This window comes from Mesorhizobium sp. B2-4-13, from assembly GCF_006658535.1.
Classification (GTDB): Bacteria; Pseudomonadota; Alphaproteobacteria; order Rhizobiales; family Rhizobiaceae; genus Mesorhizobium; species Mesorhizobium australicum.
On record NZ_VFVB01000015.1, the window covers coordinates 57,672 to 115,342 of the forward strand.

Here is a 57,671-nt window from a genome sequence, read left to right on the forward strand (position 1 = left end):
CAACATATTGGGCATATAGTCTCCGATGGGCTTCGGTTGCATCGGCAAGGGGTTTTTCTTGCCCCTGGTCACGAATTTGTCCATAGAGATCCTTCGGTGCCCCAAGCAATTGGCGCACAGCTTTGTCGACGTTGTGGACGATCTTGAACGCCATCTCAGCAGGTCTCCTCGTCCGGAGATTGACCGATAGGCACGAAAACAAGGCCTTTCACGAGTTCATAGACATCCGGTGCGACGCTAGGTAGGTCGTCGACCAGCAGATCGATCGCGAGTTGGAAGTCTACCTCGGGCTCGTCATCTGCTCCCCAGTCGGTTTCCTCGATGTCATCGCTACCGGGAGCCTCGCGACTTTCATTGTGCAGGTTAAGATTGTCTATTTCTAGGAAGTATTTTCGGAAGACATGGAGAACGCGCGGGTGTGCGGTTGGTCCCGCCGGCCAGCGGGATTCGAACTCATTTTGGGGGGCCGAGCCGACGAGTTTTGATGCATCGCGAACAGCTTGAGCCTTCCACCAGGTCATCACCCCCGGCAGGATTGTGCGCATTTCGGCAAGATAGTGAGCCTGAATATCTTTGTAGCGTTTGTCCATCGCATTACCTCCTCTAGGACCGGCCCGCTCTAATGCTGGCGCCAATCTTGGACACCTTGGTCCCCTGAGTATTCGAGTGCGCACGGCAATGCGGCCGCACCATCTCCGGCTTGCTCATGAGTTTCTTGAATGCCTCGGGCGATGGTTTCAGATGACAGCCGCCAAGTTCCCATGCGCGATTCAAAGGTGGCTGATGATCGGGCGTCATCTTCTTTCGGTCGCGGTTCTTGTAGCGCCTCTTTCCGCCCGAGTCCTTCTTGCCGTAATCTTCCTCCCTCAGCCATTTGCCGCCTAGCGTCTTGGCCCGCTTGCTTGCCCTGATCTGCTTCGCGCATTCCCAGCACCGCTTTCCGTAGACTTCATCTTTCTGCGGTTGCTTAATGCTTGGGCGGTGTTTGTCGCTATTGTAGGGTGTTTTGCATTTGCTTTTTCGATAATTGCTACCGAGCGCCGCCTTCAGAATCACCAGCGCGCCGGGGGCAGTGCAATTCGGTGGTTTGCTGGCTTCGTTCTGCAGCAATGGGTCGCCATGACGGCAGACCCCCTTGCCCTCGACCTTTACTGTAAAGGACCAAAGCGTGAAGTTCCCCTTGCCTTTGGTCTTATGCGTTATGACGCCGCCGCCCTGCGTGCCGGGCTCGTTTCCGGTACTTGTCGAGATCTCAGAAACATCCTCAAGTGCGGTTGGATTGCCGTCGGCCTTGACGCTCTTGCTACCTTTCGTCAGGTCGCTGGCGAACAGCATATTGACATAGGGTACGGGGATCGGACCGGCTGGCGGCGGCGGCGGTGTCAGACAAACATCTCCGGGCGCAATACCTTTTCCGTCACTGCCTTTGTGAAACCACCCCATTTTCTCCGCGAATACGGTGCATCCCATGTCTAGAATTCCACCGTTTGAGCCGGTGCCGCACGCATGCCGGGTAAAGCGTTTGCGGCCAGGTCGTGAATGTCGGAGAAGCTGAACTCCTTCACTTCCCAGTCGTCACTCCAGAAGACAATTCGCGACGACCCTGCGCCGGGGCTTGGTGCGGGCAATTCCTCCAGATGCTCCGTCAACCTTCCCTGGGACCAATGGTCGGCCACGCATCCCTGAAGTGATGCAACCACCGCATCGAACCAGGGGTCGCCTGGATCAGGGGGGGGACCCAGCCTAATGACCGCGAAAGGATAGCGCCGGCCGACGCGGTCCTCGCTCATTCGCCAGGCGCCGGCACAGGGTTGGTCACTAAAAATTCCTTCCTGAATGACAAAACGCCATGCGCGCGAGTCTAACTCGCCCTCATCGGGTCGCGCGCGCAGTTCCATTGACATCCACCGGTCCCATCGGTCGATGAAAGTCCGCGGCAAGTTCCAGGCGACGAAATCGCCGGTCGCCGGTATCTTGCCGAAAAAGCCAATGATCAGATCTGCGGCGGACATGTGAACTTCTTGAACATTTCGAGTGTGTATGGATTCTCGACACTGGCCGCCTTGAGCTCGAAGTCGGCCCACATCCCCTTCGTACCGAGCCGCAGGCTATAGACGTCGGTGAGCTTGGTCGCCGCGAAGCGGCCGCCGCGCAGCATTCTGAGCCAGGCCCAGCTGCCGGTTTCGTTGAGCATCACTTCGGGCGAGCCGTCGACCGGCTGGAAGGCAAGCGAGATCACCCCGGTCCCGTCCTTGCCGGGCCACGTCATCGGCTGCGGCCTGGTTGCATTGTTGTAGTAGACGAGGTTCTGGCCATCGAGGTTGAGCGTCACCCGCGCCGCGCCGGGTGCGAGGTCCTTGGGTTCCAGGGTGAAATTCATCACCGGGCCGGTGCCGCCTGGAAACAGGTCGTCGCGGATATGCCTGGCCTGCTCGAACGCTGCGAGCGCCGCCGGGTCGAGGCCGAAATCGGCCCGCCATTTCCACGGCTCGCTGGCGGTGTCGACATAGTTGATCAGATGGTCGTTGATGAAAGCATCGATCAGGCCGGTCGGCCCGAACAGCCGCTGGAAGTCGCGCACGTTGACGTCGACCGCGCTGTCGGCGCTGAATGGATAGCGGTTGTTGAGTGCCGCCTGGCAGAAGGGGAGTATGTCGGCCCGCCAGATGGCATTGAGCTCGTTGGTTACAGCCTTTTGCGACAAGCCACTGGTGTCGCCGGCAATACCGCCCAGCCAGTCGTTGACCGGCGAGGGCAGGATCTGTGCTTGTCTCGCAACCGCGCCTGTCAGTTCGGCAAGGCCGCCCTGCTTCTTGATCGCGTCCTGCGGGTTGGGATTGGCGGTGACCGTCTGCAGAACGTTCGACAGAGCCGTCAGCGCCACGATCGCCGCGTCGAGCGCCGGCGGCTGGCCGTCGACCTGTGCGATGGTGCCCTTGAGCGGCTTGAAATGGTCGGCCACCAGGCTGCCGGTCATGTCCACCTGGTTGGCGGAGCCGGCGCGAGGCAGGAGCTTGGCGCCTGAGGTCACCACCTTGCCGAGCTTGCCAAGCTTGCTCAGCAGCTTCGAACCGGTCTTGGCGGCAGCGCCGCTTTGGCCATCGGCCGGCGCCTCGTCGGAACGGGTGAGGTCGGTCTCCTGCACCACTGCCGTCAACAGGCGCTTCAGCGCGGAGTCGGCGCTTGACAGATCCTTGAGGTTCTCACTGGCTATGTTGAGATCGGTCAGCGGTGAAAGCCGCATGTCGCGCAGGAAAGAGTCCCACTGCGCGATATAGTCGTCGTAATAGAGCTTCAGGATGTCCTGGGAGAGCGCCGAGACCGACGTCTCCGAATTCTCCTCGCAGCCGCCGGCAAACACCGCCCGGTCCAACGCGGCCTGGCCGGCGACATCCTCGACTCGGTCGAGGACCGCGTCATGGAAGCCGGCATAGGTATAGGGGCCTGGAACGCCGACACGCAGTGTTTTGTCGGAACGGCGCGCGAACACCTTGGCGCCATTCGGCCCGGCGAAATTGGCCGGCGCCCATTCCTTGATGGCTGCTACTTCCGGGTCGGCCAGGAGTTGCCTGTAGGCGCGCTCGGGCAGTGAGATCGTGCACACGGTCTTCAGCGCCTCCGCGACCAGTGCCTTGTCCGGGGCGATGTAGCTGTCATCGACTGCCATGCGGCGGATGGCGGCGATTTGGTGCTCTTCGGCGTCGGCTGTGGGGAAAGGCGGAGCCGGCGCGAATTGCGGCAGACTGTTCACCCACCAGTTCTGGACGAAATCGGTGTCCATTTGCGACAGGCCGGTCATCATCCGGTAGGTCTTCAGCGCGCCGAGCATGAAGTCCGGATCGCGGATTTGCCGCCACATCGTGGCCTCGAGCAGGGCGACCATATGCGGCTCGAGCACGTTGCGCAGCGCATGGTCGTAGGTATCCGTCTGTGCGCGCATCAACTCCGCCGAAGCGGTCGGCCCGAGCAGGTTATGGACGGCGTCTGGCGGCGGCGTTCGAGCCGTCGCGACTGCGCCCATCGCCGACAGCGCGCCATCCAAGGTCGGCTGCTCGACCGCAGCCGGCATGGCGGCCACCTCGGTGAGCGGCCCCTGCAGGGCTTCGAACTGGCCGGCCTGTTCGGCAATCGCGTTGCGGTTGTCGAGGTAGGACCAGGTGAACAGGCCGCCAGCCAGCAGAGCCGCGAGCCCACAGGCGGCGGCAGCCCCGCGCCACATCCAGGCGCGGCGACGCTGCGCTAGCGGATCGAACGTACCAAGGCCGGCCTCCTTGAAGATAACCTCGGTCAGAAGGTTCTTGAGGAAGAAGCTGCGCCTCTCAACGCGCGCCGCCGCTATGGCGCGGCGCGGCGGCAGGCCGAAGGAGGAGGACAACGCCGCGGTCAGCCGGTCGATGGGAGCGCCTTCCTGGGTCGCCGATGTTAGATAGAGCCCGCGCAACCAGCCGGCTTCCTCATAGCGGCTTTCGCCGAATATTGCCTCGATCAATGTCTTGATCGGCTCGCCGAGGCTCGCCAGCTGGGCTGGAAAGCGGAAGATCTCGGCGCGCGAGGCGAGCTTGTCTTCGTCTTCCAGGCGTGGCACCAACCTCCGCTCCAGCTCGGTGGCGAGCCTGGAGAGCTCCGCCAGGATCGTGCCGGCGTTGACTTGGGCCTCGAGCGGAAAGGTTGTTCCCCATACCTGCTCGCGCGCGCTTGTCGACAAGCCACCGAAGAAGGCTTCGAAGCCTTTGATCAGGTCTGCCTTGGTCAGCATCAGGTAGACGGGCAGGCGGATCTCTAGCCGATCATTCAGCTCGGCCAGTCGGCGGCGGATCTTGCGGCCGTGCGCCTTGATCGCTTCCTCGCCCTCCGAGAGCGCGTCGATCGACAGCGCGACAATGACGCCGTTGAGTGCTCGGCGGCCGCGGTGCTTTTTCAAAAGGTCAAGGAAGCCCAGCCATTCCGCAGCATCGACGTCCGGCTGGCTCTCCTGCTGGACGTAGCGCCCCGCGGTGTCGATCAGCACCGCGTTTTCGGAGAAGAACCAGTCACAATTGCGCGTGCCGCCAACGCCTTGCAAATCGTCGGTAAGGTCGATTGGAAAATTGAGACCCGATTGGCGCAACGCGGTGGTCTTGCCGGTGGCCGGAGGTCCGACGATCACATACCATGGCATTTCGCGCAGGAACTTGCGTCCGCCGAGCTTGCGCCGCTTGAGCTCGGCCATCACCTCGCCGAACTTGGCGCCGACGGCTGCAACGCTCTCCTCGCCAGGGGTGAGCTGTTTTTCGGCTACGGGAGCTGCGATCTCGGCGACGAACATGCGATTGGCGCGAATGGCGCGCCGTTGCGCGATGATCAGCCAGATCAGCCATAAGAAGATCAGTCCGACGACGATGGCGATGCGCACATTGTCGGATTCGAATGGCGCGTAGGGACCGACCCTTACGATCGGGCCGAACACCCAGATCAACAGCGAAAGCAGTGCAATGCCGATCAGGGTCCACAGAAATCGCGAGGTGATGACCGCCCACAGGAAGCGCAGGATGAACATCTCAGAGCCTCTTCTCGACCAGGACCTCGACGCGCCGGTTAAGCGCGCGGCCCTCGCGCGTCGAGTTGTCGGCCACCGGATCGGTGTCGGCGCGGCCCTCGGAATGGATGCGCGCCTGTGGCACGCCAGCCTGTACCAGGAGGTCCCCTATGGTCTGCGCGCGTGCCTCCGAGAGCCGCTGGTTGCTCGCCAGGGGGTTGGACCGCTGCAGGCGCACATTGTCGGTATGGCCGATGATGGTGATGTTTCCAGTCAGCTCCTGATTGGCGAGGATCACCTTGGCGATCGAGGCGATCAGCGGCTCATAGCCTTGGGACAGTGTCGGCCGCGAGGACTGGAAGAGCTCTGGGTTGGAGGACTGGATGATCAGCTTGGCCAGCGAGACGCTCTCGGTGCCGCTGAGCGCGCCCTTGAGGCTTGCCGGCGCTTCGGCCTTGAATGCGGGCAAAAGCGCGAAATCGACCGCCTGTGGCGGTTCAGGTTCGGGCGCATCCTGCTTTGGTGCGGCGCGGGTAACGTCCGCCCGAGAGGCCGGCGGCAGGGTGCGGACCAGTGCGGACAGTTCAACCGCCTGGCTGCTCAAGCTCATCGACAGGCCGATATAAGCGGCGGCGACGATGGCAATTGCAGCAAGGGCCATCACCCATATCGGGACGATGAAGCGCTGCGGCTCGTCGGAAGCGATTACGCCTTTCCAGTTCGGCGACAGTGGCGCGCTGTCGGCGTCGGCATTGCGAAGGACGCGCGCGGCTGCCACACGCACACCAGTGAGCGAGCGGTCGCCGGCTCGGCCGGGCACCCGATACTTGCCACGAAAGCCGAGCGCCAGGCAGTAATACTGAAGCTCCAGCATCTCGCGGTCACGGTTGGGATGGCGCTCGAGCTCGTCAAGGCGGGTGAAAAACTGGGTGCCGGCATCGACGTCGCCACGCAGCATGACCACGAGCGGCTGTCGCGGCCAGGCGCTGGCGCCGCCCCATGGCGTGTTGAGCGCGAGGTCGTCGAGCAATGCCGCCACGGCCCATGCCGCCTGATCGGCGCGCTCCAGCGAGGAGCCCGCTGCCATAACGGCGTCGCGCGCCTGAACCAACTCGTCGAGCAGGCGTGTGCGCATTGCTTCGGGGTTTTCCGGCGCCAGAGCGCTTTCGAGCTCGGGGGCGAATTCGAGCAGTGGCGCGAAGATGTTGATGAGCGGGTTGGGATGAACACGCGCCCTCTTGACCGGTGCGCCTGGCGTCAGCGGCGCCAGCGGCCGCGGCGCAACGCCCGCCAGCCTGATGCGCGTGCGCTCGCGATCCTCCGACAGGCCGAAAGGATCATCCCGGCTCATCACCTGTTCACCGAATAGCAGTCGACCTGCGGCTCGCTGTCCAGGACTCCGGAAACGCCAATGACAAATCCGGGCGCGTCGAGCAAGGAGGCCCAATGCTCGCTCTTCTGATCGAGCTCCAGGCACAGCCGGTCGCCATCATAGGGAATCTCGCGTGGCTGCGAATGGAGCGGTTTGAGCGGAATGCCCGGCAGGCGCGACTTCCAAAGCCCTTCGAACTGGTCCGCGGCGCCGACTGTCGCCTGGTTGACGAAGATCTTGCGCAGCGCGTCTTCCGAAAGCTCCGATCCCACGCGGATGACGATCCGGCTGGCGAGCAAAAGCTTTGGGTTGTCGATGCGTACTTTCCAGACATTGGTGGCGTGCCGCATGACCGGCAGCGCGCGCGATTTCGGTTCGAAGTAGCGCAGGCTGAGGATGAGCGAACGCAGGGCGTCGGCCAGTGCCATATAGGCGGGGCCGGGGGCCATGTGGTCGTAGGGCGGCAGATCGCCGAGCCGGCGCGAGCTCGAGCCGTAGGTTGCCATCTCGCCGGCGAGTCCGGCAAGTTCGAGATAGAGTTCGGCTGGATGAAAGACATCCTGCGCCAGCATATGGGCAAGGCGCGGGCGAGCGGCATTGGCCAGGTGCAGCATCAAGAGGTCTTCTACGCTGCGGCCGGCGCCGCCCATCACCATCTTGCCATGCGCTTCGCCGATTTGCTCGAGGCCGGTGACGACCTCCTGCAGCAATTGCCTATACCAGTGGACCGCGCCGGTGATCAGCGTCGGCGGCAGGAACGTCTCGTCGAGCGAGATGCCGCCGTCGGCGCGTACACCTTTGATGTCGGCGATCGGCAAGGCGGTATAGCCGCCGACCGATTTGCCGGGCGCAAGCAGCGCCGCTTGCGGCCTTGCGATCTCGATCTCCTCGGGATCGCCGGCACTTTGGACGGCATCGCGCACCGATACGATCCTGCCATGGTAACGCGCGCCCGTCGACGCCGCATGCGCCGGGTCGAATCCCACGCCTCCGGGGGGCTCGAGCGGCAGTGCGACCAGCACCGGCCCGCCGCCCGTGTCGGGTGTGACCGGCAGCGGCTTCGGCGCATCCATCAGGTCGGGAATGGAAAAAGGCGTGCCGTCCGGGAAAATGCCCCGGGCGGACACGATCGAAACCTGACCGGCGTCAAGCAGCGACTGGTCGAGGGTCAGTTGCTGGAAGCCGAAAGTATGGAGCTGGCCGGCCCGCAATGCGCCGCGCACCATGCCTTCGAAGAACCGATCCTGCTGCTGGAAGTGCTGGGTCCTGAGAAACAGGCCCTCCGACCACAGCACCCTGTTTGCATCGCTCATGCCGCTACTTTCTGCACGCAACTATATGCTGCTTGCCGCTAGGCGGAAATGCCGCCCTTGCCCAGGCTGACGTTGACGGTGAATTTCGACCCTGGCGACACTGACTTGGTGGTGCGCCAGTTGCGTCCGCCTGGCTCGCGGATCAGCGCCACGAAGCCGAGCGCCGTCGCGTTCGGCTCGACCGTGATGGTCTTGGCCACCGTTTTGCCAGGCGCAACCGAGATGGCGTCGGAGCCGATGAGGTCGGCACCGAGGGCCGAGCCCGCGTCGCCCTGCAGCGCGAAATAGTCGGCCGAGTTGAACTTGCCGGTGCTGGCAAGCCGCATCACCAGCACCGTTACCGGCCGGTCGCCGCCGCCCGGCCCTGGATTCATCCCCGCACCGCCGGTCACATTGACGGAGATAACCGATGGTTTCGGCGGGCCGCTCTGGCAAGCCGCAAGCAGCCCCGTAGCGCCGAGGGCAACGACGAATTCGCGTCTGTCGATCATATCCTACTCCTCCTCATATGCGTCCCTGAAGTCTGTGCCGATCTCGCCCAGGAAACTCGATTCCGCACTCTGGGCGATGTCGCGATGGCGTCTCTGATAGAGCTCCCACAGCTTGGCGTTGCGCCCGCCCGAGAGCAGATTGCCGATGGCGGAATTGGATTTGAGCTCTTCTTCGATGGCGGCTGGATCAAAACGGTCGATCATGCGCCGAAGTGCCGCCTGAACGCCCCGCCAGGCGCGTACGTGATGCTGTGCAAGGTCCTTCACCGCGTCGCTGATCGCCGCCTCGCCTGAGAGAAAGCCCGGGCTGCGTTCGGAGATGATGGTGACGACGACATCCTCGACCGTCGGCAGGAATTTAAGCGGATTGACCTCGGAGGCGCCGACCACAGTCTGGGCGACGCGCGCGCTTCCCTTCTCCTCGGCGCGTTTGCGCAGCAACTGCATCAAGCCATCCAGCATCAGCCGGTATTCACGGCCGAATTTTTCCATTTCGGCGATCGCATCGCGCGCGGGAAAATCAGCCTCCTCGACGCCTATACCGCGCAAGAACGCGGCACGAAGCGCCATATCGCTTGGCACTGGCTGCGCAGCGCGCGCCGGCTTCGACGCTGGCGCGGCGCGGCGCGGCGCCGGCGATGCGGCTGCCTGCACCGGCATGTCCCAAGGATTGTCGGCGCGCGGCTTTTCAACGTGGTGCCGGGCACGTCCTGCCGGATCGGCACCGTTGGTGACAGGCGGCGCAGCGGGGGGGCCGAAACTGAAATCGTCATCGAAGCTGGCCGGCTTCGCCGGCTGCCAGGACGCATCGTTGCGCGAAGACATGTCACCCAGCCCAAACGGATCCGGCTGACCCGCAGCAGGGCCGTCACCGGCCTGCGGCGTCGCCACCGGATCGAGGCTGAAGGGGTCATCGAAGGCAGGCGAACTGCGCTGGTTCGATGCGCGATCGTAAGCCCCAGGGACAGGCTGCTCGAACGGGTTCGGCAGATCCGCCGGGCGGGGTTTGCGCGGCTCTTCCTCGATCTTGACCGAGAAGAAGTCGTCGCCGCCGATGCTGGCTGGCGTTCGTGCTCCCGGAGGCGACCACGCCGGCGTGGGATGGTTGGCGGCCGGGGCCTGGCCGACCGCGGTCTGGCTCATTTTGGACTGAACCTCGACATGAAACACATAGTCGCCCATGCGCAGCCGCATGCCGTTCTGCAGCCGCATCGACCTGCCAGGTCCAAGAGGGCTGTCGGCTTCGTCGACAAACAATCCGCTGCTCGACGTGTCGGTCACGAAATAGCCGTCCCGGTCGCCCTTGATCGTGCAGTGCGCGCGCGAGACGAACATATCCGGGTCGTCGATCTGCCAGCCCGCATCTGCGCTGCGCCCGATCACCAACTCGCCCTCGTCGAGCCGGCTCTGCCGGACCACTTGCGAGCGGGGGCCCTGTTCCAGGGTCAGCAGCAGGCTCATGCGGCCGCCTCCGGCATTTGCGGCCGCCAGCCGACGATAGTGTGCAATCTCAGATCGTCGGCGTCGCCCGTACTCGCGGGCCGTTCCAGCCAGGCCGTGCGGCCAAGCTGGACGGTCCCGACCCGGGGCGGCGGTACGGCATCGCGCGCCAGCACGATGCGCAAATCGACATCGAGCGCCTCGCCGATCATATCGCGCACCGCCTTCTTGAACAGGCCGAGACGCCGCTCGCCAGGCAAGAACGACTTGAACTCGTCGAGGCTCAACGGACCGACGCGCAATTCGATCCTGCTCTGGCGGCTGAACACCCGCGGCCCGATCGTCGCGCCGCGTCCAAGTCCGGCATAGGCCTTGCCGAGACGCGTCTGCAATGGGGTCGGTACGGGGATCCAGGCGGCAACGAACTCCTTGATCCGCACCGGAACCTTGAAGGCGGTGGTAAGGAACAAAGTAAGCCGCTCCACGCCGTCGACCTGACTGGCCAGCGACCCAGCCTGTCGCAGTCGCACAGCGTCGAGTTCGGGATCCTGCGTGCCGGGCAGGCCGATGCCGGACATTGCCTCCAGCATGGCGCGAACGCGCCCGCCGACGGAACGCTCGACCTGCACCGCTGGATGCGCGTCGGCCCAGGCGCGGTAGTAGAGCGCCATCATGCGGTGCTGCAGGATGTTGACGAAATCGACGAAGGTCGTGTCGCTGGTCTGCTCGGCGTCGGCTCCGGTGAACCAGCGCTGCGAAAGCCGATCGAGCACCCAGCGCGTCAGATGCAGCGGCATCGGTCCTTCCGGTCCAAGCAGCCCCAGATTGGCGACGGTCACCCTTGCCAGGGCCTTGTCCCCGCCCTCCTGGAACTTGACGACGTCGCGCGCCGAGAAGCTCAGCCGCACATGCTGGCCCAGCCTCGCCGGCTCGCGCTCGGCCGTTCCGGAATGGCCGAACAACCCGCGGCGCTGCTCCAGCCGTCGCAGCAACTCGAAAAAATCGAAGTCCTCCGACAACATTTCGGCCGCGACCGTTGCGGGCTGCGCTAGATCAGGTAGCGATTGCCGGGCGTCATCGGCCATGGCACATCCTCCTGCTTCTGCAGCAACCGCGTACGGGTCCGCACAAAACCATTTATCCCCGCATGGCGGGCGAACAGCCGCGAAAGCAGGGCCGAAAGCAGCAGTGAGCTTTGCCCCGCCAGCACGGACTGGTCGACATGCAGCGTTACCTCGGTGCCGCGTCCAAAACACATTGGCCCGTCAATCTGCAGCCTCTCGATCACCGGGCGCGAATCGATGCGCACGATCGAATGCACGTTGCGGGCAAGGGCCGGATCGCCCCGATCGGCATAGAGGTCGAGCAAGGCATGCAGCGGATCGACACCCCGCCCTTCCTTGGCAAGGCTGAGGAAGTTGAGCGAGAGCTGGGCCACCAGACGCCAGGCGAGATTGTCGGCGCGCGATTCGCCGTCAGCGCCGCCCGGCAGGGATGCCGGGATGGCCGGCTGCGGCGGCCGCAGCGCTCCAAGCAAGCGCACCGTTTCGACTGGATCTGCCGTCTCCAGCGTCAGCGTCGGTGTGTCGTCCAGGATCGGCAGGTCGCGATTGGTGCAAAGCGCCACGATGCCGAGACGCTTGAGCAGCCGGTTTGGCACGCTTCCTGCCGGCCGCGAGACGGCGATAAAGACGTCGTCGCCGGTGTAGGAGGTGCGGGTCAGGCCGTCGCGCCGCTCGTCTTCGGTGGCCCGGCGCGGACGCCGCTCGGTCGAATAGACCCAGCCGCTGCCGCGGTTCTGGCCCAGGCTGAACAATTCGGGAATCGTCGCCTCGCTGCTTTCGGCGTCGGCATCCTCAACCTGTGTGACCCGAAAGATCTCGAAATCCCGCGCCCGGGTGCGGTCGGCATGCAGCACCTGACGGGTTTTGCGCGGATCGATCTCGATGTCGTTGCATTCGCGTTCGAAGAGATTGATGACCGGCGTCACGAACAGCTCGAAATCGGCAGCCGTCACATCGGCCAGTTCGGGCACCGCACGCCGGAACAGGAAGATGATCTCGATCGCCGCCTCACATGTGCGCACCACCGGCTGGAGGCCAGCGACCCGTACGTAATGAAAGCGCTCCGGGATCATGAAATATTCGCGCAGAAGCCGATAGCCCTCGAAGGTCGCACGGGTGCGTGGCATCAACGCTTCGTCGTCGCGAATGCCTATCATTTCGGGGTCGGGCAGCGCTGTTAGCGGATTGGCCTTGCCCTGCGCGCGCGCGCCGAGCGCCGAGCAGGCGCCGAAGATTGCATCGAAAAGCACCGGCGCCTTGGCGCGCCCGGCGAAATAGAGGTCGAGACAGTCAAGCGACAAGTCGCTGAGCTTGCCTTTTCCTGTCCGGGCGAGCGTGACCCGGAACGCCGCCTCGGCGCGCACGCCGCCGATCGGCGCGATCGCGGCGGCGGCAAGCGCGCTGCGATCCTGGAAATAGCTGACCGAGGTGACGGCGATCGGCCACAGCGTCACGTCCTGCGCGGTGGTAAAGGTGGAGCGTGTCGAAAGCCCTGGATGCAGGGCAGAGACCAATCGTGTGCCGCGCGCGATGGCGTGACCTGCGAGCATCGACTGCACTTGCTGGCCGGGTTTCAGGACCGCCATCGCCGTCGCCGGCGCTGGCGCGACCAGATCGGGGTAAAGCACATCGAGCACGGCGCGCGAGAAACGCGAGCGCTCCGCGTCGACCTTCAGACGGGTCCGCGCCGCCAGGAAGGCGACGCCGTCGAGCAGCCGTTCGACATAAGGGTCGGGACATGGGACCGTGTCGAGGGAAAGATTGCGGGCGACCGCCGGATGCATGTCTGCGAATTCCGCCGCCAGGGCGCGGATATGGGTCAGTTCCTCTTCGTAATACTCCACAAAGACCCGATCCATCTCAGGTCTCCCTGAATTCGGTTCGTGCCAGCCCGTTGTCGAGATTGATCGTGGTGCGCAGGCGCATACGCTCCGGTGTGGGGGCCATGATCAGCACCGCGTCGATCTCGATCTTGAGACCGATGTTTTTGTCGCCGAGCGTGACGTTGACGATTGTGGCACTCTCCTTCAGGCGCGGCTCGAAGGTGGCGAGCACCGCGCGGATCTCTCGTGCCAGGGAATCGCGGTCGAAATCCCGCGACGAACGGCCGGAAAAAGACGGCACCCCGAAATTCACCACGCTGCGGCGCACCTGCGGAAAGTCAGCGAGCGAGGGCAGTTCGTCCAGGGGCTGTTCGTGTTCGGCGTCGGAGAGCATCGGTACGGATTCGAAGCGCTCGGTGTTGAACAGGGCCTCGATGTCGCGGCGCACGGCCTCTCTCAATACTCGTGCCGAAACGACCACGCCGCGGCCTTCGATCTCGGCGCGATGCTGGCTCTGGAAGACCAGCCGGTGCAGGCGCCGTTTTTGCTCGGATGTGAGTTCGGCGTCGGCGTCGATGGCGCGTGCGCTGCCGGCAAGAAGAGCCTCGACGCGCTCGGCGCCGAGTTCTTCATCCAAGAGACGGCGCAACCCCTCGATCTCCGACGTCAGTCCAGGCAAGTCGTTGACGAGGCGATCCCAAAGGGATGGCTGGACCGCCTCGCGCCTTGCCCGCGAACTGCCGCCAGGTTGCGCTCTCGCGCCAGGCCGCCTGGTCTCACTTGCCGACATAGACGTCCATTTCGATCTCGTCGTCCTTGTCGTAGACGAACTTGATCTTCTTGTAGGCGAAGCTGACTTCTTCCTCGATCAGGTCCGCCTCGTCGGGAGCCTGCCGCATGTCGTATTCCATGATCGAAGCGTCGGTGAGCGTCACGACCAGATAGTCGCTGGTCTCGCCGTCAATGGTGCGGCGTGCCGAAAACACCACCTCGTCGAGCGCCTTGTTCTCGAACAACGCCTTCTTCAGATAAGGCGACGACTTGTCGTAGTGCTTGAAGAACTTGATCATTCCCATCGACACACGGCCACGTCGCGAAAGCGAATTCGGATCATAAGGCGCCATCATCTTGTAATCGACGCCATGCACTTCGATCTCGTCTTCATGCCCGTCGCGCTTGCTGGGCCCCTTGATGTCGGGAACTTTCAAAAAACCATCAATCTTCATTGAAGGAGCATCGTTTCTGTCTGTGGTCGGCATTGTCTTTCTCCACCGCTTTCAAATGAAACAGGATGATGACTTCGCTGCGCTTCAGCCCTTCACGGACGGCAGTTCCGACACCAACCGCAGCGAGGCGTTGATGCCCTCCAACTGGTAATGCGGACGCAGATAGAAACGGGCGTTGTAGTAACCGGGTCTGCCTTCGACGCTGTCGACCTGAACCTCGGCCGCGGCGAGCGGTCGCTTGGCTCGCGCCTTGTCGTCGGCAAAGGCGGGATTGGCCAGCACGTAGCGGTTGATCCATTCGGTCAACCAAGTCTCCATGTCGGTGCGTTCCTTGAATGAGCCGATCTTGTCGCGCGCGATCGCCTTGAGGTAATGCGCAAAACGCGAGACAGGGAAGAGATAGGGCAGGTTGGCGCTCAGCCTTTCGTTCGACTGGGCGTCGGGGTCGACCAGACGCCCGGCTCGGGTCTCGTCGTCCTGAAGCGAGTGCGCCCCGATGAAGGCTGCGAGATCGGTGTTTTTGCGGTGCAAGATCGGCATCAGACCGAGCTTCGCCAGTTCCGCCTCACGCCGGTCGTCGATGGCGACTTCGGTCGGGCATTTCATCGCGATTGAACCGTCATCCGTCGGGAAAGCGTGCACCGGCAGATTGAGCACCGTGCCGCCATTCTCCACGCCGCGGATCTGCGTTCCCCAGCCATAGAGCTTGTGGCTGCGGTTGATGTTCACGCCCATCGGGAAAGCGGCGTTCATCCAGACATATTTGTTGTGGTCGCCGCTTACCTCTTCCTCGAAGGTGAAGCCCTTCACCGGAACGGTTTCCGAGCCGTAGGGCAGGCGTGCCAATACGCGAGGCATGGTGAGGCCGATATAGCGGGCGTCCTCGCTCTCGCGCAGCGACTGCCATGAGGCATAGGCCGGGTTGTTCACGATCATTTGCAGGTCTTGCGGGTTCGGCAGTTCCTGCCAGCTGTCCATGCGGAACAGCCGCGGCGAGGCGGCCGCGATGAAGGGCGTGTGCGCCGAGGCACAGACACCCGAGATGTTGCGCAGCAGGCCGACGTCGCGCGGGTGGTTGGAGAACTCGTAGGCGCCGATGATGCAGCCGATCGGCTCGCCGCCGAGCATCGAATACTCGTCGGTGTAGACTTTCTTGAAGATTGGGCTCTGGTCCCACATCTGGCCTTCATAGTCTTCCAGCGTGTCGGCCAACTGCTCCTTGGAGATGTTCATCACCCGGATCTTCAGCTTGGTATCCGTCTCCGTGTTGTTGATGAGGTACCAGAGGCCCCGCCAGGTGCCTTCCATCTCCCGCACTTCGGGGGCATGCAGGATCTCGTTGACCTGCGTCGTCAGCATCTTGTCGATGCCCGCGATCAGCGATTTGATCGACTTGATCGCGTTGGACGAGATGGTCGTCGTCTCGGATCGGGACTGAGCGGCCAGCGCCAGGTTGCGCACCAGTTGCTGCAGCTTCTCAGTGTCGTCCTTCCTGACCTTGAAATCCTTTTCAAGCAGGCCGCTGAATTCACCCAGATCTATGGCTTCCGCCTCGGCGGTTGCGACTGCGGTCTTTTGCTGTTCAGCCATGACTTACTCCTCGCCCTTGCCGTCGGACATCGCCTGGCTGGCGATCTTGCTCAGCAAAGGCTCGTTGTTGAGAAGCTGCGCAATGCGCTTTTCAGCATCGACGCGGCCATCCATGAAGCCCAGCAGTTCCTCAAGTTGCCGCCGCATCTTGAGGATCTCGGCCAGTTGCGGCACCTGCTCGGCGATCTTGTCGGGCGCGAAATCACCCATTTTGGAGAAGGTGAGATCGATCGCCATTTCCTCGTCCCGCTCGGCACCTTCGGCCTGCGGCAACGTGTTCTTCACCCGCGCCTTCACGCGCGGTCCCATCGCTTCCATGAATTTGGGAAAGCGGTTGGCGTCGGTTTCGACGAAATTCCGATCCAGAACCGACTTTGAGGCTTCCTTGGTCTGCGAGGCGCCGGAAAGGTCGGCAATGACAGCCATGACGAACGGCAACTCTATCGTTGTCGGGCTGCCGTAGGTTTCGACGTCATAGGCGATCTGCACGCGCGGGGCGCGGTTTCTTTCGATGACCTTCGCTTTGCTCTCTGCTGGCATGATTGTTACCTTTCATCCTTCTGGGCCGGCTTCTTGGGATCGGGAACACCGGCAAGCAGCCGGAATTCCTTCAGCCCCGACGGGGCGAGATCTTCCATCAGTTCCACGAAATCCATATGCACCATGCGGCGCACACGCCGGGCGAGATGCGGGATCGGGCTGGACGGCTCGGTGCGATCGTAGAACGCGACCACGAGGTCGAGGCATTTGACGACTTCGTCGCGCGAATTGAGGCGCTCAGGCAGACCGATGCTGGTTTCCGCCAAGTTTGCCACACTTGCCATCGTCTCGGCTCCATGGCCATTTCGGGTGGGCGTCGATGTCGGTTGAGACGGCTGCGCTGCAGGCTTTGCGGCACCGTTGGCGACCGCGCTGGCACTGGTATTCCACTCCAGCGTCGTCAGCAGTCGCTGCAGGAACTTCTTCAATTCCGGAACGGCTGCACCATTGCCGTCGATGCGGACATTGAGCGCAGCATCCACCGCCTCCAACGCCGAAATGGCGGCGCGCGCATCGCTCAAAAGCGTCATGATGGCGTCGGCGTCTTGATCGGCCTGCGCCGCGCATCCCGTGCGCACCCGGTTCAGCATCTGGTTGTGGGCCGAAGTCAGCGCCGCCCTTTCGCCCGTCCCCAGGCCGGAGGCAGCTTCCTGGAGCATGACGCGCTCGTCGAGCGCGGCCTGTTCGAGGTCTCGCCCGCTAATTGGCCCGATCGCACGCGGTGAGAAGAACACGGTCTGCCTCAGGTTCGCCAGCAGGCCGTCCTGGCCGTTTTGGAGGTCAAGCAGCGCATTGATGCGTCGCAGCGCTGCCTCGCGGGGCGTGGCGGCCGTGCGCAAAGCCGGGTGCATCGTATCCCAATACTGGTCGAACGTCTTTGCGATCAGGTTCAGCCCCTGGGCGAGGCCCGCGAGCCTCTCTTCGTTGGCCAGCGCCCGCGTGACGATCACCAGAAGGCGCAAATCGCGGCCGCGCGATTGCAATTCTTCGGCTTTTTGTAGGACGGTCGCCCAGTCGACCGAAATGGTTGACTGCGAAGCCTTGTTGCCGCCCTCGTGAACGACCTTGATCTGGGCTTCCGTCAGCCGCTCCAGCTCGTGAAAAGCCGGGTCGTTGCGCAAATCCACTCCCGACGGGTTGTCACCGTCAAGAGGATTCAGCCAGAGTGCGAGATCAACCACACCTACCCCCCGCAAGCCGCCCCGTGCCCCCCATGTGACGCAACGTTATCATCGGTCCCGTGCCACGACAATTGAGCAGATGCTCGAAAACTCACAGAAGCTGAATGCTCGGTTATCTTTCAACGAAACCTATGGGCGATCGGCGGACCCGGTATGCGCGATGGGTCACGTCGTTGGCATCGCAGTGCTGGTTCGTTGCGGGAGTTTGCTAGCCTTGTGTAACGACAAGGTGCCGCCCGAACGGGGCCAAAAGGGGCCCGCTCGTCACATGGCTTTGTCAAGCAGCCGCTTCTGTGGCAGGGTAGGGTCAGCAGTTTTCGGGGGCAGGTTCGAATGGAACAGCGCCGGTCGTCGCAGAGTTTCAAGCGCAAGGAACTCGTTGCGAAGCTCAATCCAACGGGGGTGCGCGCCTTCAAGGCCGCCGCCGACACGGCCAAGTTGCGCGGCAACCCTTATGTCGAGCTGGTCCACTTCGTCCAGCAACTGGTGCTGTCCGAGCGCTCGGACGTGCAGATGATCGTCGCTGATGCCGGACTGGATGTCAGCCGGCTGACGGCGGATATGACCCGTGCCGTCGACAAGCTGCCCTATGGCGCGACCTCGCTGGAGGAATTCTCAGATCACATCTTCCACGCCATACAGGAAGGCTGGAACCTGGCCACACTGGAATTCGGGGTAGAAGAGGTGCGCAGCGCGCATATTCTTCTCGCATGCCTGAAGACACCGGTGCTGGAAGGTCTGGTTTCGAAGATCAGCGCTGAATTCGACAAGATCGACGCGGATGGGGTTATCGCCCGCTTTTCCGATGTCGTCGAAGGCTCTCTCGAAGCCGGCTCACCGCCTGCCGCAGTCGCCGCCGAAACGTCGATGAATCGGGGCCCGGGGCGCGATTCGGCACTCGCCAAATACGCCACTGACCTCACCCAGCGCGCCCGCGACGGCAAGATCGATCCGGTCGTCGGACGCGATGCGGAGATCCGCCAAATCATCGACATCCTGATGCGGCGCCGGCAAAACAACCCGATCTTGACCGGCGAGGCGGGCGTCGGCAAAACGGCGGTCGTCGAGGGCTTTGCCTTGCGCATTGCGCAGGGCGACGTGCCGCCGACGCTTCAGAACGTCAGCGTACGCATGCTCGATGTCGGGCTGATGCAGGCGGGCGCCAGCGTCAAGGGCGAGTTCGAAAAGCGGCTGAAGGCTGTCATCGACGAGGTTCAGCAGTCAGAGACCCCGATCATCCTGTTCATCGACGAAGCCCACACGCTGATCGGCGCCGGTGGCGCGGCGGGAACCGGCGACGCGGCCAATCTCCTCAAGCCCGCTCTGGCGCGCGGCGAGCTCCGCACCATCGCCGCCACGACCTGGGCCGAGTACAAGCAGCACATTGAGAAGGACCCTGCGCTGACCCGTCGGTTCCAGGTCGTAAAGATCGACGAGCCTTCCGAAATGGTGGCCGTATTAATGTTGCGCGGTGTCGCAGGCGTTCTCGAGCAGCACCACCAGGTGCAGATCCTCGACGAGGCGATCGAAGCCTCGGTTTCGCTTTCGCACCGCTACATCGCAGCCAGGCAGTTGCCCGACAAGGCGGTCAGCCTACTCGACACCGCCTGCGCGCGCGTTGCCATCTCGCAGCACGCGACGCCTGCCGAGGTCGAGGACATTCTGCGTCGTCGCCAGGCGCTCGAGGTCGAGAAAGGCATTATCTCCCGCGAGGCGGCGATCGGCATCGACGTGACCGACAGACAGCGGCGCGTAGAGGTCGGCTTGGCGGAAGCCGAGACCGCGCTTGCGCAGGCGCAAGCGCGTTGGGAGCGGGAGAAGGCGCTTGTGAGCGCGATTCTCGAGCTGCGCGCCAAGCTCCGTGGCGAGGGCATGCCCCTTGACGGGCAGGAGAGCGGGGAAGCTGCTCCGGGGCAAGCTGTCGGCGCGCCAGCGGGCGAGGCGCCTAGGTCACAGGCCGTTGCTGCCCACGAGCCTGCTCCTGCGCCCGATTCCGCCGCTGATCTGGCGCGGCTGCGCGAATTGATGGCGGAACTCGCCGCAGCCCAGGGCGAGACGCCGTTGATCCTGCCCTCGGTCGACCGCAACGCGGTGGCGGCGGTTGTCCAGGACTGGACCGGCATTCCGACCGGAAGGATGCTGTCCAGCCAGACCGAGAAAGCGCTCAAGCTCGCGGCCACCTTGTCCGAGCGCGTGGTCGGTCAGGACCATGCGATGGAGATGATTGCGCGGCGCGTTCAGACCAGCCGCGCCGGTCTCGGCGCACCGGAAAAGCCGGTCGGCGTGTTCCTGCTTTGCGGCCCCTCGGGCGTCGGCAAGACCGAGACGGCCCTGGCGCTGGCCGAGACGCTCTATGGCGGAGAGCAGAACCTGATTTCGATCAACATGTCCGAGTTCCAGGAGGCGCACACGGTCTCGACGCTGAAGGGCGCGCCGCCCGGTTACGTCGGCTATGGGAAGGGCGGCATCCTGACCGAGGCCGTGCGGCGCAAGCCCTATTCGGTGATTCTGCTCGATGAGGTCGAAAAGGCGCATCCCGATGTGCACGAGATCTTCTTCCAGGTCTTTGACAAGGGCATGATGGACGACAGCGAAGGGCGCCGGATCGATTTCAAGAACACGCTGATCCTGCTCACCTCGAATGTCGGTTCCGAGGTTATCATGGACCGCACGAGGAACGGCACCTTGCGCACCGGCATCGACGATCTGGACACCGCTTTGCGCGATCCGCTGCTGAAAGTGTTTCCTGCCGCTTTCCTCGGCCGCGTGGTGACAATCCCTTACTACCCGCTTTCGGACGCGATGATCGAGGCGATCACCGCACACCAGTTCGGCAAGATCGCGCGGCGTCTCAAAGCCAGCAACGAAGCAGAGCTGGTGATCGGCGAGGGTGTCATGGACATGGTCAAGGCGCGTTGCACCGAGATTGAATCCGGTGGGCGCATGATCGACGCCATTCTCACCAACACGTTGCTGCCGGAACTCAGCCGCGGCGTGCTCAATCGCACGCTTGAGGGCAAGAAGATGACGAAAGTCACCGTCGGTGCCTCGGCGCAAGGATTTACCTTCGTGTTCGAATAGAGCCCGACCGAGATTTGCCGTCTCGCATTCGAGCAATAGAGCCGCGAGTGTCGGTGACCTTGCGGTCGCCTTCCACTAAGCGGGCGCCGTCTCCCGAACGAAATGCCTGGCGAAACCGCGTTCATAGGCAGGCGGACCGGAACAAAATCGGCATCGCGCATCGCACTGGGAATCTCGTCCGACATTGGTTCTCCAACCGGCCTCTGCGGATTGCCGAAAACCGACCGGCGGTCGCCTATCTCCACAATCTCTCCCGGATATATGACAGCGACGCGATGGGCGATGCGCTCCACGACCGCCATGTCATGGCTGATAAGCAGAATGGCGATCACGCTGCAGATCCATCCGCAGGTTGCTAGGCTGGGCCTAGATCGTGACCTCGAGCGAGGCCCACCGCTTCATCGGCGATGAGGAGACGGGGATCCAGCGCCAAAGGCCTGGCGATGCAGATGCGCTGTCGTTGACCGCCAGAAAGGCATGTGGATAGCGTTCGAGATGCTCGGGCTTGGCCAGTAGGTCGGCGGCCCGTTCACGCGCAGCACGATACGACTAGTCTCGAGGACCGCAGACCGACCATTGGTTCGCGCGGGTCAATGAACAGTGGGAGGTGGCGATCTGGTATCAGCGGCGAAATGCTGGCGAGCGTGTGCGCCGCGCCACGGTCATTCGGATCGCGGATACGTCACGCGACTAGAAGGCGACCTTCAGTCCGAGCTTGGCGCCGATGGTGGAACTGTCGGACGACACCTTGCCACGGACTTCGCCGTTGACGGTCGTCAACTCCGAGACCTTCAGGTTGAACCCGGCTGATAGCGCCGCGGAAAAATCGGCATCGTCAAAGGAAATCGTCCTGGTGTCGATTTCGGTCGTGTTCTTGTAACTGAAACGCTGCTGCAATTCGGCCCTTGCATAGGGGCTGAACACCATTCCGTTGCTTAGCTTGTAATCGCCATAGATCCCAGGCTCGAGCTTAAACGCGCCAAAGGAAAGCCGGCTCTTGCCGAACTGGTTGCCGCCGCTGTCGGTAAAGGGATCGCCTCGGAATGACACGCCAAGCAGGCCGCCACGCAGGTCAAAACGGGTGCGCTCGCTCAAGGTGAAGATGTGGCCGACCGATCCCGTAACCGCATAGCCCTCGGTGTCATAGCTGCCGGTGGTGCCGAGCACGCCGTTGGTCACGTCGCTACCGCCGAAGAAGCCGGAGGCGGAGACCAGGGCGTAGTTGTAGTCCTTGCGCAACAGCGCGTAGCCGCCGAACATGCCGGCCTTATTCGTGCCTTCGCCTATGGCGTCAAATCCGCCGAACGCGCCAAGGTTGACATCTGTCGAGGCATAGCCGGCGAAAACACCGATGTTGAGGCCATACTCATTGTCGAACTGGAAATGCTTGGCGGCATTGAAATCCAGGCTGATCGCGGCCGAAAAATCATTGGCATCGAACCTCGGACCAGGGCCATTCAAACCACCGCCACTGATAGTGTAGCCGTCATGCTCGGTATGAGCGAATTGGCCGGAGGCAAAGACGCCGAAGCTGGACGAAACCGGCACCATTCCAGATCCGGATGCGGGCGAAAGGGGGAGGTCAGCATCGATCGCGTCGCGGTTTATGCCGTAGAGAGCATCGATTGCCACCGTGACCGCGCCGGCGTTGGTGGCGCTGATCGGCGCCGCCGCAATACCGAAATTGGCCGGCGTGGCGCGCAGGAACAAGCCGCCATTCGGGCCAGTGACGATCGCATAGGTGAAAAGTGAGCCCAGCGTGCCTGGAGTGCCTTGGATGTTGAAAATCCCGGCAATCGGCCCGCCGGTCGAGACGATGATCGGAATATCGGTCGCCTGCGTGAATTGGGGCGTGCCCAGTAGGTTGACGATGATGGTGTTGACGCCGGTGGCCGAAAATGCGTTGGCGACGAGTTGGTCCGACTGCAAAGTCTGTTGATTGATGTCGAGACCGATGCTTGCTCCGTTGAGGGTGAGGCCGCCCAGCGTCAACACGTCATCGGCGGCACCGTCTGTCATGTTGATCAGCGAATTCGTCGCGATGATCGAACCTGGCATAGTGACGTTGCCGTTGATGAACAGCGTCGAGCCATTGCCGAGGTTCAGTTGGTTGATGCCTTGCGTGCCACCGCTGAAACGGAGCGTGGAATGATCGGCGGAGAAACTATCGAACCCGGCGAAATTCTGGCTTTTGCCCCCGGCAGCGAGGTCGGTATCGGTGACGGTGCCATTGGCATTGGTTCCGCTGAAAAGGACGTGATCGCTCAGATTGAGCGGATCGACCGCGCCGGATCCCTTGATGATGAGCGTGTCGGGTCCAAGGCCGGTGATGTCACCGCCGATGGTGCCGCCGGAGAGCTGGACGTGGTCGGCGTCGATACCACCCTTGATGGTGCCGCCGGAAACCGAAACTTGGTCGAATCCGGCACCGCCGCTGACATTGCCGTCGACGGTGCCGCCAGAGACCGTGATCGTGTCGTTGCCGTCGTCCCCCGAAACGGTGGATCCGATGGTACCGCCGCTGATGACAATCACATCGTCACCGGCGTCGCCGATGACCTCTCCCGCAAGCGCGCCGCCCGAGACGAATATCTGATCGTTGCCGGCGTTGCCTTCCAAAAAGCTGTTTACGGCACCCCCGCGCAGAGCGATGACATCATCGCCGGCCCCACCGCTCACCGAACCCGCGAGCGAGCCACCCGTCATGGTGAAGGTGTCGTTACCGTCCTCCAGTCCGACGGAGTCCGGTCCATCCACGTTCGGATCAATCCCTAGGATGGCATTGCCCGAAATTGATACGATATCGTTCTGGCTGCCAGCAAAGATCGAGCCGTCGATCCTGCCGCCGCTCACGTCAAAGCTGTTGCCGCCGCCTTCGCCGAACACCGAACCGATTACATGACCCGCGGTCATGTTGAAAAGATCGGCGCCCTCAGCGAGGTCGACGCGGCCCGGCGCCGCGGTCGTTCCGATGGTGCCGCCGTTAATGTCGACGGTGTCGTTGCCTTCGTTGCCGAATATGCTGCCACCGACGGTGGCGTTGTCGCTCACCGTTATCGTGTCGTTTCCGACATCTCCGTCAACATCGAGATCGACTGTGGCATTGCCGTTGATCGTGATGCGGTCGTCGCCTGCGTTTCCCGTCACGGAGCTCTGGACCGCACCACCGCTGATGTCCAGCGTGTCGTTGCCATCGTCACCGCTCAGGCTGCCGTCGAGGACCCCACCGGTCATGGTGAAACGGTCATCGCCGTCGCCAAGCCCAATGGCACCTCCTCCTTCCGAATCGCCGTAAACAATGGCGCCATTCTTGACGGTGACGCTGTCGGCGCCTCCATTTGTCAAAACAGAACCCACGACAATGCCGCCGTCGCCATCGCCGACGCTTGTATCGGTGCCCATGGTGATGGTGTCGATGCCATCGCCGCCGATGACTGAGCCGTCAATTTCACCGCCGGTCATCTCCAGCGAATTGTTGCCTTCGCCAAGGTAGATGGTGAAAATGCTGCCGCTGTGGATGATGACCGTGTCATCGCCCGCCCCAGTGTCGAGATTGGCGTCGACGTGCGGCGCGAACGGCTCACCGTTGAAAACCCCATCGGACATTTCGAACCGATCGTTGCCGCCAAGGAGTTGGATGGTTCCCGCTCCCGGCTGTAAGGAGGTCGTGGCCTGCGAGGTTATCGGCGGCAGGCCACTGACGTTGGGTGTAGGCGTACCGTTGTTGAGGATGCCGCCAACGATGTTCACAATGTCGTCGCCATTGCCATCATAGTCGTTGACGATGACAGTCGACGAGCTGTTGTCTTGCCCTTGGTAACCCTCGAACCCCGTCGTGAATACGCCCCCGACGTCCTGGACAGTTCCGGCTGTGTTGCACGCGACCGTGACCGACGTCGTTTGGAATGTCGTTACGGCGGAGATGCCTGACCCGACTGTTGTCGAGGCGCCTTCCGCGGTGGCGGTGCAGGCTGCCGCGCCAGACATTTGGAACGTGGACGCTGCCGCTAACGCAAGCAACGAGACACCCCCCAGTTGATAGACCCTGCGCGGCACTCTCATTCGACCTCACTTACGAGAAATCGATACCGTCACAAATCAGGCTATTAAAATCGCTCGTCGACCCATCTGGTGGGTTCGATGCCTTGCTGACCGGAAGTGTACGCGGCGCGCTGCCCTATGGCAATGGAAAGGCGTTCGCCCCCAGACCATTGTAACGCCATATGTGGCGACAAGGTCACTATCCAAAACTCGGATCGAGCTGCTGACATGGCAGTACATCAACGTCAAAGGAGACTATTATAGCTCAGAATAGGCTGCCGAAACGGTCATATCTCCTGCATGGGCGACCTTGCGGTCAAAGCTTGCCCATATTTCGCCGCCACATTGCTGCGCCCAGCGGTGGCAGAAAGAGAAATCGGTAGGCAAATCCACATCGGGCGTCACGATCTTTGAAAAAGGCGTCAGAAAGCTGTCGAACTGTGCGCTGTATTTGTTATGTTTGTAGCGAGACCGGTTCACCGTTTCTGGCAGCTTCTCGATTATCTCGGTGACGCAGTCGCGGGAAACCAGAAAGACGCCCGTGCCGCATAGCGACACCCGGACGAAGCCGCTCATCTCCTGCCGGGGTTCGATGATGGTTCCAACGAACTCCAGACTCCGTGCAAAGGCCTTGTCGAAGGGCAGTTTCGACAGCGAGTGAAGTCTGCGGAGATCGATCAGACGCCGAGGATACAAAGTGCCGACCACCGGCTTCTCAAGCGCCAGCATCGCGGCGATGAGATCAGGCGAAAAGCCCATGTCGCTGTCGATCATCAGGATGTGGCTGCAATCCGGTTTGTTGTAGTAGAAATTGGTCAGCAGATAGTTGCGGGAAAATGGGATATCCGTGTACTCGATTTCGGACAGCGTGAAGGCGTAGCTGGACAGGCTCTTGTGGGTCAGGGCCGCGAACAAGCTGCGGACGAACACGCTTTTGTAGGCTGCTCCATAAACCGGTAGCGCAAGGTTGATCTTGATCGGCATCTTGTCCTCCACAATCCAGCGACTGAGCCCATACAAGTCCCTTTCTTCTATCTTTGAAACGCGTCTTGGTATAAAATCTGCTGACCTTTGGGGGGGGCAGGTCCAGACGCTCGGGCACGCTTGCGTTTGCGTCGTGGTGCGCTGTTTCGAAAGTTGCGAGATCAACATTGACGCAGGCCGGAACGAGCATGCTGACATGACCCATCGCCTCAGACTGCTGTTTCGCATCCCGCTGCTTCTGCTTCTGACGTTCCTTGGCTCGGCTGGCGCTCGCGCCGCGGTCGAACAGACCCCGTCGCCGCAACCACGCAACCGGCTGGCGATCGTCATTGGCAATTCGAGCTATCAAAGCACCCGGCTTGAGCATCTCCCCAATGCGACGAACGATGCCATAAGGCTTTCAGAGAGCTTGAAGCGGCTGAATTTCGAAGTCCTGACTGGGACCGATCTTTCGACCGATGGTTTTGCCAAACTCCTGCAAGACGCTGATGCGCGATTGCCCGGCGCCAGTGCCGTTCTGATTTTCTACGCAGGTCACGGCGTCCAATTGAATGGCGAAAACTACCTGCTGTCGGTCGATACGCCCGATCCTGAAAGCCTGGAAAAACTGACGGGCAGCGCCATCAAGTTAAATGATGTGATCGCGCGGTTCGCGCGCCGCGATCGCCAGACATTCATATTCCTGGACGCCTGCCGCAACAATCCGCTCGGTTCCGGCCCAGGCGCGAGCAATGGTCTGGCGCAAGTTGAGGTCGGTGAAAACACATTCGTTGCTTTTGCCACTCAGCCTGGCAATGTCACGGCCGATGGTGGCGGCGAAAACAGCCCGTTCACCACTGCACTGCTGAAGAATGTCGAGATCCCCGGGCTCAGCATTTCGGACATGATGATCCGCGTGCGCAACGAAACGGAAGCGCTGACGGTCGGGCGTCAAGTACCTTGGGATCAATCGAACCTGCGCGAGCAGTTCTATTTCACGGAGCAACAGGTACTCGATCCGGGACAGTTGAGCGCAAGCCTTTCACGCATCCTGGCAGACCCCACAGCTAAGAAGAGGTTGCAGGTTGAACTTGCCTCAAATGATCTGCAAACAGCCGTGGTCATCATTGGACAGACATTGCGGTCGGTCGAGATTCCGGCACCGTCATCCAGTTTGGCGGCGCCTGTTGGCACTCAGGTTGCCAACATGTCACCCACTGAAGGGGTTGAAGACGCTCGCCAAAGTGTCGTCTCCGGTCTCGAAACCCTTATAATCGGCGCCTCCGCGGGCGTAGCGGACAAGGACAGGACGGCCGATCTTGCACGCAACGTTCAGACGGAACTTCGTCGCCTGGGCTGCTATCGGATGCAGGTTGATGGGGACTGGGGCGCGGGCTCAATTCGTGCTCTCACCGAATATTACAAAAACACCAAGCAGGTCGCAGCAACGACCGAGCCAAGCGTCGGACTGCTCGGCGATCTATTTCTGCGCTCAGGCAGAATCTGCAAGCAACCGGTCATCGTCAAGGCCAAGCCGGCCAAAGTGGCCTCGGATGCCGCCCCGTCGCGAAACACCTCCGGCGGCATGACAGCGAAGCGCTCGCAGGCCGCGCCGAGACGCCCCGCAGCTCCCCCACCCGACATTTCAGGCGGCATCGGCATTGGCGGTGTATTCTAGGCAGGGCCGCCTTTGCTCACCGGCCAAGTTGGCCGTAAACCGGCAAAAAATGGGCAACCCCAACCTCACGAGGTTTTTCATGCGGCGCACGGTCGGTGGAGGCGAAGGCCGGTTATTCGATCGCCTACCAAGCGGAGGTCGAGGCTGTGACAGCGGCTTTGAAGATTCAGGACAGACTCCCGCGTACGCTTGCAAACTCACTTTTCGGCGTTGTCTCCAAGCTCGAGATAATCGTTGCCGCAGATAGCGACATCGACGGCCCGACAGATTTTCCCTGGCCACACATTGAGTGGATCCTGCATGCCTTGAAGGCAACGCCGGAAGTGTGCCGCCTGAGCGGCCGGACCGATCCATCGTGCAGGCGGATTGTCGGCGATATCAAACAATCGCCGCCGATCTGGTCGGACTAGAAAAACACTCCGCTGACCTCCATTTCGGTTCAGTTGGAGACTTCAATCCCGCCTGATTGAATGTCCGCTATCGGCTCTCGATGCGAGAATTCTGTCAGTCCGCTCCCGGCCTTGTGTCCACCCCAAAGGTCGTTTTCTCTCCGGCAACTCCTTGCGAAGCGCACGGAGATTTGACGTCAAAACGTTCGGCGGTGTCGGACGACCGTTGTTTATGACCCTGCAATCGTCTTGTTGGGGTGGAAAGCGCCCATTTAGGGGACTAGACTTAGCGACCATGCTGGAACCGCTGGATCGAACCTATGGATTGCGGATGGCGGAATCGTTTCGTTCAAGGGATTCGATTATCCGACACGCATGGCCGTCGTGCGTCTTGCCGATGGGGGGCTGTGGTTGTGGTCACCGGTCGAAAGGACGGCTGCGATCGAGGGTGAGATTCGAGCGCTGGGTCCTGTCCGGCATATCGTCAGCCCCAACAAGCTGCACTGCCTTTTTTGGGGTGAGTGGCAGGCCGCATTCCCGGCCGCGAATTTGTGGGCGACGGCGGCGACAATCGCCAGCGCAGGCAACTCCGCTTTTCGGGGGTACTGGCCAGCGATCCACCCGCCGAGTGGAGTGGGCATATCGACCAGTTCTATTTCACCAATTCGCCATTCATGGACGAACTGATCTTCTTTCACCGCGCATCGCGTACCGCCATCATCGCCGACCTCTCACAGAGCTTCAGCGAGACGTTCTTGAAACACCATTGGCCATGGTGGATGCGGCCAATCGCAAGACTTTCGAAAATGGTCGAAGGCTGGGGCTATCCGCCGATCGACTATCGCCTCAGTTTCCGCAACCGCGCAACCGCGCGCCCAAAGCTTCGTGAGTTGATCGGAAAACATCCCGAGCACGTCGTCGTGGCACATGGTGAGGTTGTCAGGACGGGTGGCGAAGCCTTTTTGCGGCGTGGCTTTTCATGGCTGCTCCATTAGTCCCAACGTCGCCAATTGGACGGTTGCCGAATGGCAGCTATCCGCTGACCTTACACAACAGCGGACGGTCGTCCGCCCCCAACCAGTCGAGCTTCCCCTTGGTCAACAAGCCTTTATCGACTCTTTTTGTAGGATAAGGTAGAGACACGCCTTGCATTGAACACTAGCCCTTCTCCTGGTCCGAAGGTTCGCCAGACCATACGAGATCGTACGAAGGATACGGGTTGGCTAGCCATCCGGTAAGCCATTGGATTTGTTGAGGAAATTTACACCCTCCGGGCCCACCATTGTTGTTATTTACCAATAGCGTACGGGCAAGTTCGCCCGCGGGTTCGCCAAACGGGATATTACCGTCCCGGGAGCACAATGATCGTGACGCAGAAAGGGATCACCCTGAAAGACGTGGCCGCCGCGGCCAACGTTTCGCGCGCCACGGCGGCGCGGGCGCTCAACAGTTATGGTTACGTCGGCGACGGTACGGCTTTGCGCGTGCTGGAAGCCGCCGAGCGACTGGGCTATCGCGCCAACCTCGTCGCGCAGGCCCTGCGCAGCGGGCAACTGCCGATCGTCGGCTTCATTCCCGGCGACATCCAGAATCCGTTCTTCGCGCGCATTGCCCATGATATCGAGGCGGAACTGCGCAGGCACCGCCACAATCTTCTGATCGCCAGCAGCGAAGAGAATGTCGAACAGGAAAAGGAACTGCTCGAAAGCCTGCGTTCGCTCAGCATCCGTGGCTTCATTCTCGCGCCGACCTCGGCGACGGACAGCCAGCATATCGTGCAGCTCGCCCGTGAGGGCACGCCGGTCGTGCTGATCGACCGTGTCGTCAAGGAAGTGCACTGCGACAGCGTCGTCGTCGACAATGAAGGCGGTGCGCGCGCGGCCGTGGACTACCTGGTTGCCAATGGCCATGAGCGCATCGGCCTGTTGCGGGACGAATCGCGCATCTTCACCGCGCAGGAGCGCCTTGCCGGTTACCAGAACTCGCTTGCGGCGCATGGCATTGCCCTCGACCCGTCGCTGGTCAGCGTGTCACGCTCGACCGTGGAACATGCTGTCGAAGCCACCATTCGACTGTTCAGCCGCCGCGATCGTCCGACCGCCCTGTTCACCGTGGACAGCCTGATGACCCAAGGCGCGTTGCTCGGCCTGCGCTCGATGGGACTGTCCATCCCGCATGATGTTTCGCTGGTCGGGTTCGACGATTTCAACCTCGCCACCTTCACCGATCCCCAGATCACCGTCATTGCGCAGCCGACAGCCGAAATAGGGCCGCTTGCCGCCAAAATGCTGCTCGACCGCCTGGCCGGCAAGAAGCTGGCCCCGCGCCACACGCGCTTCCCGACCCGTCTCATCGTTCGCGGCTCGGTCTCGCGGCTGCACGGGCGCTGATCGCCCGATCCAAATAGGCTCTTCCGCGAATTCGTCCGGCAGGGGACTTGCCAACCTCTGAAATGCGTGCGTTAAATATGTGAGATCGATCTCACAATCAGCCTGATCGATAGTGGCCGCGGCGATCGCCGGCGGTGCCTGCAACGAGCGGACGCCCTGCCGCAGCGAAAATACGAGGAAGACCTGCATGCTCAACTTTGACAAAGACCGCTTCATCAAGATCCAGGGCGGAGCCGTCTCCTTCGCCGGAGAGGCGAGGGCGCTCATGCACCGGCTGCTCGGCGAGGGCGTCGAGCGGCTCTATTTCATGGGGACCGGTGGCGTGCAGCTTCTGACCCTTCCGGCCATCGAGCTGGCCGAGCGCCGTACGAGCTTCCCGGTGCGGGGAGAATATCCGGCGCAGGTCGTGCTTGATCCGCCCGCCGGGCTGGACCGGAAGTCGCTCGTGGTCATCCCGTCGCTTTCGGGCACGACCAGGGAAAGCGTGCAGCTGCTTTCCTTCCTGAAGCAGAGAGGCGTGCGCACGCTCTCGCTCACCGGCCATTCCGACACGCCGCTTGCCAGGGAAGCCGATTTCACTTTCACGAACTTCGCGGAGGACGACACCTCTTCGGAATCCTTCTATCTGCAGTCGCTGCTGATCGTGCTGGCACTGCTGGCCGAGCGTGGCGAGTACGAGGAGTTCGACGCCACCGTCGCCGAGCTCAAGAGACTGCCCGAACTGCTGGTTGGGGCAAAGGCGGCCTATGAAGACAGCGCGGCGAAACTCGCCGACACGATCAAGAACGAAACCTATCACATCTTCACCGGCGCCGGCTCCGTCTGGCCGCAAGCCTACTATTACGGCATGTGCATTCTGGAAGAGATGCAGTGGATCAGGACCAGACCGGTCCATGCCGCCGACTTCTTCCACGGCACACTGGAGCTGGTCGAACCGGGTGTGAGCGTATTCCTCTTCAAGGGAGAAGATGCCAGCCGTCCGCTGGGTGATCGCGTCGAAAATTTCATCAAACGATACACCGACAAGGTGCACGTTCTCGATGCCGCATCGGTCGAACTGCCCGGTATCTCGCCTGCTGTCCGCAAGCTGATCTCGCCGATCGTGCTTGCGACGTTGCTGGAACGGGTGAGCGCGCATCTGGAAGTGTTGCGCAATCACCCGCTGACGACGCGCCGCTACTACAAGCGCGTCGAATACTGATCACCTCACCTCATAAAAACGAAGAAGGGAACTGATCATGAAATATTCAACACAGGCGGCAATCGCCGCGCTTGCCGCGGCATCGGCACTGGGTCTGACAATGGGACAGGGTATCGGCGCCGAGGCGGTCCAGGCCGATCCGAACGCTAAGGTCGATTACCAGGGAACGCTGTCGGTCCTGACGAAATTCGGCGCGCAGCAGCTCGCGCCGTATTTTGTCGGCGTCGCCCAGGACTATGAGAAGCTTCATCCCGGCGTGAAGGTCGAACTCATCCAGGAAAGCGACGACAGCGTCAAGGACAAGACCAAAACGCTGGTCGCGTCGAACTCGCTCCCGGACATCTACTTTTCCTGGACCGGCAGCTGGGGCGGAAATTTCGTGCGCGGCCATCGCGCCGTCGACCTGACCCCGGTCATCGGGCCCGATACCGAGTGGGGCAAGACACTGACGCCGGCGGCCGTTCAGGCCTTCATGTACAATGGCAAATACTACGGCATTCCGCTCTATCTCGACGCAAAATTCATGGGCTACAACAAGCAGGCGTTCTCCAAACTCGGCCTGAGCGCGCCCAAGACCTTCGAGGAGCTCCTGTCGTCCTGCGAGACGATCCGGAAATCGGGCATGACGCCGATCTCTTTCGGCAACAAGGAAGCCTGGCCGGCAATCCACTATGTGGGGCAGCTGCTCGCCTACGACGTTCCGCAGGCGGTACTCGAGAAGGATTTCGACCCCGGCACGGCGGACTATAGCGACCCGGGCTATGTCGCCGCGCTCACCCAGTACAAGCAGCTCATCGACAGTTGCACGGATGGCGGCGCCTCGGTGAACGGTACCTCCTATTCGTCGGCCATCCAGACCTTCAGCAACACGAAATCGGCCATGTACTACCAGGAAATCATCGAGTTCGATCAGAGCGCTTCGGCGGATTCCGCTTTGAAAGTATCCGATCTGGGCTTCTTCACCCTGCCTGTGCCGAACGGCGCGAAGGGCGACGCGAAAGCGATCGAAGGCGCGCCGGAAGGCTACATGATCAGTTCCGCCTCCACCAACATCCCGCTGGCGATCGACTTCATGAAATTCGTCACGTCCAAGCAGAATGGCCAGGTGCTCTCGGCTCCGCCCTACGGGCAGCCCAGCGCGACCATCGGCGGGGCGTCGGAAGCCAACATGAACCCTTCCGTCGTGGCCGGCCTCAAGGAGATCGCCTCCGCTTCCTACCTGATGCCGTGGCTGGACACGGTGAACCCGCCGCGCGTGGCCTCCGCCTGGCTGTCCAGCCTCCAGGCCCTCACCGGCGGCTCGATGACGCCGGAACAGGTCATGGAGCAGGTCAAGCAGGCGGCCGCGGCATCGAAATAGGCCAATGGCGAATCCCGGTCTGGCCAGAATGGAAGGCGCTGCCTTGAGCAACGCCAAGGGCGAGCCGGCGGCGAAAGCCGGCCGCCGGTTCCGCCACTGGGGCTCGCTCCGGTGGGTCGCCGTTGCGGTGATCCTGGTCGGCTGGTTCGTGTATTACCCGATCGTCGACAACTTCATCGTCAGCACCACCGACGAGGATATTTTTACCGGCGAGACCACGAATATCGGCCTCGCCAACTATGAGCGGCTGCTGCACGACCCGGTCGTCTGGGTGGCGTTGTGGAACAACACGCTCTACGCGTTGATCTCCATCGTCTTCCAGGTCGGCGGCGCCTTCGTGCTGGCGGCGCTGATCGAGGGGCTGGGCAGCGAGCGGCAAAGGCGCTTCTGGCGGGCGATTTATTTCATTCCGTCCGCGATCTCGATCACCGTGACCGGCCTGCTGTTTTATTTCATCTACCAGCCGGATATCGGGCTCTTGAACGCCGGGCTCAGGCGCATTGGCCTGGAACAACTCATCCAGCCCTGGCTCGGCGGCGAGCACACGGCGATCTACGCGATCATCGCGATGAGCCAGTGGCAGGGCTTCGGCTATTCGACGCTCCTGTTCGCGATCGCGATCCAGAAGATTCCGCGTGATCTCTATGATGCCGCGGTCATGGACGGAGCCGGGCCGCTGCGCAGGCTGTGGAGCGTGACGCTGCCACTGACCCGCGAGATGACCGGCCTGATGATCATCGTCACCATCACCGGCGCGTTCCAGGTGTTCAACGAAGTCATGGTCATGACCGCCGGCGGCCCCAACAACCGCAGCCAGGTGCTTGGCACGTGGCTTTACCAGCAGGGCTTCATCCAGAACAATTTCGGCTACGGCGCCGCGATCGCCGCCGTGATCTTCGCCGTGACCATGATCACCGGAGCGGCCCAGCTTTGGTACACCAGGCGCCGGAGGGTCGAGCTGTGACGGTGATGGCGGCCAGCGGGCGGACCGCGCGCCCGGCCTTCGGGAGCGCTCTTGCGAAAGCCTTTCTGTACTCGTTCCTGATCTGTCTCGGCATTGTCGTGCTTTATCCGCTGGTCTGGATGGCGCTCAACGGCTTCAAGGATAATGGGCAGATCTTCGGCGACCCCTTCGCGCTGCCGTCGCGGTGGACCTGGGGCAATTATGTGCAGGCCTGGAACCGGGGCGTCCGCGACTATCTGGTCTCGAGCCTGCTGGTGACCGTCGCTTCAGCGATCTGCACGGTGCTGATCAGCGCCTGGACCGCCTACGGGCTGACGCGAACGCCAATGCCCGGCAAGCCGCTTATCGTCGGTCTGGTTCTTGGCGGCCTCATGCTCAGTCCGACCGTGGCGCTGATCCCGCTGGTGCGGATGCTGCAGGCCATCGGCCTCTACAACACCTACTGGGCGCTGATCATCCTCTACACGGCGTTCCGGATTCCGTTCAGCACCTTCCTGATCCGCGCCTACATGCTTGGGCTGCCGAAGGATCTCGACGAGGCGGCCCGGATCGACGGCGCCAGCGAGGGGCAGATCTTCTGGCGTATCATCCTGCCGCTGTGCCAGCCGATCATCATCTCCTGCATCATCCTGCACGTGCTGTTTGCCTGGAACGAGTATTTGTTCGCGATGGTCTTCACCAATGGATCGGCGGTGCAGACGCTGCCTGTCGGCCTCACCTCGCTGATGTCCAAGAACGGCACCAATTACGGCGTCGTCTTCGCGGCGATGACGATCTCGGCCCTGCCGATCGTCCTGCTTTTCTTCGCCGCACAGCGGTACTTCATCCGCGGCCTCTCCGAAGGCATCGGCAAATAAATCACCGGGAAGGACATCCATGCCGCAATTCAAGGTCGACCAGCTGATTGGGGCCAACTTCGCCTTCCAGCATTACGCATTCGAGCGCGTTGCCGGGATCCTTCGCGGCTTCGGCTTCAAGGAGATCGAGCTTTGGGGCATCGCGCCGCATCTCGACCTGTTTCATGCGACAGACGCGCATGTTCGATCGGTTCGCGAGATACTTGCGCAGAACGGACTGACGGTCTGGTGCTTCACGCCCGAGCAGGTGATCTATCCGATCAACATCGCGTCGGGCGACGGCGCATATCGCCGCGACAGCGTCAGGCGGTTCTGCCGCGCGGCGGACATATGCGCCGAACTGGGCGCCCGATATTTGTTCCTGACGTCCGGGCGTGGATATGAACACGACCCGCCGCAAGAAGCATGGGCACGGTCGGCCCAGTCGCTCGCGGAGATCGCCGCCCATGCGTCCTCGCTCGGCGTGCGCTGCCTGCTCGAGCCGCTGCAACGCGTCGAAACCAACGTCGTCACCAATGCGGCGGGCCTGCGCGAAATGCTCGACCAGATCGGCGCCGACACTGTTGATGTGGTCCTGGACACGGTCGGCATGGCCACTGCCGGCGATACCGTGGCCGACTATGTCAGGCTGTTCGGGCCGCGCCTCGCGCATGTGCAGATCGTCGACGGGCTGCCGGCGGGGCATCTTGTCTGGGGCGACGGCAAGCTTCCGATCGGCCAGTATCTCGACGACCTCGCCGCGTCGGGCTATCGGGGGAAACTGACCTTCGAGCCGTTCGGAAATGGCTCCTATGCTCTGGACCCGGTCGCGGCGTGGACACGCAATCTCAAGGCGATCGAGCCCCACATGACGCGGGCGCCGACAGCAGCATGACCGGAGGAGCATCGCCCAATCTGGTCGCCGTCGGTGACAACTGCCTCGACGTCTATCTCAACAAGGACCTCCTGACCGTCGGCGGGAACGCCCTCAACGTTGCCGTTCAATGGCGCCGCAATGGCTGGAGCGCACGCTATTTCGGCGCCGTTGGCGATGATCCTGAAGGTGAGATAACGCTCCGCGAGATCGAGACCGCCGGGCTGTCCCGCAACGATGTCGAGATGATCTCCGGCGATACTGCGGTGACCTTGCTGCGCGATCAGTCGGGCGACCGTACTTTCCTGTTCGAATCCTTCGGCGTCGGCGAGAATTACATGCCCGCGCCGCGCAACTGGCAGGTCATTTCGAAAGCCGACTGGGTGCATCTGGGCACCAATGCCAACGAGGACCTCGTGCGCCGCCTGGTTCGCGAGCGTGTGCCGTTCAGTCTCGACGTCTCGACCGCGCATCTGGCCTTGCCGCTGGAGGGCGTGCCTCTGGTCTTCGGGTCCGGTCCAGACGAGCCGAGCGTGCCAGTCGAGCCCCTCATGGCCGCGCTGCGGTCGGCCGGGGCGCGCCAGGTCGTGCTCACCTGCGGCAGCCGCGGCGCCTATTTCCGCGACAGCCAAGGCGTTCGCCATGTCGAGGCGTCGCCGACCGCCGTCGTGGACACGTGCGGTGCGGGAGACAGCTTTATCGCCACCTTCATCACCGCGTTCTGCTTCGCGGGTCTCGACGCCGACGATGCCATGCGAAAAGCCTCTCTCCATGCCAGCAGGACCTGCACGCATCTCGGCGGCTTCCCGCAGGAACCGCGCCCTATCCCCGACTGGCTGCCGCTGAAATATGCCGATGTGATCAATCGCGAGACGAGGGTCTGACATGGCCACTTTACGGATGAGACAGCCGGCGGTCGCGGCGACAGCCGATCGGTCGTTCTGGCTGCAGGACATTGCCGCTGCCCCGGCGACCCAACCCCTGGTCGGCGGCGAGCAGGCCGACGTGGTGATCGTCGGCGGCGGCTACACCGGGCTGTGGACGGCGTTGCGGATCCGCGACCTGGCTCCCGAAACCCGCGTCATGGTGCTCGAGGCCGATCAGTGCGGCTCCGGCGCTTCGGGGCGCAATGGCGGACAGGTGCATTCCTGGTTCGCCGAGCTCGATCAGATCAGCGCCGTCGTCGGAGAGGAGGAGGGGCGGGCGCTTTGCGCCGATAGCGTCGATGCCATCGCAGAGCTGGAGAAACTTCAGCGCGACGGCACGATCGATATGGATCTTCGTCTCGACGGCTGGCTGTGGACGGCCAGTTCCACGGCCCAGGAGGGGGCCTGGAACCGCGCTGTCGCGATGACCGAGGCAGCCGGGGCCAACCGCTTCCGGCAGCTGACCGGCGAGGAGATCAAGCAGCGGACCGGGTCTTCCGCCTCCTATGCCGGCGTCGTCGAGGCGAATGCCGGAACCGTGCATCCAGCCAAGCTGGCGACAGGCCTGCGCGATCTGGCGATCGCTCGCGGCGTGGTCGTCCATGAGCGCAGCCCCGTCACCGAAATCGTGCCCGGCAGGACCTGTGTGGTCCGGACCGCGCAAGGCGCGGTGCGGGCCGAGAAGGTCGTGCTGGCGGCCAATGCCTGGCTGTCGGCGCTGCCCGAACTGCGACGGCATCTCTACGTGGTCGCAAGCCAGGTGGTCGCGACCGCGGAAACCCCTGACTTGCTCGACCGGATCGGCTGGCGAGACGGAGCCTCCATCTGCGACGCGCAGCGCCAGGTCCTCTATTATCAGCGCACCCCGAAAGGCCGGGTGGTCTTCGGCCGCGGCAGCGGCAACATCGCCTATGCGGGCAATTTCGGCCAAAGCTTCAACCGCAGCCCCGAACACGGACGGGACAATATCCGCGAACTGGCCCGCGTCTACCCCGAACTGCGAGGAGTGCCGATCGACTATGATTGGGCGGGCCCGATCGACTGCGTGCCGGAGCATGTCCCCGTCTTCGATCACTTGAAGGGTCATCCCAACATTTTCTTTGGCATGGGCTACAACGGGACCGGCATTGCCCAGACCCCAATCGGCGGCCGCGTCCTCGCCAGCCTTGTTCTGGAACGGAAGGATCGCTGGAGCAGCAGTGGGCTGGTGGGGCTCGATCGGCGCAAGACGATGCCGCCGGAACCGTTCCGCTATCTCGGCGCCAAGCTTGTGCGCGCCGCGATCGCGCGCCGGAACGACGTCGAGATCCGCAACGGGACGCCAGGCGCTCTAACGCGATTCCTGTCGGAACGCACGCCGGGCGGCGGGGACTAGGCATCTTTAAACCCGCACGGACCTGTTGTGGCGCCTTTCTGGTGAATGCGGGCGCGGACGCTAGCGGTCCGATTATCCGAACGCCCTTCAGCTTTCTTTGTTGAGGTCGCCCGCGCCGGGAGTAATAGTCGCCCGGGAATTTGCGAGGAGGAAGGGATGACGGTGAATTTCGACCCGAGGGCGAAGGCCACGTCGCTCTACCATGGCGAATTCCGGCCGATGTTCATCGGCGGCAAGTGGGTCGCCGCGCAGTCCGGCGAGGTGATGCAGGCGCTGAACCCGGCGACCGGCGAGGTGCTGGCGACGGTGCCGCGTGGCGAAGCCGCCGATGTCGATGCGGCGGTCGCGGCGGCGCGCGCGGCTTTCGAAGGTCCATGGTCGAAATTCTCGCCCTATGAGCGGCAGTGCGTGCTGCTCAGGATCGCCGACCTGTTCGAGACACATTGGGAAGAGCTCAGCGTTTCCGACACGCTCGACATGGGCCTGCCGATCACGCGCACGCTGGCCAACCGGCGCCGCGTCATCGGCATGCTGCGCTTCTACGGCGGCATGGCGACGGCGCTGCATGGCGAGGCCATCGACAATTCGATCCCCGGCGAGATCGTCACCTTCACAAGGCGCGAGCCGGTTGGCGTCGTTGGCGCGATCATTCCCTGGAACGCGCCGACCGCGGCTTCGATCTGGAAGGTCGCGCCGGCGCTCGCCACGGGCTGTGCCATCGTGCTGAAACCGTCCGAGGAGGCATCGCTGACGCCGCTGCTGATCGGCCGGCTGATGCAGGAAGCCGGCGTGCCCGACGGCGTCGTCAACATCGTCACCGGAACCGGGGCCGAAGCGGGCGCGCGGCTCGCCGAACATTCCGACGTCAACAAGATCGTCTTCACCGGCTCGACGCTGACAGGTCAAGCGATCGCGCGGGCCGCTGTCACCAACCTCAAGCGCGTCTCGCTTGAGCTCGGCGGCAAGTCACCGATCATTGTCTGCCGCGACGCCGACATCGACAAGGCTGTCCCAATCGCGGCGATGGCGGTGTTCGTGCATTCGGGCCAGATCTGCATTGCCGGCTCGCGTCTGTTCGTGGCGCGCGAGATCCATGACGAATTCGTGCGCCGGCTGGCGGAGTTCGCCGGAAAACTGCGCATCGGCCACGGCATCGAGGCGGAGACCGAAATCGGGCCGCTCATCAATGCCAGGCAGGCCGGCAAGGTGGAAGGCTACATCAAGGCCGGCAGCGACGAAGGCGCTCAACTGGTCGCCGGCGGGGCGCGGCTGACAGGCGAACTCTATGACGGCGGCAACTTCATCGCGCCGACCGTGTTCGGTGCGGTGTCGGACACCATGACCATCGCGCGGGAGGAGATTTTCGGACCGGTTATTTCGGCGATGCCGTTCGACACGCTGGACGAGGCCGTCGCGCGCGCCAACGCGACGCCCTACGGGCTTGCGGCCGGCGTCTTCACCACCCACCTCGGCACCGCGCACAAGCTAGCCCGCCGCATCAAGGCCGGCTCGGTCTGGGTCAACATGTACCATGCCATCGATCCGGCCGTGCCTTTCGGCGGGATGAAGATGTCCGGCCATGGCCGCGAGGGCGGCATCGAGCATCTGCACGAGTATCTGGAGACCAAATCCGTCTGGATCCAGACGGATTGAGGGCGTGGCGATGTTCAGGTGAGGGCGCCCGCGGTCCGGGCCCGTCGTCGACTGCCGCGCATCGGCCGGAGCAAGGCCCTTGTTCAGGAACTTTTCGTCATCTGGCGATTTTCGATATAAGATCGAATCCCGAACATAAGGGTGTTTGCGATGACGACGAAACGGTTGGCGATCTGCGCTCTTGCTCTCGCGATGGGCTTCGACATGTCCTCGTTGGCTTTCGCGGGCGCCAAGCACCGTCATCACCAGGACGAACAGGAGCGCTACGTTCCCGCCAATGACGATCTCATCGACTTCCTCTTCGGCGGCCCGCGCTACTATGACCAGCAGTTGTTCACAACGGCTGCTGGAGCCTGCTCCTACCACCGGACTGGTCCGGACGGTTTTGCGATAAACAAGATCAACGATCACCACTGCGGAAAATGACCGGCGGACGTTTCGTCCGCGATCAGGTTAGCACGTTGCGAACGTGACACGGTCCGCCGGCGCGGCCACGCGCCCGGCGTAACATTGCGATCCGCCCCGTGGCGTCTACGAGGCTCGTATCAGCTTGCCATAGCGCTTGATCAGCCGGTCGCGCTTGAGGCGGGTCAGCCTGTGCGTCCAGAACAGCCCGTCGAGCTGATCGATCTCATGCTGATGGCAAACCGCCAGCAGGCCCTCGGCGTCCTCGAACCGCTCATTGCCATCCAGATCCTGATAGCGAACGCGGATGCGGGCGTGCCGCTCGATGTCGTCGGTGACACCGGGCATCGAAACGCTGCCTTCCTCATGACGGATCATTTCGGTCGAGGCCTGGACGACGGCCGGATTTACATAGATCGCCGGTTTTGCCGCGGAAGGGAGCTGGATGACGACCAGGCGTTTCAGAATGCCGATGTGCGGGGCGGTGATACCGATTCCGGGGGCCGCGCGCATGGTGTCGATGAGGTCGCTGGCCAAGGCCTGCAGATCGTCGTCGAACAGCTCCACGGGTTGGGCCACGGCGCGAAGGAGGGGATTGGGGAATTTCACGATCGACCGAACTGTCATGGACCTCGCCTCAACTCGGCAAGCCTGCGCGGATTTCTGCGTCATGTTCGCCGGGCATGGGGCTTTTGGCCGGTGTCTTTTGTTCCCATCCGGAAAAGCGCGGCGCGGCCGCCGCCTGCAGGATGCCGTCCACCGTCAGCCATGTGCCGCGTGCGGCCATGTGCGGATGCTGGGCCGCTTCATGGGGGCTGAAGACTGGGCCGACACAGGCGTCCGAGCCCGCGAACAACTTGACCCATGCGTCGCGAGATCGCGTGGCGAAGATCGCCGCCAGCCGTTCGCAAAGCCCGGGCCACAGTTCGCGATCGAACTGGCTGGCGAATTGCGGATCGGCGGTCAAGCCAAGCCTGTCGAGGAAGAGCGCGTAGAATTTCGGCTCGACGCACTGGACGCTGATGAAGCCGGCGTCCGATGTCCGGTAGACGCGGCACCAATGCGGTCCGTCGAGAAGGCTCCGGCCGCGGTCGGCGGCAAGCGCGCCGGACTGTGCGAGCGACATCAGCAGGTTCATCATATGGGCCGAGCCGTCGACGATCGCCGCGTCGACGACGATGCCCTGGCCGCCGGCGCGCGCGTTCATCATGGCGGCCAGCATGCCGATCACCAGATAGAGCGCCCCGCCGCCGACGTCGCCGACCAGCGTCGGCGGCGCCATGGGCGGCTCTCCCGGCAAGGAGCCGTACCAGAGCGCGCCGGACAGGCCGATATAATTCATGTCGTGGCCGGCGGTGGCGGCCAGCGGACCGTGCTGGCCCCAGCCGGTCACGCGGCCGTAGACCAGGCGCGGATTGGCCGCGAGGCAGGCCTCCGGGCCAAGCCCGAGACGCTCCATGACGCCGGGCCGGAAACCCTCGATCAGCCCGTCGGCGGTGGCGATGAGGCGCGTCAGCACGGCCACGTCATCCATATTCTTCAGGTCGAGCGCGATGGAGCGCTTGCCGCGATCGAGCAGCGAGCGCTGGGGCGCGCCCGGCACGGACGGCTCCCTGCGGTGAACGACGATGACATCGGCGCCGAGGTCCGCGAAAAGCATGCCGGCGAAGGGCGCCGGTCCCAGCGCCTCGATCTCGACGATGCGGATTCCCCTGAGCATCCCATCCTCTCTGGTGTTGCGCGTTTAAGCTATTGCGGAGGGCGACGGTGTGTAACCCTGTTCTTTCGCCATTGAAGCATGTGCCGCCCGCATATACTTCAGGACCATGAAAAAAATTGGTTTCCTGTCATTCGGGCACTGGTCGCCCTCTTCGCAATCGCAGGTGCGTTCGGCATCCGACGCGCTGTTGCAATCGATCGATCTCGCCGTCGCCGCCGAGCAGCTCGGCGCCGACGGGGCCTATTTCCGCGTGCATCACTTCGCCCGCCAGCTCGCCTCGCCATTCCCGCTGCTGGCGGCCGTCGGCGCCAAGACCAGCCGCATCGAGATCGGCACGGCCGTCATCGACATGCGCTACGAGAATCCGCTCTACATGGCCGAGGATGCGGGTGCGGCCGACATCATCGCCGGCGGCCGGCTGCACCTCGGCATCAGCCGCGGCTCGCCCGAGCAGGTGATCGATGGCTGGCGCTATTTCGGCTATGTGCCGCAGGAAGGCAAAAGCGACGCCGACATGGCGCGGCATCACGCCGAGGTGTTCCTCGATACGCTGCGCGGCGAAGGCTTCGCGCAGCCCAATCCACGGCCGATGTTCCCCAACCCGCCCGGCTTGCTCAGGCTCGAGCCGCATTCGCAGGGCCTGCGCGAGCGCATCTGGTGGGGCGCGGCGACCAACGCCACCTCTGAATGGGCGGCGAAGCTCGGCATGAATTTGCAGAGCTCGACGCTGAAATTCGACGAGAGCGGCAAGCCGTTCCATGTCCAGCAGGCCGAGCAGATCCGCATCTATCGCGAAGCCTGGAAGGCGGCCGGGCATGAACGCGAACCGCGCGTCTCGGTCAGCCGCAGCATCTTCGCGCTGGTCGACGACCGCGACCGCGCCTATTTCGGGCGCGGCAATGAGAGCCGCGACCAGATCGGCTTTATCGAGGAAAATACCAGGGCGATCTTCGGCCGCAGCTACGCCGCCGAGCCGGACGTGCTGATCAAGGAACTGGCACAGGACGAGGCGATCGCCGAGGCCGACACGCTTTTGCTCACGGTTCCCAACCAGCTCGGCGTCGACTACAACGCCCATGTCATCGAGGCGATCCTCACCCATGTCGCGCCGGCGCTAGGCTGGCGCTGACCGGTGCGGGGAGCGGTCGTCGGTCTAATGGATCGAGGGAGGTTGCCGCATGTCCAGGAAAGCCCTGATTGCCTGGGGAGGCTGGGAAGGCCACACGCCAGAGCGCAGCGCCAACATCATCCGCGACATGCTGGAGCGTAACGGCTTCGCGGTCACGCTCGGCGAGGGGACAGCGATGTTCGCCGATCCGAACCTTGCATCATTCGATCTCATCGTGCCTGTCATCACCATGTCGACGATCGAAAAGGCAGAGCTGAACAACCTGACGCAGGCGGTTCGCCTAGGGAGCGGGCTCGGCGGCTTTCACGGCACGATGGGCGACAGTTTTCGCGCGGAGCCCGACTACCAGTTCATGACCGGCGGCCAGTGGGTCGCGCATCCCGGCAACATCATCGACTACCATGTCGTCATCACCCGGCCGGACGATCCGGTCACGACAGGCGTCAGCGATTTCGCCTACCGGTCGGAGCAATATTACATGCATGTCGACCCGGGCAACGAGGTGCTGGCGACAACCACCTTTACCGACGCGCATTTTCCCGGGATCGACGGCGTCGTCATGCCGGTCGTCTGGAAGCGCCGCTATGGCGCGGGCAAGGTGTTTTACAGTTCCCTTGGCCATACGGCGGACGAGTTCGCGGTGCCGGAAATGGCGCTAATCACGGAGCGCGGTTTGCTGTGGGCCGCGCGCGACTAGCCTACCAGTCCGCGACGCGGTCGCCGCCGGTGAATTGCGCGCTTTTGCCGGTGTATTCGAACAGTTCGATCTTCACCCCGTTGGGGTCGCGCAGCCAGGCCTGGTACGTGTCGTCGCAGGCGTGCTTTTTGGCGGTGATGTCCACGCCCATGGACGCGATGTGCGCGATCGCTGCGTCGATGTCTTCGACCTCCAGGCAGAAATGGTTGATCTGGTCCGTCTCGCTGAACCGCGCGCCCTCTTTCTGGAAGACCTCGACATGGCTGCGGCCGCCGCAATTGAGGTAGAAACCGAAAACCGTGCCATCGCGCAGGAAATTGAACTGTATGTCCATGGCAAGGACATTTTCGTAGAAGCGCCGTGTTTCTTCCAGGTCGTTGGTGAAAATGCAGACATGGGCGAGTTGCTTGACTTTGATCACGGCTGGGTTCCGTGGCTTGGCCCGTTGTGCATGGTAAGGCGGCCCGTACGGCGCATCATCACTCGATTCCGCCGGTGACCACATAGGCGCCGGCGCTGCGTCCATCCTGTAGCCGCAAGACAGCAGTCACGATGGAGCCGTAGGAGCCGCGCCAGACGCTGTGCAGGCGCCGATGCTCGGCGGCAGGGACGAGCGCCTGCCCGGTGAACCGCATGCCGGTTCGCTGCATCTCAACGGCCTCTCCGTTGACATGGACCTTGATGCTGGCCGTTTCAGGTATCTCGCCAACCATTTCGATCGTGATGGCAATCTCATCCTGATCACCGTTAGCGCGCGTCTCGACCGCAAGCTTGATGGTTGGCGCCGGCGTCTTGCCTGTGCCGGCTTGGCCGGGATGATCCGAAAAGACATCATCAGGCAATTCAGGCGTGCGCGGCGGCTGGGTGCGGCGCTGCGTGGAACGCTCGAAATCGCCGGCCATGCAAAGCAGCCTTTCATCGTCATAGGCCTTGCCTGCGAAGGTCAGGCCGACCGGCATGCCGATGTCGGCCATTGTGCCCATCGGCACGGTGACGGTCGGGATGCCGAAATGGCGCCAGACCAGATTGCCGTTGGCGACCCAGGTGCCGTTGCGCCAGGCCAGATCGGCTGACGCCTCGTTGACGTCGGCGTCGGCCGGGCCGACATCGGCGGCGGCCGGCAGGACCACGGCATCGAGGCCTTGTGCGTCCAGCCAGTCCTCGAAGTCGATGCGTCTTGTTGCCTCGAGTCCCTTGATGCCATCTGCGATCGTGGGAATGTCGGTCAAGGGCGCGACGCCGAGCTTTGCCCGCTCGACATACTGCGCCAGATCGAAGCCGCCTTCATAGCGGTCGGGCAGCGTGCCCGGTGGCTGCGGGAAGATTTTTGGGCCGTCGACCGAGGCGAGATCGGGCAGAGCAGGGTCGGCGTTGGCCCGCAGGAAATCGTCCCAGCCCCAGATGCAGAGATCCCAGATTTCGCGGTCGGCGAAGTCCCCGGGCACCAGCCCACGCTCGACCATGGTCCGCGCGCCTGGGCGGTCGCGCTCATAGTTGGAGACGACGGGAAAGTCGACCTCGACCACTTCGGCGCCGAGCCGCCGCAGATCCGCGGCCCCCTGTTCCCAGAGATCAAGTACCGAGGCGCGGGTTTCGATCGGGCGATCTATTTCCGTGTCGCGGCCGATATACATTCTGGGTACGCCGAGCCGCTTGCCCTTCAGCGAACCCGCAAGCGTCAGGTCGGTATAACGTCGTGGCCGCATCGCGGAGCTTTTCGGCAGCGCCACCCAAGGCTGGGCGCGCCAGAAATCGCCTCGCGTTTCCGGATCGTCGGCGACGACGATGTCGAGCAGTTCCAGCATGTCGGGCACGCTGCGCGTGTGCGGCACCACGACATCCATGGTCGGCACCAAGGGCCAGTTGCCGCGCACCGAAATGACGCCGCGCGAGGGCGTGTAGGCGACCAGCGCGTTGTTGGTGGCCGGCGCACGGCCGGACGACCAAGTCTCTTCGCCAAGCCCGAAGGCGCAGAAGCTGGCCGCCGTCGCGGTGCCCGAGCCATTGGAGGAGCCCGACGCGAAGGCGGCGGTCAGATAGTCGCCATTGTAGGGGCTTTCGGCGCGGCCATAGACGCCGCGCTGCATGCCGCCATTGGCCATGGGCGGCATGTTGGTGAGGCCGATCAGCAGCGCGCCGCCGGCGCGCAGCCGGGCGATGGTGAAGGCGTCCTCGTTGGCGACGAGATGCTCGAAGGCGGGCGAGCCGGCGGCCACCGTCAGGCCTTTGACCTTGTAGCTGTCCTTGGCGGTGTAGGGGATGCCGTCGAGCGGGCCGAGCGTCTTTCCTTGCCGGCGCCGCTCGTCCGAAGCGGCGGCATCCTCGAACATTTCACGGTTGAGCACCGGCACGGCGTTCAGCGCGATGCCGTGCCGGTCGAAATACGCGATCCGCCTGACATAGGCCGCGACCAGTTCGACGCTGGTGACGGCGCCGTTGTCGAGCGCTCGGCGCAATTGGTCGATCGACGCTTCGACGAGGTGAAGGCTGGTGTCGGTCATCATTGGCCCCAGTGTCTGTACGCCATGGATGAGCGAGGCCGCCGGCTTCGGCAAGAGCCAATTGGAACTCTTTCGCGCCTCCCCGAAAAAATCGATTTTTTATGCAACCTCCGATGGACGCGTGCGTTACTGCGTTCTGGGGAAGGTTGAGGTTTGCATTGGACCGTTTCGAGATTTTGAACGAGCCGACAGGCACGTATTCCATTTTCGACAGATACACCGAATTGCCGGTGACGGTGGAAGGCAGGACTTGATCGGGCTCTGCCGGCATGAAGTGCCGCTGGCCCTGCTCCGCGCCATGGAAGGCGACCACAGCGGGATGCCGTCGCTCTCTCCGTTGGGCGGCTGTCGATTATACGAACATCAAGGAGACGACTTGCAAGTGTGAATGAATGCTCGCATAAGTTGCGGCAAGGCATACAGCATGAAGAAAATGGTGCCGTTATCGTAGCATGAAAGGGGAATCATGCCTGACCAGATTGCGCTTGTCCGCGTAGCCATCGCGCGGCTGCTTTCGGAAAAAACCGGGGCTCCCGTGATTTCGATGAGGGAGAGTATCGCCGAACTGCCGGCGATATCAGGTGCGCCGCTGACCACCGAAGGCCTGCAGGATCTGCTGCTGGAAATGGCGGAGGTGCGCGGGATGATGGTGGCGCTCGATCTTTAGCAATTACTGGGGAAAGCGCCACGCGCTTTCCCCAGAGAACCGCTAAGCACCAGTCCCGGGATTGCCCTCGGTCGGCCGGTCGCGGCCTCCCTCGATCGCCCTGTTCTGCGCCGGTTCAAGCGTGCCGTCGCCGTAGATCATGCGGCCGGCGCGGAAGGTGGCTCGCACACGTGGTACCGGCTGGCGGTCGGCCACGACGAGATCGGCCAGCAGCCCAGCTTCGATGGCGCCGCGATCGGTGAGCCCGAGTGCGGCGGCCGGGTTGGCGCTCGTCAGCGCCGCCGCCTTCGCCAGGCCACCGTCGCTCAGTTTCGCCAGGCCGAGCACGGCCGGCAGGATCGAGGCCGGGTGATAGTCGCTGGCCAGCATGTCGAGCAACCCGGCCTCATAGGCCTGGCGAGCGGAAAGATTGCCGGAATAGGATTCTCCGCGCAGCGCATTGGGCGCGCCCATGGCCGTATACATGCCGAGCCGGCGGGCTTCCCGCGCCGCCTCCAGCGTCACCGGGAATTCGCTGAGCACGGTTCCCAGGCCGTGGACGAATTCCACCTTTTCCGGCGTGTCGTCATCGTGCGAGGCGAGCACGATGCAGCGCGCGCGGGCAAACGCCGACAGGCCCTGCAGCGTGCCGAGCACACCGCCATGCCCGTTCCGATCGGCCATGCGCTTGCCGACGACCTCGGATACGTCGGCTATCGACATGCCGCGCTCCTTGGCCAGGCGGGCGATATACAGTTCGACGTCGCGGTACTGTCCCTGGCCGGGCGTGTGATCCATCAGCGAAACCAAATGCAGCTTGCCGGCATCCATCAATCTTTCCAGCACGCCGACAGCCGCGCTGAACGTCACCTCGAAGCGGGCATGGATGCGGTGATCGACCAAAAGGTGGTCTTTCAGCCCGGTGATGGTCTCGATGATGGACGATGTGTGTTCTTCCGAGCGCAGCAAGGCGGCCGTGGCGCTGTTGCCGATGAAGGAGAGCGCGGCATAGGCGGTGGTCACGCCGCAGGAGGCCAGCCGCTTGTCGAGCTCGGCGATGCCGATTTCCATCGGCACGTGGACCCCGCTGCGCGGCTCCACTTCCCGTTCCACCATGTCGCCGTGCATGTCGATGAAACCAGGCAGCAGCAGGCGGCCGCCGCCGACGAAGTCGGCATTCTCGACAGGCTGGTCGCGGATCTCCGCGATCAGGCCGTCTTCGATCCTGACCGCGCCATTGGCAATGACACGGTCGCGCAGCACAATCTCGAATTCGCTCAACCACAGATCCTGTTTTGTCGGCTGATTCCGATGGGGTGCGGCCCTGTCCGTCCGTTCAAGCATGGTCGTCTCCGAAAACAGCATTCCACATGTCCCGATCGCCCTCCGGCCGGCGGTTTCAAGGCGTGTCATGTGGATGGTTCATTCCCGAGGATCGGATAAGCTCAGTTGGTGACAGCTTTGTGTAGGACAGGCGGGTTGGGCCGCCGTGCTGCCACCGGGTGGGCAATCGCAAGATGTGATACGAGACGCACGTTGGCTACCTACGTCAGGAATGCGCCGCATTTCGGACGTATAAATTGTCTTCGCCAAGTCCTGATAGCAGACATTGCAAGGAGGACTGCGGAGGTCGCGGCCGCGCCAAGACTCCTCACCGTGCCCATCGTGCTTTGAGCCACCACAAAGTGCAAACGCGTGGCCGAAATGGCTATCCGTGGCTGGTCACCCGCCAGCGCCGGACGGCGCCCCACTGACGGAAAAGAACGCGAGCACGCCGGGCATCCCGCTCGCTTCCATCTCGCCATAATCTTCGAATGTCAGGCCGGAGCCAACCACGAGATCGCGCACCGTCCGCGACGCGATGATCTCGCCCGGCCGGGCATGGTCGAGCAATCGCGAGGACAGCTCGATCGCGATGCCGGTGAAGTCATCGCCGCGCTCCTCGCATTCGCCGGTGTGGACCGCGGAGCGGACATCCAGACCGGATTGTCTCAGGCGATGGCGGATCGCGATCGCGCACTGGATCGACCGCGTCGGTCGTTGGAACACCGCGAGCATTCGGCTTGGCGAGCGCCTGATCTGCCTGCCTTCGGCGAGAAGTAATTGGCTTCTGATCTCGTCTGCGTGTCGCTCAATCAGATCTGCGCCGGAGTCAGAATGCGGGTCGCTTATCTCCAGCGACAGCACCGACACCAGGAGCCGTTCGCCCGGTGTCGCCTGGAGAGCGTTGGTGACGAAAACCTCGATCTCGTCGACGAGGCGATCGGAATTCTCGCCCCAGATCACGTGATCCCGGCCGGTGAGCTCGACATATCTGGCGCCTTCGATATGCGTTGCCAGGTAGCGTCCTTCTTCCCGTTTGACCCAGCGGTCGCCCGACGTCTGAACGATCAGTGTCGGAACATGAATGACAGGCAGGATGTCGCGAACATCGATTTCGGTTCCCCAGCGCCAGAGCGAGATCGCGTCTGCGGGCGAGGCTGAATTCCTGAGGTAAGCGGCGAACCATTCTCTTTCGGACGTGTCGTTCATCAGGCTGGGGGCCGCATTGCCCATGTCCGCCGGCTCTCCCCACTGTCTCTCAATGGTGGCCAGGTCTTCTTCCACCTGCTCGGCCGTCCTTGCCCAAGGGTAATCCTTCGACCATCTGCCCCTGGCATAGGTTCCGTTGAGCACAAGTGCCGCCGTGCGCTCGGGGTAGGTCGCCGCGAATAGCATGCACATGGGGCCGCCCTCGGAACCGCCGAACACAACCGTGCGCTTCGAGCCGACCGCATCCAGCACGGCTCGCATGTCCTCCATCCGCTCTTCCATGGTCGGCAAACCGACATTGCGGTCGGATAGCCCTGTGCCGTGCTTGTCCATGCGGATCAAGCGGCAGAAGCTGCCGAGCCGCTGGAACACATGCGAAAGCCGTGGCGAGGCCCAGGCAAGGTCGAGATTGGAGACCCATCCAGGCACATAGATCAGGTCGATCGGCCCGTCGCCGGTCACCTGATAGGCGATGCTGACCCCGGAGGATTTGACATAGTGGGTGGAGGGGCGCAGGGGTTCGCCGCCCGCCTCGGCGCGCGGCGGCTCGGAGGCCGAGGCCGGACGCGGCGATGTCGTGCGGCGGGCCCGCAGCGTATCGTGCAAATGTCTTGTCTCCGGCTCGGGCTGCAGCCTCAGCTCCCGCTGCAGCGCATCGCGGCAATTGTCATATTGCTTGAGCGCCAGATTGATCCGGCCCTGCGCCGCATAGACGTGCATCAGGGCGCGGTGGATGTCCTCCCGCAGCGGCTCCATGGCGAGCAGGCGCGTAGCAGCGCGGACGCAGGAGGCCGGATCCTTGGTTGCACTATAATGCGCGACCAGCCTGTCCAGCGCCGCGACAGCCGTTCCCCTCAGACGCTCGCGCTCGATCCGCAGCCAGTCCTCGAAAGGCTCCTGCTTCAGGCCGAAACCGTCAAGCAGGTCGCCGCGATAGACGACAAGCGCCTGTTCGAGGTTATCAGGCTCCGAGCTGGCTGCCAGCGCCTCGAACCGCGCGACATCGAAATCAAGGCCATCGAGATGAAGGGCGACATTGTCGCTATCCCTGAGGAAGCGAGCACTGCCAGAAGCTTGCATAGCCTTGCCGACAACCGAAACCGCTTGTCGCAGGTTCATCCGCGCCTGGGTCTCGCTGTTGCCACCCCACAAAAGGGCGGCGAGCTTTTCGCGCGACTGCGCATGTCCCGATTGCAGCGCGAGGTAAGCCATCATCGCCCGCGCCTTGCGGCTGAAGGCGGGGACCGCAGCCCCAACGCCGGCAAAGTCGAAACCACCCAGTAGATAGAGATGAGGCCCGGTCATCGGATCCGCCACAACAGCCACCACGCACCGGCGATCCTTTCGTGTCGCCGTCCCTATTTCAACCGTGATTCTGCCAAAATCGCGCTTTTCACGATTCCATCACGCTGGTTGCTGCGCGTTTCTCACGGCTGTCGAGGAGATTGCCGCACTGAGCCCCTTGTTTCTCACTCCGCGTGTCTCAGGAGGACGCCGTGCAACGCCCAAGCTCGATCGACTGGCCCATCTGGCATGACGATCCCTTGCATGAAGAGTCTTGGCACAATCCGGCGTGGCGCGGCGCGGTTGCACCACTGTGTCACGACATTGCGCTTGCCAACTATCTCGAAAGGCAAAAGGCCCACCGCGGATCAGTGGTTCGCCGGCTTGATCTCTCAGCCGTCATGGGCCGCGCATGCGTAACGATCGCGCGTGTCGGACGCGCTTTCCTCCAGCGATTGCGCCCGTTGCAGCGTAGCGGGGACCCTGCGAAGAATGCTTGAGTTGGTCGACGACATTGACTTGAGAATGTCGAGGGCCCACTCGGGATTCAGCAAGGCTCTGGGCCCATCGTGCGCGGCACCCGAGACCGGTGACATACTGCCCTATCCACGGACTGACCTTCCGACCCACAGGGCCGAACCCCGCCATGACCCCTTCTCCCACAACCGGGAGCAGGCAGGCTCGGTTGGTCGGCAATTTCGGGGCCGATCAAGTCGATGCGAGCGACAAGCCCTGAAAGTCATTTTTGAAGATCCAAGCCTCAAAGCTCCTGGTCTGCCTCTGGCCGCGTTTCCGCCGCCCGGTCATCGACGTTCGTTGCCCTGAGCGCTGTGCCGCCGTCTTGCGGCCAGCGGCCAAATGCGCGAATGTTGTCTTTGGACTTAGCCGACTTTTTTGACACGTTGACCGGAGTGGGCCATGCCGCTCGACATCGAGACCCGGTTTCTCTGCCTAGCGGATCTTGAACCGGCGGCACGAGAGGTATTGCCGCACGCAGTTTACGAGTTCATTGCTGGGGGTGCTGGCGACGAAATCACCAAGCGTGACAATGAAGCCGCATTCGACCGCATCAGATTAAGGCCGCGCGTGCTACGCGATGTGACAAGACTTGATACCGGGATCACGCTCTTCGGACAAAGTCTGCCGCATCCGATCATCCTGGCCCCAATAGCATATCAGCGGCTGGTGCATCCGGAAGGCGAGGTGGCAGCGGCGCGCGGCGCCGGAGTGGCGGAAGCGGTGTTCACTCTGGGTACCACGGCGACGGCGGCGATCGAGGATTGCGTGGCGGTGAGCCAGTCTCCAGTCTGGTTCCTGCTCTATTGGCAAAGCGATCGCGGTTTCAATGGCGAACTCGTATCGCGCATGGCGGCACTGGGCGCGAAGGCAATCAGCGTGACTGTCGACTTGCCAACGCCAGGCGATCGCCACAGGCAGTTCCGGGCAGGATTCAAAATTCCCGACAGCCTCGCAACGCCATACTTCAAGGACCGTAACACCGGCGTGCTCAAAGTTGGCACTGCGCAGCGGCGGGCGATGCCGACCTGGGCGGATATTGCCTGGCTGCGTTCGCTGACAACCCTACCGCTTATCCTGAAGGGCATTCTCGATCCTGACGATGCCGAGCAGGCAATCAGAACCGGTGCCGATGCCATCGTCGTCTCGAACCACGGTTCGCGCAACCTCGACACCCTGCCAGCGACCATCGACGCCCTGCCCGCCATCTCGGAGCGGGTAGCCGGGCGGATTCCCATCATCCTCGACGGCGGCGTGAGGCGTGGCACAGACGTTTTGAAGGCGATTGCCCTAGGGGCAAGCGCCGTCATGATTGGTCGCCCCTATGTCTACGCACTTGCAACGGATGGTGCCGACGGCGTAGCCTATTGTGTCAACCTGCTCCGCAGAGACTTCGAGGCGGCAATGGCGCTAACCGGCCGGGCGCGCATCGACGAGATCGACCGGTCGGCAATCTGGTGAAGCCCGAACTATTCCTCGGCATGTTCAGTATTGCAGCTCTACGCTTTACTCCGTCCCGCTTTTTGTCCAGCCGAGCGCCCACTATATTGTCGCCGGTTCTGAGAATTTGGACAGAGAAGCCGATGGTCTGCTGTCGGCCCCACAACAGCCGTTTATGTTCATGGCGAATCGCCAACGCGCGCTGCCATAGTCCCGCCCTATGGTGGGCTGGTGCCATCACCAAATCTCACGCCACTCGCTGGCCGGCGGTAGCCGGGTGGCCCCGGAGTGATTGAAGTGCCCGCCGCGGCGCTGAAGGCGGTTGGGCGCACCTTGGGGTTCCGGCCTGGCGGTCAGCCGCCGCGGCCCTCAGCGCCGTTGCATTGGCGCTACCCCGGGGCGAAAATGCTCTCCATGAAAACAGTTCCCAGGCTCACCACACCAAGGCTCGTGCTTCGGGCGCCGGGCGAGCGGGATATCCCGGCTTGGTTCGCGCGCGCGAGCGATGTCGGATCCGCCTCCCTTGCCGGCGATCCCGTTGCCGACGACATCGGCGCGGGCGCGCGATGGCTCGCCCTTGCGCGTCAGCGGTTCGCCGACGGCCGGGCGATCAAATGGTCGATAGACCAGCCAGGCGTGGCGGACGCGATCGGGACGATAACCCTGTCCTTTGGCGCGGACGACGCCAGGTCGGCCGCATTGGGATTTGTGCTGGGGCGTACCCATTGGGGGCAGGGGCTGGGCTCCGAGGCGGCACGCGAAGTGGTTCGCTACGCCTTCGAGACCCTGGCGCTCGCACAGGTGACGGCCGAGGCGGCGGCGCGCAATGTCGCGTCGCTGCGGATCCTGGCGAAGCTCGGCTTCAAACATGTCGACAGCTTCATCGATGAGTCCGACGGCGAGCAATGCGAGCGTTTCGTGCTCGCCGCGCACATAGGACCGTTGGTCCTGGCGAACCAGGCTTAGAGCTATCGGAGCACGCCAAAGGCCGCCGTGTTTGCTCAGGTCAATCGCAGCTGGTCGCCGCCTTGAGCGCTTCGGCACGGGCCGGTTCGCGCAGGTCAGCGATCCGTCGAACGGAAGCGTAGAATCTCGGATAGTCGCCGGAGCATAAATCGAACAAGCGAATAAACGCCGGAACCTGTTCGCCATAGACAGACGTCGCTGCGAGCTTTGCGTTGTTGATCGGCGCATTGAACCAGGCATCGTATCCCCGGTATCCGGCCCAGCTTCCGTCGCGCATTTGCCGGTAGCGCGTCCGCAACCTGTCGAGCGTGGCTGCCTTGGCCGCCGCCATCCCGTCGGGGGGCCGGGAGCTTTCATAGACCTGCCGCAACTCGTCGCGCGTTTTCGACACCAGTGCGAGAAAATCGGCGCTGCGCTTGCGATCGGCCTCGTAGCGGCGCAATCCGGCGCGATCGCCGGCGGCGCGGAGCCATTTTCTCGTGCCGGTGGTTTCGACGGCGACCGCGAAAGCCTCATTGAATGCGGAATCGCCGTTCACATAGAGGCGCTGATGCGCCAGTTCATGAAAGACAAGACTCGCCAGATAGGTGTCGTCCTGACGCAGCATGGTCGAGAGCAGCGGGTCGCTGGACCAGCCCAGCGTGGAATAGGCGGTGATGCCGGTGACATAGACGTCCAGCCCCTGTCGATGAAGTGCCAGGGCGCTTTCGGTCGCGGATTTCCGATCGAAGTATCCCCGGTAGGGAACGCAGCCGAAAACCGGAAAGCACCATGTCTTGGGCGTGAGCGAGAATTGCGGGGCGGCAAAAACGGCCCAGGTCACGGCATCCCGGTGGATGTCGACATAGCTGCGATAGCTGCTGTTGTCGGGCAGTGCCAGCTCATCCGTCGCGAACCGCCTTATGGCGCTCGCCGACGTCAGCTTGGCGCGCAATGCCTCCGGCGTCGAAGGGGCCTCGATCAGTTTTCCAACGTCCTGGCGCGCGGCCATGATCCGGACATGGCCCTCCAGCGATTGCGCGTAGTAGGAAACGCTGGTGCAGCCGCTCAGCGCGGACGCCATGACGGCCGCCGCAAACAATCGAAAAACGCGCTTCACTTCTTCCCCACCGCTTCGTCACCTGCCATGGAGCACATGTTGCGCCCCAATGTCCAAACCGGCGCACCAATTTTCGTCAAGATCCATAGCGAGCAGCGGCGCGGACTGTCGACCCGGCTTCTGGCTGACGACAAATCTCCCCCACGGCTGACTCTTTTCCGGATCCTCAAACGTCTCAGCTACAGTGAAACACTGGAGCAGGGTCAAATGAGCCTCAGGGATAAGAAAATCGTGGTCACCGGCGGCAGCCGTGGGCTTGGCCTCGGATTGGTCGAAGCGCTTGTCGAGCAAGGTGCCGGCGTGACCGTGGTCGCGCGGGGCGCCGAGGCGCTGCAGGCGGTCGGTGCGCGGCTTGGGGTCGCCACCATCGCCGCCGATGTCACGGACGAGGACGCCGCCTATCGCATTCTTGGCGAGGTCCGCCCTGACATACTGGTGCTCAACGCCGGCGCCACGCCCCGGATGGGGCGGCTGGACCAGTTGAAGTGGAAGGACTTCTCCATCGCATGGGAAACCGATGTCAAGGCCGGGCTCTACTGGCTGCAGGCGGCGCTGAACCTGCCGCTCGGGCCGGGCAGCCGGGTGCTGGTCGGGTCGAGCGGTGCGGCCGTCACCGGGTCGCAGATGTCGGGCGGCTATGGCGGCGCCAAGCGGATGCTCTGGTTCATGGCCAAATATGCCAATGGCGTGGCGCAGGAGAAAGGCCTCGGCATACGCTTCCAGGCGATCGTGCCGCGGCAGATGATCCTCGCCACCGGGATCGGCGATGTGGCCGCCGGCGCCTATGCCGGCTCGATGGGCATCACGCCGGAACAATTCGTCACCCGCTTCGGCGCGCCGATGCCGCCCCGGGCGTTCGGCGACAGGGTGGTCTCGCTGCTGGAAGACCCGCAGTATGGCGAGGGCGTCGTCTTCGGCCTCAGCGGCGACGCCGGGGTGACGATCATGGAGGGCGCCGGTCCTTGAGCGACGCGAAGCCAGCGGTGGAGCGCGACCGGCAGGAAGGGCTGCTTGCCCTTGCCACTGCCTTGCGGCCGGAGCTGCACCGCTATTGTTCGCGCCTGATGGGCTCGGTCATCGACGGCGAGGATGTCGTGCAGGACACGTTCGCGCGCGCCGTCGTTGCCCTGGAGGAGTTGTGTGAGGTGCCTCGGCTCAAGCCGTGGCTGTTCCGGATCGCCCACAACCGCGCGCTTGACCTGTTGCGCAGCCGCGCGATCCGCGCCGCGGAGCCGATCGAGGCGGCGCTCGCGATAGCCGACGAAGCCGACCCGGTGGAGGTGCTGATGCGCAGGCAAGCCGTGCAAACCGCCGTGTCGCGCTTCGCCGAGCTTCCGGTGACGCAACGCAGCGTGGTCGTCCTCAGGGATGTGCTCGACGAGCCGCTGGCCGACATCGCCGCCCTGCTCGGCATCACGGTCGATGCGGTGAAGGCGCATCTGGCGCGCGGCCGCGCCCGGCTTCGGCGGATCAACGCCGAGGCCAATCCGCTTCCCGACGCGCGCATCGCATCGGCGGCCATCCTGCGCTACGTCAATCTGTTCAACCGACGCGACTGGGACGGCTTGCGCGCGCTGCTGGCCGACGATGTGAGGCTCCATCAGTCCACGCACAAGCCGCGCGCAGGGGCCGCCGACGTCGGCATGTTCTTCACCATCTACGCCAGGAGCGACGGCTTGTTGCTCAGGCCGGCATGGGTCGAGGGCCGCGAGGTGATCGCGGTGTTCGAAGACCGGGCCGACGCGAAACCCAGTCATTTCATGTGGTTGGAATGGCGCGACGGCCGGATCAGCTTCATTCGCGACTACCGTTATGTCCGGTACGTTCTCGACGACGCGGACCTGGTGCTGGCAAGGTGATGTGTCGTGCCTTCACGGGATGAGGACGGAGACCTCGCGGTCGGACGGACGCTCGCTCGCGGCCAGCCCGGAGGCCACGCCGGCGCGGTCGGCGGCGTTGCGGTTCTGGCTCATCTTGCGCTTGCCTTCGAGCCTGACGACCGGCATGCGCAGGCCGATAATGCCGCGAAGCTGCGACTGGATGAAGTCGGGCGGCGCGTCCGACACGGCCCAGGGCGCGGCGCGCGCGCCCTCATGCAGGTTGGTCAGCCGGGTGACGACCTCCAGCAGCCTGTCCGCATCCTCGAAGAACTCGACCGGCCCGTAGGCATGAACCGCGGCGTAGTTCCAGGTCGGCACGACCTTGCCGGTTTCCTGCTTGGTGGCGTACCAGGCCGGCGTCACATAGGCGTCCGGGCCCATGAAGATGGCCAGCCCGTCGCCGACCGCGGGAACGCGCCACTGCGGGTTGGCCCTGGCCAGATGGCCATGGATGACGCCGTGCTCGCCCTCGGTCTCGTCGAGAAAAAGCGGCAGCGGGGTGGCGAGCGGCCCGTCCGCCGTGGCGGTGACGAGATTGGCCAGCCGCGCGGCGCGGATCGTCGCGATCAGGCTATCCTTGTCGTCGTCGCGGAAGGCGGGCGGCGTGTACATTTTCGAACTCCTCGCATTGCCCTCACAAATGCCACACAATCCGGTCCGTTGGGAATATCCAGTTCGAGGCATCCAGGTGGCCAGTCGATCGGGGACGGAGCTTTGCCACAGTGCTGGCCGGATGCCGCCGAGATCAGCCGAGAAGGTTGCGCGCGGTCCTCATGAAGATCTTCGAGCCGATCGGGATCAAATCGTCGGGAAAGTCATAGTCGGGATTGTGCAGGGCAGGGTGCCGCTCGCCCGCACCGAGGAAGAACATCGCCGACCTGGCGCTGTGGCCGAACAGGCCGAAATCCTCCGAGGCGCGCATCGGCAAGGCTTCCTCGCCATGCGCGACGCTCTCTTCATCGAGGGCGCGCCGCAGGTGCTCGACAGCATCCGGCGCGTTGACGCTGGCGACGAAGATCTCATGATAGTCCCAACTGGCGGAGAGGCCGTGGCGTCCGGCAATCTCCTTGACCAGGGTTTCGGCGGCGGCGCAGAGGTCCGCCATGCGCTCGTCGCGGCGTGTGCGCAGCGTTGCCCAGACCTCGGCGTGGGCGGGCGCGATGCCGAACACGGCTTCCCCCATCCGCGCATGGGTGACGGTGACCATGGAGAAATCATCGTCGGCGAAAGTCGCGCGGCCGAGCGCGGGCAGGGCCGGCATCAGCTCCGAGATCGCCGGCATGGGCGAGGTTCCGGTCTCGGGCATGGAGGAATGCGCGGTCTTGCCCTCCAGCACGATGCGCATGCCGCGCGAGGCGCAGTTGACCACGCCGGGCTTGAGCCTGACTTCGCCGAACGGCACGCCGGGCAGATTGTGCAGCGAGAAGGCGAAATCCGGCGCGATCTCGCCAAAGCGCGGATCGGCGACGACGCCGGCCGCGCCATTGCCGGTTTCCTCGGCGGGCTGGAACATCAGCACGACGCGGCCGCTGGCGGGCCGTTCGCGCCCGAACTGGCGGCCAAGGGCGGC

At 63.2% G+C, this 57,671-nt stretch carries 49 protein-coding genes and 1 pseudogene (2 of these 50 cut by a window edge); 22 read left to right on the forward strand and 28 right to left on the reverse strand.

Annotated features, from left to right (window positions below):
* The 16 genes from FJ936_RS28845 to tssA form a co-directional block, all read right to left on the reverse strand.
* On the reverse strand, nucleotides 1-154 hold the beginning of the coding sequence (locus FJ936_RS28845) for a hypothetical protein (RefSeq protein ID WP_141907354.1). The gene continues 338 nt to the left of window position 1, outside the view; only the first 154 of its 492 coding nucleotides appear in the window; its start codon is at nucleotides 152-154; the stop codon falls past the left edge of the window.
* Between the two features lies 1 nt (nucleotide 155).
* Nucleotides 156-590: a hypothetical protein gene (locus FJ936_RS28850; protein WP_141907355.1), complete on the reverse strand. Its 435-nt coding sequence runs from the start codon at nucleotides 588-590 to the stop codon at nucleotides 156-158.
* 13 nt (nucleotides 591-603) lie between these two features.
* Nucleotides 604-1,470, reverse strand: coding sequence for a DUF4150 domain-containing protein (locus FJ936_RS28855; RefSeq protein ID WP_141907356.1), 867 nt, complete (start codon nucleotides 1,468-1,470; stop codon nucleotides 604-606).
* Nucleotides 1,471-1,472: 2 nt separating this feature from the next.
* Nucleotides 1,473-2,012 carry a type VI secretion system-associated protein TagF gene (gene tagF / locus FJ936_RS28860; RefSeq protein ID WP_141907357.1) on the reverse strand — a complete coding sequence of 180 codons (540 nt, stop codon included), beginning with the start codon at nucleotides 2,010-2,012 and terminating at the stop codon, nucleotides 1,473-1,475.
* Entirely contained in the window at nucleotides 1,994-5,536 is a 3,543-nt protein-coding gene (tssM, locus tag FJ936_RS28865) for a type VI secretion system membrane subunit TssM (protein ID WP_141907358.1), read from the reverse strand. Before tssM ends, tagF begins: the two co-directional genes overlap by 19 nt.
* Before the next feature lies 1 nt (nucleotide 5,537).
* Nucleotides 5,538-6,866: a type VI secretion system protein TssL, long form gene (gene tssL / locus FJ936_RS28870; protein WP_140789679.1), complete on the reverse strand. Its 1,329-nt coding sequence runs from the start codon at nucleotides 6,864-6,866 to the stop codon at nucleotides 5,538-5,540.
* Complete coding sequence (gene tssK, locus FJ936_RS28875; protein ID WP_141907359.1) at nucleotides 6,866-8,200, reverse strand: type VI secretion system baseplate subunit TssK; 1,335 nt, start codon at nucleotides 8,198-8,200, stop codon at nucleotides 6,866-6,868. Before tssK ends, tssL begins: the two co-directional genes overlap by 1 nt.
* Nucleotides 8,201-8,238: 38 nt before the next feature.
* Nucleotides 8,239-8,691: a type VI secretion system lipoprotein TssJ gene (tssJ, locus tag FJ936_RS28880; protein WP_140620055.1), complete on the reverse strand. Its 453-nt coding sequence runs from the start codon at nucleotides 8,689-8,691 to the stop codon at nucleotides 8,239-8,241.
* A 3-nt stretch (nucleotides 8,692-8,694) separates the two neighbouring features.
* A complete protein-coding gene (gene tagH / locus FJ936_RS28885) occupies nucleotides 8,695-10,152 on the reverse strand; it encodes a type VI secretion system-associated FHA domain protein TagH (protein ID WP_140789675.1) in 1,458 nt (485 codons plus the stop codon).
* Nucleotides 10,149-11,216 (reverse strand): type VI secretion system baseplate subunit TssG, encoded by a 1,068-nt coding sequence (tssG, locus tag FJ936_RS28890; protein ID WP_140789673.1) that lies wholly within the window; start codon nucleotides 11,214-11,216, stop codon nucleotides 10,149-10,151. The genes tagH and tssG overlap by 4 nt, the downstream gene beginning before the upstream one ends.
* Nucleotides 11,180-13,054: a type VI secretion system baseplate subunit TssF gene (gene tssF, locus FJ936_RS28895; RefSeq protein ID WP_141907360.1), complete on the reverse strand. Its 1,875-nt coding sequence runs from the start codon at nucleotides 13,052-13,054 to the stop codon at nucleotides 11,180-11,182. Before tssF ends, tssG begins: the two co-directional genes overlap by 37 nt.
* Before the next feature lies 1 nt (nucleotide 13,055).
* Nucleotides 13,056-13,808: a type VI secretion system baseplate subunit TssE gene (tssE, locus tag FJ936_RS28900; protein ID WP_140722559.1), complete on the reverse strand. Its 753-nt coding sequence runs from the start codon at nucleotides 13,806-13,808 to the stop codon at nucleotides 13,056-13,058.
* Nucleotides 13,795-14,244, reverse strand: coding sequence for an Hcp family type VI secretion system effector (locus tag FJ936_RS28905; RefSeq protein WP_181166515.1), 450 nt, complete (start codon nucleotides 14,242-14,244; stop codon nucleotides 13,795-13,797). The genes tssE and FJ936_RS28905 overlap by 14 nt, the downstream gene beginning before the upstream one ends.
* An 84-nt stretch (nucleotides 14,245-14,328) precedes the next feature.
* The gene (tssC, locus tag FJ936_RS28910) at nucleotides 14,329-15,834 is read right to left on the reverse strand and encodes a type VI secretion system contractile sheath large subunit (RefSeq protein ID WP_140620043.1); all 1,506 of its coding nucleotides are present in this window, start codon (nucleotides 15,832-15,834) and stop codon (nucleotides 14,329-14,331) included.
* A 3-nt stretch (nucleotides 15,835-15,837) separates the two neighbouring features.
* Nucleotides 15,838-16,374 carry a type VI secretion system contractile sheath small subunit gene (gene tssB / locus FJ936_RS28915; RefSeq protein ID WP_140620028.1) on the reverse strand — a complete coding sequence of 179 codons (537 nt, stop codon included), beginning with the start codon at nucleotides 16,372-16,374 and terminating at the stop codon, nucleotides 15,838-15,840.
* A gap of 5 nt (nucleotides 16,375-16,379) precedes the next feature.
* Nucleotides 16,380-17,555 carry a type VI secretion system protein TssA gene (gene tssA / locus FJ936_RS28920; RefSeq protein ID WP_141907361.1) on the reverse strand — a complete coding sequence of 392 codons (1,176 nt, stop codon included), beginning with the start codon at nucleotides 17,553-17,555 and terminating at the stop codon, nucleotides 16,380-16,382.
* 333 nt (nucleotides 17,556-17,888) lie between these two features.
* Here tssA and tssH point away from each other — a divergent pair, with 333 nt between their 5' ends.
* On the forward strand, nucleotides 17,889-20,636 hold the full coding sequence (tssH, locus tag FJ936_RS28925) for a type VI secretion system ATPase TssH (RefSeq protein WP_140789669.1): 2,748 nt from the start codon (nucleotides 17,889-17,891) through the stop codon (nucleotides 20,634-20,636).
* Between the two features lie 137 nt (nucleotides 20,637-20,773).
* Here the strand turns inward: tssH and FJ936_RS28930 are convergent.
* The 3 genes and pseudogenes from FJ936_RS28930 to FJ936_RS28940 all read right to left on the reverse strand — a co-directional run.
* Nucleotides 20,774-21,185: pseudogene (locus tag FJ936_RS28930) on the reverse strand (ATP-binding cassette domain-containing protein); the annotation flags it as partial.
* A 141-nt stretch (nucleotides 21,186-21,326) separates the two neighbouring features.
* The gene (locus FJ936_RS28935) at nucleotides 21,327-24,623 is read right to left on the reverse strand and encodes an autotransporter (protein WP_246680583.1); all 3,297 of its coding nucleotides are present in this window, start codon (nucleotides 24,621-24,623) and stop codon (nucleotides 21,327-21,329) included.
* A 312-nt stretch (nucleotides 24,624-24,935) separates the two neighbouring features.
* Nucleotides 24,936-25,661: a hypothetical protein gene (locus tag FJ936_RS28940; protein ID WP_140789665.1), complete on the reverse strand. Its 726-nt coding sequence runs from the start codon at nucleotides 25,659-25,661 to the stop codon at nucleotides 24,936-24,938.
* Between the two features lie 196 nt (nucleotides 25,662-25,857).
* Here FJ936_RS28940 and FJ936_RS28945 point away from each other — a divergent pair, with 196 nt between their 5' ends.
* From FJ936_RS28945 to FJ936_RS29010, 13 genes are all read left to right on the forward strand, one after another.
* Entirely contained in the window at nucleotides 25,858-27,318 is a 1,461-nt protein-coding gene (locus tag FJ936_RS28945; RefSeq protein WP_141907363.1) for a caspase family protein, read from the forward strand.
* Nucleotides 27,319-27,413: 95 nt separating this feature from the next.
* The gene (locus tag FJ936_RS28950) at nucleotides 27,414-27,728 is read left to right on the forward strand and encodes a hypothetical protein (protein ID WP_181763196.1); all 315 of its coding nucleotides are present in this window, start codon (nucleotides 27,414-27,416) and stop codon (nucleotides 27,726-27,728) included.
* Between the two features lie 500 nt (nucleotides 27,729-28,228).
* Complete coding sequence (locus FJ936_RS28960; RefSeq protein ID WP_246680584.1) at nucleotides 28,229-28,702, forward strand: hypothetical protein; 474 nt, start codon at nucleotides 28,229-28,231, stop codon at nucleotides 28,700-28,702.
* A 372-nt stretch (nucleotides 28,703-29,074) separates the two neighbouring features.
* Entirely contained in the window at nucleotides 29,075-30,097 is a 1,023-nt protein-coding gene (locus FJ936_RS28965; protein WP_210161500.1) for a LacI family DNA-binding transcriptional regulator, read from the forward strand.
* 187 nt (nucleotides 30,098-30,284) lie between these two features.
* The gene (locus FJ936_RS28970) at nucleotides 30,285-31,298 is read left to right on the forward strand and encodes an SIS domain-containing protein (protein ID WP_140789657.1); all 1,014 of its coding nucleotides are present in this window, start codon (nucleotides 30,285-30,287) and stop codon (nucleotides 31,296-31,298) included.
* Nucleotides 31,299-31,335: 37 nt separating this feature from the next.
* Entirely contained in the window at nucleotides 31,336-32,658 is a 1,323-nt protein-coding gene (locus FJ936_RS28975) for an ABC transporter substrate-binding protein (protein ID WP_140727089.1), read from the forward strand.
* A gap of 4 nt (nucleotides 32,659-32,662) precedes the next feature.
* The gene (locus tag FJ936_RS28980; RefSeq protein ID WP_224527425.1) at nucleotides 32,663-33,622 is read left to right on the forward strand and encodes a sugar ABC transporter permease; all 960 of its coding nucleotides are present in this window, start codon (nucleotides 32,663-32,665) and stop codon (nucleotides 33,620-33,622) included.
* Between the two features lie 5 nt (nucleotides 33,623-33,627).
* Entirely contained in the window at nucleotides 33,628-34,479 is an 852-nt protein-coding gene (locus tag FJ936_RS28985) for a carbohydrate ABC transporter permease (protein ID WP_041163763.1), read from the forward strand.
* A gap of 19 nt (nucleotides 34,480-34,498) precedes the next feature.
* Nucleotides 34,499-35,353 (forward strand): sugar phosphate isomerase/epimerase family protein, encoded by an 855-nt coding sequence (locus FJ936_RS28990; protein ID WP_140789655.1) that lies wholly within the window; start codon nucleotides 34,499-34,501, stop codon nucleotides 35,351-35,353.
* A complete protein-coding gene (locus tag FJ936_RS28995; RefSeq protein ID WP_141907366.1) occupies nucleotides 35,350-36,216 on the forward strand; it encodes a PfkB family carbohydrate kinase in 867 nt (288 codons plus the stop codon). Before FJ936_RS28990 ends, FJ936_RS28995 begins: the two co-directional genes overlap by 4 nt.
* Before the next feature lies 1 nt (nucleotide 36,217).
* Complete coding sequence (locus tag FJ936_RS29000; RefSeq protein ID WP_141907367.1) at nucleotides 36,218-37,633, forward strand: FAD-dependent oxidoreductase; 1,416 nt, start codon at nucleotides 36,218-36,220, stop codon at nucleotides 37,631-37,633.
* Between the two features lie 156 nt (nucleotides 37,634-37,789).
* Nucleotides 37,790-39,286 (forward strand): aldehyde dehydrogenase family protein, encoded by a 1,497-nt coding sequence (locus FJ936_RS29005; RefSeq protein WP_140793217.1) that lies wholly within the window; start codon nucleotides 37,790-37,792, stop codon nucleotides 39,284-39,286.
* 150 nt (nucleotides 39,287-39,436) lie between these two features.
* Nucleotides 39,437-39,712, forward strand: coding sequence for a hypothetical protein (locus FJ936_RS29010; protein WP_140793215.1), 276 nt, complete (start codon nucleotides 39,437-39,439; stop codon nucleotides 39,710-39,712).
* A 105-nt stretch (nucleotides 39,713-39,817) separates the two neighbouring features.
* Here the strand turns inward: FJ936_RS29010 and FJ936_RS29015 are convergent, their stop codons facing one another.
* Nucleotides 39,818-40,318, reverse strand: coding sequence for a peptide deformylase (locus FJ936_RS29015; protein WP_140793213.1), 501 nt, complete (start codon nucleotides 40,316-40,318; stop codon nucleotides 39,818-39,820).
* A gap of 10 nt (nucleotides 40,319-40,328) precedes the next feature.
* The gene (locus FJ936_RS29020; RefSeq protein WP_140793211.1) at nucleotides 40,329-41,411 is read right to left on the reverse strand and encodes a CaiB/BaiF CoA-transferase family protein; all 1,083 of its coding nucleotides are present in this window, start codon (nucleotides 41,409-41,411) and stop codon (nucleotides 40,329-40,331) included.
* A gap of 106 nt (nucleotides 41,412-41,517) precedes the next feature.
* On the opposite strand from FJ936_RS29020, the gene FJ936_RS29025 reads away from it, so the two are divergent.
* Both FJ936_RS29025 and FJ936_RS29030 read left to right on the forward strand, forming a co-directional pair.
* The gene (locus FJ936_RS29025) at nucleotides 41,518-42,540 is read left to right on the forward strand and encodes an LLM class flavin-dependent oxidoreductase (protein ID WP_140793209.1); all 1,023 of its coding nucleotides are present in this window, start codon (nucleotides 41,518-41,520) and stop codon (nucleotides 42,538-42,540) included.
* Between the two features lie 49 nt (nucleotides 42,541-42,589).
* Nucleotides 42,590-43,237 (forward strand): ThuA domain-containing protein, encoded by a 648-nt coding sequence (locus tag FJ936_RS29030; protein ID WP_140793207.1) that lies wholly within the window; start codon nucleotides 42,590-42,592, stop codon nucleotides 43,235-43,237.
* A gap of 1 nt (nucleotide 43,238) precedes the next feature.
* On the opposite strand, the gene FJ936_RS29035 is transcribed toward FJ936_RS29030, so the two are convergent.
* A complete protein-coding gene (locus tag FJ936_RS29035; RefSeq protein WP_140793205.1) occupies nucleotides 43,239-43,658 on the reverse strand; it encodes a VOC family protein in 420 nt (139 codons plus the stop codon).
* 58 nt (nucleotides 43,659-43,716) lie between these two features.
* Entirely contained in the window at nucleotides 43,717-45,738 is a 2,022-nt protein-coding gene (locus FJ936_RS29040; protein ID WP_140793203.1) for an amidase, read from the reverse strand.
* Here FJ936_RS29040 and FJ936_RS30650 point away from each other — a divergent pair.
* Entirely contained in the window at nucleotides 45,728-46,126 is a 399-nt protein-coding gene (locus FJ936_RS30650) for a hypothetical protein (protein ID WP_181171497.1), read from the forward strand. The genes FJ936_RS29040 and FJ936_RS30650 overlap by 11 nt on opposite strands.
* 78 nt (nucleotides 46,127-46,204) lie before the next feature.
* Nucleotides 46,205-46,405: a hypothetical protein gene (locus FJ936_RS29050; RefSeq protein ID WP_140793201.1), complete on the forward strand. Its 201-nt coding sequence runs from the start codon at nucleotides 46,205-46,207 to the stop codon at nucleotides 46,403-46,405.
* Between the two features lie 42 nt (nucleotides 46,406-46,447).
* On the opposite strand, the gene FJ936_RS29055 is transcribed toward FJ936_RS29050, so the two are convergent.
* Together FJ936_RS29055 and FJ936_RS29060 are read right to left on the reverse strand one after the other, a co-directional pair.
* The gene (locus FJ936_RS29055; RefSeq protein ID WP_246680586.1) at nucleotides 46,448-47,671 is read right to left on the reverse strand and encodes an alpha-D-ribose 1-methylphosphonate 5-triphosphate diphosphatase; all 1,224 of its coding nucleotides are present in this window, start codon (nucleotides 47,669-47,671) and stop codon (nucleotides 46,448-46,450) included.
* 435 nt (nucleotides 47,672-48,106) lie between these two features.
* Nucleotides 48,107-50,221 (reverse strand): alpha/beta fold hydrolase, encoded by a 2,115-nt coding sequence (locus tag FJ936_RS29060; RefSeq protein ID WP_140727126.1) that lies wholly within the window; start codon nucleotides 50,219-50,221, stop codon nucleotides 48,107-48,109.
* An 897-nt stretch (nucleotides 50,222-51,118) separates the two neighbouring features.
* On the opposite strand from FJ936_RS29060, the gene FJ936_RS29065 reads away from it, so the two are divergent.
* Nucleotides 51,119-52,177: an alpha-hydroxy acid oxidase gene (locus FJ936_RS29065; RefSeq protein ID WP_140793197.1), complete on the forward strand. Its 1,059-nt coding sequence runs from the start codon at nucleotides 51,119-51,121 to the stop codon at nucleotides 52,175-52,177.
* A 384-nt stretch (nucleotides 52,178-52,561) separates the two neighbouring features.
* Nucleotides 52,562-53,122: a GNAT family N-acetyltransferase gene (locus tag FJ936_RS29070; RefSeq protein ID WP_246680585.1), complete on the forward strand. Its 561-nt coding sequence runs from the start codon at nucleotides 52,562-52,564 to the stop codon at nucleotides 53,120-53,122.
* Between the two features lie 40 nt (nucleotides 53,123-53,162).
* On the opposite strand, the gene FJ936_RS29075 is transcribed toward FJ936_RS29070, so the two are convergent.
* Complete coding sequence (locus FJ936_RS29075; RefSeq protein WP_141907368.1) at nucleotides 53,163-54,185, reverse strand: aminopeptidase; 1,023 nt, start codon at nucleotides 54,183-54,185, stop codon at nucleotides 53,163-53,165.
* A 243-nt stretch (nucleotides 54,186-54,428) separates the two neighbouring features.
* Between FJ936_RS29075 and FJ936_RS29080 the strand changes: the two genes are divergently transcribed.
* The gene (locus tag FJ936_RS29080; RefSeq protein ID WP_141907369.1) at nucleotides 54,429-55,187 is read left to right on the forward strand and encodes an SDR family oxidoreductase; all 759 of its coding nucleotides are present in this window, start codon (nucleotides 54,429-54,431) and stop codon (nucleotides 55,185-55,187) included.
* Nucleotides 55,184-56,080 carry a sigma-70 family RNA polymerase sigma factor gene (locus tag FJ936_RS29085; RefSeq protein ID WP_141907370.1) on the forward strand — a complete coding sequence of 299 codons (897 nt, stop codon included), beginning with the start codon at nucleotides 55,184-55,186 and terminating at the stop codon, nucleotides 56,078-56,080. Before FJ936_RS29080 ends, FJ936_RS29085 begins: the two co-directional genes overlap by 4 nt.
* A gap of 12 nt (nucleotides 56,081-56,092) precedes the next feature.
* On the opposite strand, the gene FJ936_RS29090 is transcribed toward FJ936_RS29085, so the two are convergent.
* Nucleotides 56,093-56,713: an FMN-binding negative transcriptional regulator gene (locus FJ936_RS29090; protein ID WP_141907371.1), complete on the reverse strand. Its 621-nt coding sequence runs from the start codon at nucleotides 56,711-56,713 to the stop codon at nucleotides 56,093-56,095.
* A 133-nt stretch (nucleotides 56,714-56,846) separates the two neighbouring features.
* Nucleotides 56,847-57,671, reverse strand: the 3' portion of a protein-coding gene (locus FJ936_RS29095; RefSeq protein WP_015316738.1) for an amidohydrolase. 324 nt of this gene lie beyond the right edge of the window; only the last 825 of its 1,149 coding nucleotides appear in the window; the start codon falls outside the window, past its right edge — the gene reads right to left on this strand; it ends in the stop codon at nucleotides 56,847-56,849.

Excerpts from the sequence above, each read along its gene's own strand:
- FJ936_RS28850 (WP_141907355.1), bottom strand. The coding sequence starts at position 590 with ATGGACAAACGCTACAAAGATATTCAGGCTCACTATCTTGCCGAAATG.
- FJ936_RS28855 (WP_141907356.1), bottom strand. The coding sequence starts at position 1,470 with ATGGGATGCACCGTATTCGCGGAGAAAATGGGGTGGTTTCACAAAGGC.
- tagF (WP_141907357.1), bottom strand. The coding sequence starts at position 2,012 with ATGTCCGCCGCAGATCTGATCATTGGCTTTTTCGGCAAGATACCGGCG.
- tssM (WP_141907358.1), bottom strand. The coding sequence starts at position 5,536 with ATGTTCATCCTGCGCTTCCTGTGGGCGGTCATCACCTCGCGATTTCTG.
- tssL (WP_140789679.1), bottom strand. The coding sequence starts at position 6,866 with ATGAGCCGGGATGATCCTTTCGGCCTGTCGGAGGATCGCGAGCGCACG.
- tssK (WP_141907359.1), bottom strand. The coding sequence starts at position 8,200 with ATGAGCGATGCAAACAGGGTGCTGTGGTCGGAGGGCCTGTTTCTCAGG.
- tssJ (WP_140620055.1), bottom strand. The coding sequence starts at position 8,691 with ATGATCGACAGACGCGAATTCGTCGTTGCCCTCGGCGCTACGGGGCTG.
- tagH (WP_140789675.1), bottom strand. The coding sequence starts at position 10,152 with ATGAGCCTGCTGCTGACCCTGGAACAGGGCCCCCGCTCGCAAGTGGTC.
- tssG (WP_140789673.1), bottom strand. The coding sequence starts at position 11,216 with ATGGCCGATGACGCCCGGCAATCGCTACCTGATCTAGCGCAGCCCGCA.
- tssF (WP_141907360.1), bottom strand. The coding sequence starts at position 13,054 with ATGGATCGGGTCTTTGTGGAGTATTACGAAGAGGAACTGACCCATATC.
- tssE (WP_140722559.1), bottom strand. The coding sequence starts at position 13,808 with ATGTCGGCAAGTGAGACCAGGCGGCCTGGCGCGAGAGCGCAACCTGGC.
- FJ936_RS28905 (WP_181166515.1), bottom strand. The coding sequence starts at position 14,244 with ATGAAGATTGATGGTTTTTTGAAAGTTCCCGACATCAAGGGGCCCAGC.
- tssC (WP_140620043.1), bottom strand. The coding sequence starts at position 15,834 with ATGGCTGAACAGCAAAAGACCGCAGTCGCAACCGCCGAGGCGGAAGCC.
- tssB (WP_140620028.1), bottom strand. The coding sequence starts at position 16,374 with ATGCCAGCAGAGAGCAAAGCGAAGGTCATCGAAAGAAACCGCGCCCCG.
- tssH (WP_140789669.1), top strand. The coding sequence starts at position 17,889 with ATGGAACAGCGCCGGTCGTCGCAGAGTTTCAAGCGCAAGGAACTCGTT.
- FJ936_RS28935 (WP_246680583.1), bottom strand. The coding sequence starts at position 24,623 with ATGTCTGGCGCGGCAGCCTGCACCGCCACCGCGGAAGGCGCCTCGACA.
- FJ936_RS28940 (WP_140789665.1), bottom strand. The coding sequence starts at position 25,661 with ATGCCGATCAAGATCAACCTTGCGCTACCGGTTTATGGAGCAGCCTAC.
- FJ936_RS28945 (WP_141907363.1), top strand. The coding sequence starts at position 25,858 with ATGACCCATCGCCTCAGACTGCTGTTTCGCATCCCGCTGCTTCTGCTT.
- FJ936_RS28970 (WP_140789657.1), top strand. The coding sequence starts at position 30,285 with ATGCTCAACTTTGACAAAGACCGCTTCATCAAGATCCAGGGCGGAGCC.
- FJ936_RS28975 (WP_140727089.1), top strand. The coding sequence starts at position 31,336 with ATGAAATATTCAACACAGGCGGCAATCGCCGCGCTTGCCGCGGCATCG.
- FJ936_RS28980 (WP_224527425.1), top strand. The coding sequence starts at position 32,663 with ATGGCGAATCCCGGTCTGGCCAGAATGGAAGGCGCTGCCTTGAGCAAC.
- FJ936_RS28985 (WP_041163763.1), top strand. The coding sequence starts at position 33,628 with ATGGCGGCCAGCGGGCGGACCGCGCGCCCGGCCTTCGGGAGCGCTCTT.
- FJ936_RS28990 (WP_140789655.1), top strand. The coding sequence starts at position 34,499 with ATGCCGCAATTCAAGGTCGACCAGCTGATTGGGGCCAACTTCGCCTTC.
- FJ936_RS28995 (WP_141907366.1), top strand. The coding sequence starts at position 35,350 with ATGACCGGAGGAGCATCGCCCAATCTGGTCGCCGTCGGTGACAACTGC.
- FJ936_RS29000 (WP_141907367.1), top strand. The coding sequence starts at position 36,218 with ATGGCCACTTTACGGATGAGACAGCCGGCGGTCGCGGCGACAGCCGAT.
- FJ936_RS29005 (WP_140793217.1), top strand. The coding sequence starts at position 37,790 with ATGACGGTGAATTTCGACCCGAGGGCGAAGGCCACGTCGCTCTACCAT.
- FJ936_RS29010 (WP_140793215.1), top strand. The coding sequence starts at position 39,437 with ATGACGACGAAACGGTTGGCGATCTGCGCTCTTGCTCTCGCGATGGGC.
- FJ936_RS29015 (WP_140793213.1), bottom strand. The coding sequence starts at position 40,318 with ATGACAGTTCGGTCGATCGTGAAATTCCCCAATCCCCTCCTTCGCGCC.
- FJ936_RS29020 (WP_140793211.1), bottom strand. The coding sequence starts at position 41,411 with ATGCTCAGGGGAATCCGCATCGTCGAGATCGAGGCGCTGGGACCGGCG.
- FJ936_RS29025 (WP_140793209.1), top strand. The coding sequence starts at position 41,518 with ATGAAAAAAATTGGTTTCCTGTCATTCGGGCACTGGTCGCCCTCTTCG.
- FJ936_RS29030 (WP_140793207.1), top strand. The coding sequence starts at position 42,590 with ATGTCCAGGAAAGCCCTGATTGCCTGGGGAGGCTGGGAAGGCCACACG.
- FJ936_RS29040 (WP_140793203.1), bottom strand. The coding sequence starts at position 45,738 with ATGACCGACACCAGCCTTCACCTCGTCGAAGCGTCGATCGACCAATTG.
- FJ936_RS29050 (WP_140793201.1), top strand. The coding sequence starts at position 46,205 with ATGCCTGACCAGATTGCGCTTGTCCGCGTAGCCATCGCGCGGCTGCTT.
- FJ936_RS29060 (WP_140727126.1), bottom strand. The coding sequence starts at position 50,221 with ATGACCGGGCCTCATCTCTATCTACTGGGTGGTTTCGACTTTGCCGGC.
- FJ936_RS29065 (WP_140793197.1), top strand. The coding sequence starts at position 51,119 with ATGCCGCTCGACATCGAGACCCGGTTTCTCTGCCTAGCGGATCTTGAA.
- FJ936_RS29070 (WP_246680585.1), top strand. The coding sequence starts at position 52,562 with ATGCTCTCCATGAAAACAGTTCCCAGGCTCACCACACCAAGGCTCGTG.
- FJ936_RS29075 (WP_141907368.1), bottom strand. The coding sequence starts at position 54,185 with ATGGCGTCCGCGCTGAGCGGCTGCACCAGCGTTTCCTACTACGCGCAA.
- FJ936_RS29080 (WP_141907369.1), top strand. The coding sequence starts at position 54,429 with ATGAGCCTCAGGGATAAGAAAATCGTGGTCACCGGCGGCAGCCGTGGG.
- FJ936_RS29090 (WP_141907371.1), bottom strand. The coding sequence starts at position 56,713 with ATGTACACGCCGCCCGCCTTCCGCGACGACGACAAGGATAGCCTGATC.